Genomic DNA, 57671 nt, shown 5'->3' on the forward strand with positions numbered 1-57671 from the left:
CACCTCCGGCTACCGGACCGTGGACGAGGGGCAGTACGACCACTCCGGGCTGAACCATCCGGGACTCGACCAGCAGGGGCTCGACCACCACTCCGGCTTCGATCAGCCCGAGCACGAGGCCAACGCCTTCGACCAGACGGCCGTCTTCGAGCCCAATGCCTACGACCAGAACGCCGCGTTCGAGCAGACGGCCGCCTTCGAGCAGGCCGTCATCCCCGAGCAGCCCGGCGCGTTCGAGCACACCGCCGTCTTCGAGCCGGTCGACGAGGCCGACCGGCCGTACGACGACCCCGGCCCCGAAGCGGAACCTGAACCCGAGGCGGCGGTCATGCGGGAATCCGCCCCCTCCCCTCGCCGGGAGGTGAGTCGCGGCCGCCGCCGTACCCCCTCGCCCCGCCCCAAGCGCTCCGCGCTCCTCACCGTCGCCGTCCCCTCCGTCTGCGCCCTGGGCGTCACCGCCGTGGCCGCCGCCTCGGTCAGCGGCGTGGGGAGCGACAAGAAGGACGAGTCCACGACTCAGGCCGCCCCCGACACCGCGGCGGCCCCCGTGAAGCCCTCCGTCGCCAACAGCAAGCTGGACTCCCAGCTCGCCGGGGTCCGCGAGGGCGCGGACGACTTCCGCGACCGCGCCAGCCGCACCCAGGAGCGGATCGACCTCCAGACGCGCCAGGCCGCCGAGAAGAAGCGCAAGGCGGCCGAGGCGGCGCGCAAGGAGGCGCTGCGCCCGAAGTTCGCGCTGCCCGTCGCCCAGCACGGCCTGAGCGCCATGTTCGGCCAGGCCGGTATCAACTGGATGTCGGTGCACACCGGTATCGACTTCCCGGTGAGCTACGGGACGCCCGTGATGGCCGCCACCGACGGCACCGTAAGGACGCAGTGGAACGACGCCTACGGCAACATGGTCGTTCTGACCAGCCCGGACGGCACGGAGACCTGGTACTGCCACCTCAGCAGCGCCAAGATCCGCTCCGGGACCGTCAAGGCCGGGGAGACCATCGCGTACTCCGGGAACTCCGGTAACTCCACCGGCCCGCACCTGCACTTCGAGGTCCACCCCGGCGGGGGCGCGGCCATCGACCCGCTGCCCTGGCTGCGCGGCAAGGGCCTCGACCCGACCTGACCTGATCCGGCAGGGCTGCCGGGGACAGCACCGCCCGTAGCGCGACCGCTGTAGCGCGCCCACCGGCGCGCTACAGCCTCGGCGTCCAGCCCCCGCCGGCCCCCGCTACAGCTTCTCCACCGGTGCGTACCGCAGCAGCAGCCGCTTCGGCTTCTCGTCGCCGAAGTCGATCGTCGCCTCCGCGTTGTCCCCGCTGCCCTTGACCGCCACCACCGTGCCGAGCCCGAACGAGTCATGGGTGACCCGGTCGCCGATGGCCAGGGCGACCACCGGGCGCTCCTGGGCCCGCCGGGTGGCGAACCCGCTGCCCCCGGTGCGCGAACGCGACGTCGACAGACCGGACGACAGCCCCGACGGCGGGGTCGAGGCGATACCGCCCATGGACGCCGACGGGGTGGCGGGCCCGGTGCGCCGCCAGCGCACATACTGGTCCGGGATCTCCTCCAGGAAGCGGGACGGCGGGTTGTACGCGGGCTGTCCCCAGGCGCTGCGCATCGTCGAGCGGGTCAGATAGAGCCGCTCGCGGGCCCGGGTGATCCCGACATAGGCCAGCCGTCGCTCCTCCTCCAGCTCCTTGGTCTGACCGAGCGCCCGCATATGCGGGAAGACGCCGTCCTCCATGCCGCTGAGGAAGACGACCGGGAACTCCAGGCCCTTCGCCGTGTGCAGGGTCATCAGCGTGATCACGCCGGAGCCCTCGGTGTCCTCGTCGGGGATCTGGTCGGAGTCGGCGACGAGCGCGACCTGCTCCAGGAAGTCCGCGAGGGTGCCGGGGTTCTCCTCGCCGCGGTCCTGCTCGAACTCCAGGGCCACGGCGGCGAGCTCCTGGAGGTTCTCGATCCGGGTCTCGTCCTGCGGATCGGTGGACGCCTGGAGCTCGGCCAGATAGCCGGTGCGCTCCAGCACCGCCTCCAGGACGGTGGCCGGGCCCGCCCCGGACTCCACGATGGTGTGCAGCTCCTCCATGAGCGTGTTGAACCGCTTGACGGCGTTGGCCGAGCGGGCCGCCATGCCGTACGCCTCGTCGACCCGGCGCAGCGCCTGCGGGAAGGTGATCTTCTCGCGCAGCGACAGCGCGTCGATCATGGCTTCCGCGCGCTCGCCGATGCCGCGCTTGGGCACGTTCAGGATCCGGCGCAGCGGGACGGAGTCCTCGGGGTTGGCCAGCACCCGCAGATAGGCGAGGACGTCCCGGACCTCCTTGCGCTCGTAGAAGCGCACACCGCCGACGACCTTGTACGGCAGCCCGACGCGGATGAAGACCTCTTCGAAGACACGGGACTGGGCGTTGGTGCGGTAGAAGACCGCCACGTCCCCGGCCTTGGCGTCGCCCGCGTCCGTCAGCCGGTCGATCTCGTCGGCGACGAACTGGGCCTCGTCGTGCTCGGTGTCGGCCACATAGCCGGTGATCTCGGTCCCGGCGCCGGCGTCCGTCCACAGGTTCTTCGGGCGGCGGTTCTCATTGCGCTCGATGACCGCGTTGGCCGCGCTCAGGATGGTCTGGGTCGAGCGGTAGTTCTGCTCGAGGAGGATCGTCCGCGCGGTGGGGTAGTCCTCCTCGAACTGGAGGATGTTACGGATCGTGGCGCCCCGGAAGGCGTAGATCGACTGGTCGGCGTCGCCCACCACGCACAGCTCGGCGGCCGTGGTCTCCTCGGTGTCGGTGCCCACCAGCTCGCGCACGAGTGTGTACTGCGCGTGGTTGGTGTCCTGGTACTCGTCCACCAGGACGTGCCGGAAGCGGCGGCGGTAGTGCTCGGCGACGTCCGGGAACGCCTGGAGCAGATTGACCGTGGTCATGATGATGTCGTCGAAGTCCAGCGCGTTGGCCTCGCGCAGCCGCGCCTGGTACATCACATACGCCTCGGCCAGCGTCTTCTCAAACCCTCCCCCAGACTCCGTCCGGGAGGTGCCCCCTGCCGCCTGCCCGGCGAAGGTCTCCTCGTCGATCAGCTCGTTCTTGAGGTTGGAGATCTTGGCGCTGAAGGACTTCGGCGGGAACCGCTTGGGGTCGAGATCCAGATCCCGGCAGACCAGCGCCATCAGCCGCTTGGAGTCGGCCGCGTCGTAGATCGAGAACGACGAGGTGAAGCCCAGCTTCTTCGACTCCCGGCGCAGGATGCGGACACAGGCGCTGTGGAAGGTGGACACCCACATGGCGTTGGCCCGGGGGCCGACGAGCTCCTCGACGCGCTCCTTCATCTCGCCCGCCGCCTTGTTGGTGAAGGTGATGGCGAGGATCTGGCCGGGGTGGGTGGAGCGGGCGCCGAGCAGATAGGCGATGCGGTGGGTGAGCACCCGGGTCTTGCCGGAGCCGGCGCCCGCGACGATCAGCAGCGGCGAGCCGGTGTGCTCCACGGCGGCCCTCTGCTGCTCGTTCAACCCCTCGAGCAGGGCGGACGGGTCCACGGCGGGCCGGGCCGCGCCGTCCCGGTAGTGGGCCTCCCGGGGCACGGGCGCGTCGAAATCGCCGCTGAAGAGGTGATGCGGCACGTCCTCGGCACCGCCGTGACCGGGGTGTGCCGATTCCTCGGGCGGCGGTGGCCGCTCCTCGTCCGAAGGAGGCCCGAGGTCCGCCAGGAAGCTGTCGTCAAAGAGGCTGCTCATCGCTCCCCGAGTCTAGGCCGCCCCACTGACAGCCGACGTCCGAACATCACGAAACGGTTTCGGGCAAAACGGTCACCAGTCTTCACAGGAGCCCCACGAGTTGGCTACCGTCCTGCGTCAGGCGGCCCGGAAGATCCGTCGGCGAACCACGTCGGCACGGGCGGCCTCCGCCGAGTCCGGTACGCCGTGAGGCGCCCGGAGCCGGGGACCCAACAACGCAACACCGGGGTGAATCGACCCGAAACGGTGCGGCACGGACAGTGCCGCCCGGACACGGCCGAAGGGCAGCCTTCCGTACCGCCCGAACCCGACAGCTAACCCGGTAGGCGGTCCACGGAAGGAGTCGCCTCCCTTGGCGTCGCACCGCAAGCCGCGGAGCCGAATACCCGCCCCGCTCACCGGTCACAGCCGCCGTACGGCCGTCGGGTTCACCACGGCCGCCCTCGCATCCGTCACCCTCCTCTCCCAGTCGGCCAACGCCGCGCCCACCGACCCCAAGCCGGCCGCCCAGTCGATCGAGCTCGTGAAGGAGAAGGTCGACAGCCTGTACCACCAGGCGGAGACCGCCACCCAGCGTTACAACGCCGCCAAGGAGCGCACCGACCAGCAGCGGGCCAAGGTCGACAAGCTGCTGGACTCCGTCGCCCAGCGCACCGAGAAGCTCAACGAGGCGCGGCGCATGCTCGGCAACTACGCCGCCGCCCAGTACCGCGACGGCGGAATGGCCCGCTCCGCCGCGACCCTGCTGTTCTCCAACGATCCGCAGGACGTCTTCGACCAGTCGCACCTGCTGGACCGGATGACCGGCCGGCAGAAGCAGGCCGTGGACGACTTCCAGAAGCAGCGGGTGAAGGCCGCCAAGGAGCGCGGTAAGGCCAGCGAGAGCCTCGCCTCGCTGACCGCGTCCCAGAAGCAGCTGAAAGTCCAGAAGAAGACCGTCCAGGACAAGCTGACCGAGGCGCGGCGGCTGCTGGCGAATCTGACCGCCAAGGAGAAGGCGCGGCTGGCGGCGATCGAGAAGAAGAAGGCGGAAGAGGCCCGCCGTAAGGCCGCCGAGCTGGCCGAGAAGCAGCGGCAGGAGGCGGCCGCGCGCAAGAAGCAGCAGGAGCAGGAGCAGCAGAACGCGGGTGGCTCCGGTTCGACGGCGCCCTCCACGCCCTCGGCCCCGGCCAACAGCTCCAAGGCGGCCCAGGCCATCGCCTTCGCCAAGGCGCAGCTCGGCAAGCCGTACGTCTGGGGCGCGACCGGGCCCAGCTCCTTCGACTGCTCGGGGCTGACGCAGGCGGCCTGGAAGTCCGCCGGGATCTCGCTGCCGCGCACCACCTGGGACCAGGTGAAGGCCGGTACGCGGGTCTCGACGTCGCAGCTCCAGCCGGGCGATCTCGTCTTCTTCTACGACGACATCAGCCATGTCGGCCTCTACATCGGCGACGGGATGATGATCCACGCGCCGAAGCCGGGCGATGTGGTGAAGAAGGCGCCGATCACGGAGATGCCGATCTACGGGAGCGTACGGCCCTCGTAGGCCCCCCTGATCCTGACGATGCCGCTGCCCGGGGCCGGGGCCCCGGGCAGCGGCATCGTCATCGGCTCAGCGGCGCCGTCAGCGCTTCAGTGGCGCCGTCAGCGCCTCAGGTGCCGGGCTTGCGCCCGTACACGTACACATCGTCGCCGTTCTTCAGCAGGCCCCAGTACTTCTTGGCGTCGCCCTTACGCATGTTGACGCAGCCGTGGGAGCCGGGCGGCGACCATACGCTGCCGTCGATCGAGTGAAACGCCTGGCCGCCGTCGAAGAACTGGCTGTAGGGCATGGCGACCTTGTAGAGCGTCGACCAGTGGTTGATGTTCCGCCAGTAGATCCTCTTCAGCCCGGTGCGGGTCTCGAAGCGGTCCCGCCCGGACCGCACCGGCACCGGTCCGTAGACCAGCCGGGAGCCGTCCTGGACCCAGCTCAGCTGGCGGGTGAGGTCGACGCAGGCGATCCGGCCCTTGTCGGTCGGGCAATTCCGCGCCGCGTTCGGGTTGTGCCCGGCGGCCTTCTGGGCGCTGATGAGGCTCATCACACGCGAAGTGATCGGGCCCGCGTAGCCGATCGTCGGGCTGACGCCGTGGTCGATCTGGAACTTCTGGATCGCGAGACAGTCCGCCCGCGACTGCCGCCCGTCCACCGGACGGCCCAGGAAGCGCTCGGCCTGCTGCTGGTACGGCCCCGCGGTGGTCGTGCACGACGACGCGGCCACGCTCACCGGTGTCACCGTGCCGGCCGACCGGCCCAGCGGCCGCGCCTGAGCCTGCGCCGGACCGGCGACGGCCACCGCGAGCGGCACCGCCATCCCCGCCAGCCCCAGCGCGACGCCCACGCGCCGCCCATGACTTCTGATTGCCCCCACTACCCCCATTGGCCACTCCTCTCGACTGCCTCGCTCTTTACTAAGACAGCTCGCGAGTGCAAACGGTTGCCTCGGGATCGTGTCACATCGTCGTGAGATTACCCCAGAACATTCGCTCGTCAGGTCCACAGCACGGCGATGAAGATGTTTGCCGTTGTCAAGGCACCCACCGCACCGAAGACGGCCGACTCTACCTTCTCCTCGTCGCGCTTCACATAGACCAGGCCGAGAATAACGACCAATAGCGCCAGCTTTACGCCGATTTTGACGGTGTTGAGGCTGTTGTCGTCCGCCTGGTTGAGCCCGACCAGCGCCACGCCGGTCACCAGCATGGTCAGCGCGCCGTGCAGCATCGCCGGGATCATCCGGGCCTCGCCCGCCCGCGCGGCTTTGAGCTGCGAGAAGAAGCCGCCGAGCAGTGCGCCGATGCCGACGATATGGAGGCCGACGAACACGTGAATGAGTACGTCCATGGCTCCGGAGACTAGCCGCGCGCATATCATCACCCGGCACTCGGGTGGGGCCCTATCGCCACTTCGATCACGGCCGCCCCACAGTCCCGACCACCCCACTCGCCGGGCGATCAGCAGCCGTCACGGGAGCGACGAAATCCGTGCACTCCCGTTCAATCCCCCGCACGGCACCCGCTTTCCGGCCTAGCTTCCTCCTCCAGGTGGCAGTCCGCTTCCCGTCAACCGAGGGTCCCCGCCTCACGGCGGACTGCCACCTGCCCGTCCGTACCCCACAAGGGTCCAGGATCTGCCGAATGTCCTGGATTGCCCGAACTGGATTGCCCAAGAAAGACCAGGTGAACCGCCGCAGTGGCGTCGCACAGGAAGCCCAAGCAGCGCTCGCTCACCAGCGGCACCGCCCGCGCGGCCGCGCTCCTCGCCCTCACCGGCGCCGCGTCCGCCACCCTCCTCGACGGCACCGGGCACGCCGAGAACCGCCTCACGCCCGCCCAGGTGAAGGCGAAGGTCGACGCGTACCAGCGGGAGGCCGAGGAGGCCACCGAGCGGTACAACGGCGCGAGGGAGAAGGCCGACAAGGCCCGCCGGACGCTGGACGCGCTGCGCGACCAGGCCGCCCGCCGCACCACCCGGCTCAACACCGCGCGCAACGCCCTCGGGGCCTTCGCCACCGCCCAGTACCGCTCGGGGACGATCGCCCCGGCCCTCCAGCTCGCCCTGTCCTCCTCCCCGGACCAGTACCTTCAGCGCGCCTCGCTCGTCGAGCGCGCGGGGAGCCGCCAGGCCGCCCTGATCGCCACGATCGGCCGTCAGGAGCGGAAATTACGCCAGGTCCGCGGCGAGGCGGCCGACCGCCTCGCCGCTCTGCGCGCCTCCCGGGCGGCCGCCGCCCACCACAAGCGGACCGTCCAGGAGAAGCTCGCCGCCGCCGATCGCCTCCTCGACCGGCTGACCCTCGAGCAGCGGCAGCGCCTGCTGGCGGCGCGGGACGGCGACAAGACCGCCGGCTCCCCCGCCCCCGCCGAGGGCCGCGCCGCCCGCGCCGTCTCCTACGCGTACGCGGCCCTCGGCAAGCCGTATGTGTGGGGCGCCACCGGCCCCCACGGCTACGACTGCTCGGGGCTCACCCAGGCCGCCTGGCGGGCCGCCGGGGTCGCCCTGCCCCGCACCACGTACACCCAGATCTACGCCGGACAGCGGGTCACCCGCGACCAACTGGCCCCCGGCGACCTGGTCTTCTTCTACTCCGGTATCAGCCATGTCGGCCTCTACATCGGCGGCGGCCGCATGATCCACGCGCCGCACCCCGGGGCCCCGGTCCGGTTGGCCTCCGTGGCGGACATGCCCTTCGCGGGGGCGGCCCGCCCGGCGTAGCGGTGCCGAGTCCGCAAGGCGGACTGGCCGCATGCCACACGACGCCGACGTCCGCGCCCACCCCTCCGTCGTGCTGTCGGGGTACGGCCCGGTGGGCCGGGCCTACGCCGAGCGGCTGATCGGCGGCGCGCTGCCGCTGCGGCTCGCCGCCGTGCGCACCGGCGCGGCCGAGGGGCCGCCGCCGGAGCCGGGGCCGGTGGGTCACGGGTTCGCCTGAGCGGCGATCTGTCGGCGGGGCGCGGGGGATGACGGCGCTCTGTCGGCGGGCGCGGGGGATGACGGCCCTCTGTCGGCGGGGCGTCGGTGACGACCGTAAGGCTGACACATGTTCAGCGTGCGCCCCATTGGGGTCCCGCCCCCGCCCTTACGAACGCGAGGAGCCCCGTATGCCTTCAGCGGCCCCGACCCGATCCCCGGCCGAGCGGTGGGATGTCCACCGCCTTCCACGGGCCGATGGAAAGACCTTTCTGGTGACCGGAGGCAACGCGGGGATCGGGTACTTCGTCGCCGAACAGCTCGCCGGTACGGGAGCCACCGTCGTCCTCGGCAGCCGCGACCCGGGCAGGGCGGACGCCGCCGTGGCCTCGATCCGCTCCCGGGTCCCCGGCGCCCTGGTGCGTCATATCCGGCTGGACCTGGCCGATCTCTCCTCGCTCGAAGCCTCCGCGGCAGCGCTGGGGGCGGACCGTCTGGACGCGGTCGTCCACAACGCGGGGGTGAAGTTCGACCAGCCGCCGCGCCGCGAGACCGGGGACGGCCATGAGGCGATGTTCGGCATCAACCACCTCGGGCACTTCGCGCTGACCCACTGGCTGGCTCCACTGCTCGCGGCCGCCCCCGAGGGCCGCGTCATCACCACGGGCAGCTTCGCGGCCACATCCGAGCGGCTGGACCTGGACGACCTCGAGAGCACCCGCGACTACGACCCCGAACGCACCTATGGGCGCTCGAAACTGGCCCAGATGCTCTTCGGTTTCGAACTCGACCGGCGGCTGAGGGCGGTCGGCAGCACGGTGCGGAGCGTGGTCACCCACCCCGGCGGCGCACTCGACTCCCTCACCCCGTCCCGCCCGCCCCTGCACGTCCGCACACCCGCCGAACGGCTGCGCGGCCTGCCCGCCGGGATCCTCGTCCAGGGCAAGGACGCGGCCGCCTGGCCCGCCGTACGAGCGGTCCTCGACCCGACCATCACCGGCGGCGAACTATGGGTCCCCCGCCACTTCGCCCTCCGCGGCACTCCCCGCCGCCAACCCGTCCGAGGTCATCTGGCCGACGCGGAAGTCGCGGCCCACCTGTGGTCGGCAAGCCGCGACCTGACGGGGCTCGAGCCGGAGTTCCCCCCGGCGTGAGGCCGGGGCCGGGGCCGGGGCCGGGGCCGGGCGATCAGGACGCGTAGTCCTTGAGTTCCCCGGTGCCGAGGGCGGTCTCAGGCCCGGAGGCCGCCGTCCACCCGGAGGACCACGCCGGTCACATACGAGGCGCGGTCGCTGAGGAGCCAGGCCGCGGCCTGGGCGATCTCGTCCGGGTCGGCGGCGCGGCGGAGTGGGGTGTGGCTGGTGATCCGCTCGACGACGCCGGGGGACTCCTCCTCCCATGCGCTGACCATCTCGGTAAGGGTGGCACCGGGTGCGATGGCGTTGACGCGGATGCCCTCCGGGCCGTACGTGACGGCGGCGGACTCGGTGAGGCTGTTGACCGCGCGCTTCATGGCGCCGTAGGCGGGGAGTTCGGGGTTGCCCATGAGGCTGCCGACGCTGGAGTTGTTGACGATGGCGCCGGTTCCGGCGGTGGCGCGGATGGCGGCGACCTCGGCGTTCATGGCCAGCCAGGGGCCGCGGAGGTTGACGGCGTAGACGTGGTCGAAGTCGGTCTGCGGCAACTGGTCCATCGGGCCCGGCTGCTGGATCGTCGCGCCGTTGTTGAACGCCACGTCGAGGCGGCCGTACAGCTCCACGGCCCGGTCGACGGCGGCGCGGACGCTCGTCGGGTCGGCCAGGTCGCACACCACGTGATCCGCGGTGCCGCCGGCCGCCCTGACCTCCTCGGTGACCGACTTGAGCTGGGCCTCCGTACGGGCCGCCAGCAGCACCCGGGCGCCCTCCCGGGCGAAGAGGCGGGCCGCGGCGGCGCCGATGCCGCGCCCGGCGCCGGTGATGAAGGCGACCTTGCCGGCCAGGAGGCCGGTGGCCGGGGTGCGGGGCGTGGCTTCGGGGGTGGTGTTCGGTGTGTTCATACTCCTGAGGCTGCCGCGGGTGCCGGGGCCCAGCCAGGCACCGGCTGTACCTGGCTGAGCCTCCGGCCGTCCGCGCACACTGAGGGCGTGGACAGACGAGAGCTGGCGGCCTTCCTGCGCAGCCGACGTGAGCGGATCACGCCCGCCGATGTGGGGCTGCCCGCCGGGACGCGGCGCCGGACGCCGGGGCTGCGGCGCGAGGAGGTGGCGCAGCTGGCGTTCATCTCGACCGAGTACTACACGCGGCTGGAGCAGGCCCGCGCCCCGCGCCCGTCCCGCGAGGTGCTGACCGGGCTGGCCCGCGCCCTGCGGCTGGGCGACACCGAGCGCGATCATCTGCACCATCTCGCGGGCGCCCCGCCGGGCCCGCCGGCCGGGCCCTCCCGCGAGGTGCGGCCGAGCATCGCGAACCTGCTGCGGCGGCTGCCGAACGCGGCGGCGATCGTGCTCTCCGCGACGTACGAGGTGATCGCCTGGAACGATCTGGCCGCCGCCCTCATGGAGGACTTCTCCGCCCTCTCCCGCCGCGACCGCAACTTCGTCCGCCGCGCCTTCCTCGGGCCGCACCGGGACGGGCGGCGGCTGTACGGGGTGACGGACGTGGACGAGTTCGCCCAGACCTCGGCCCAGGGGCTGCGCGCCGCGGCCGCCCGCTACCCCGACGACCCCGAGGTGACCGAGCTGGTGGCGGAGCTGCGCTCGGGCAGCGAGCAGTTCGCCCGGCTGTGGGACTCCCACGATGTGTCCGCCCAGCCCACCCTGTGCAAGACGCTGCACCATCCGCTCGTCGGGCCCATCACCGTCAACTGCGATGTGCTGGACATCACCGAACGGGACCAGCGGGTGATCATCTACACCGCCGAGCCCGGCTCACCGGCCGAGGAGGCGCTGCGGCTGCTGTCGGTCGTCGGCACGCAGCGGATGGGGGTGCCGGGCTGAGCCGCCGCGCCGTCCGTCCCGCTCTCCGCTCTCGTTCTCTTCGGGCCCGAGGCTCAGACCAGGCGGCGGGCCGGGCCCGAGGCTCAGACCAGGCGGCGGGCCGTCGCCCAGCGGGTCAGCTCATGGCGGTTGGAGAGCTGGAGCTTGCGGAGCACCGCCGAGACATGGCTCTCGACCGTCTTCACCGAGATGAACAGCTGCTTGGCGATCTCCTTGTAGGCGTAGCCGCGCGCGATCAGGCGCAGCACCTCGCGCTCGCGCTGGGTGAGCCGGTCCAGGTCCTCGTCCACGGGCGGGGCGTCGGTGGAGGCGAAGGCGTCGAGCACGAAACCGGCCAGGCGCGGGGAGAAGACCGCGTCGCCCTCGGAGACCCGGAAGATCGCGTCCACGAGGTCGGTACCGGTGATGGTCTTGGTCACATAGCCGCGGGCGCCGCCGCGGATGACCCCGATGACGTCCTCGGCGGCGTCCGAGACGGACAGCGCGAGGAAGCGCACCGGGCGGTCCTGGTCGGCCATCATCGAGGCGCTGCGGCGCAGCACCTCGACGCCGCCCCCGCCGGGGAGGTGGACGTCGAGCAGCACGACCTCGGGACGGGTCGCGGTGATCACGGTCACGGCCTGGTCGACGTCGGCCGCCTCGCCGACCACCTCGACACCGGTCCGGGCCGTCTCCCCGATCTCGGCCTGCACCCCGGTGCGGAACATGCGGTGGTCGTCCACGAGCACCACGCGCACCCGCCGCGCCGCCTCGGCATCGCCCGCCCCGGAGCCCCCGGCACCCCCGGCACCCGCCGGACCGGGCGTGGCGCCCGGCACACCCTGCGCCCCGGAGCCGCTCACCGCGTTCGTACCGCCCGTCGCGTCGGTCATGTCGTCGCCGCCCTCTCCATCTCCAGCTCCACTTCCGTGCCCCCGTCCGGCGCGGATCTCAGCCGCGCCGTGCCGCCGTTCCGCTGCATCCGGCCGATGATCGATTCGCGTACGCCCATCCGGTCCTCCGGCACCGCGTCCACGTCGAAGCCGGGGCCGCGGTCGCGCACGGAGATGAACACCGTGGCCCCCTCGACCTCGGCGAAGACCTGGACGGCCCCGCCGTCGCCACCGTACTTGGCCGCGTTGACCATCGCCTCGCGCGCCGCCTGTATCTGTGCGCCCAGTTTCTCGTCCAGGGGGCAGTCGCCGACCACCACCACCTCGATCGGGACGCCGTGGTGGTCCTCGACCTCCGCCGCCGTCTTCTTCACCGCCTCCGCCAGGGTGTCCGGCTCCTCGGTCTCGTCCTTGCCCGTGCCCTCCGGCCGGTAGAGCCACGCGCGCAGCTCCCGCTCCTGGGCGCGGGCGAGCCGGGCCACCTCGCGGGGGTCCTCCGCGTTGCGCTGGATCAGGGTGAGGGTGTGCAGCACGGAGTCATGGACGTGGGCCGCCACCTCCGCCCGCTCCTGCGCGCGGATGCGCATCAGCCGTTCCTCGGAAAGGTCCTGCGTCATCCGCACCACATACGGGCCCGCCAGCAGCGCGATGCCGACAAGGACGGCCAGGGCCGCCTGGAGCACGGCCCCCAGGTGCTTGGCCGAGCCCTGGAGGACGACGATCCCGGACACCCCCGCGGCCACCAGTACGACCCCCGTGGCGCCACGGGCCAGCGGCAGGACCCGCTTGCTGCGGCTGAGCTCGACCCACTGGGCGCGGCGGGCGTTGTCCGCCTGACGCCAGAAGAGGGCGACGCCCGCGCCGATGAGGAGGAGCGGCCAGATGTAGGTGTTGGCGCGGCCCAGGTGGAACCCCTGGACGAAGATCCCCATGCCGACGAAGAGGGCGACCAGCGCGATGATCTGGCCCCGCTCCGGCCTGCGGGCCAGGATCCGGCGGCGGCCGTCGGGGCCCACGGTGGTGAGCGGGCGCGCGGCGGTCGTCTCCACGCCGCCGACGCCGAGCGGGACGATGAACCAGAAGAGCGCGTAGACGAGCGCGCCGAACCCCTCCGCCATGAACAGCGCGATGAAGACGATCCGCACCCACAGGACCGGCAGCCCGAGATGGCCCGCGAGCCCGCGCGCCACACCGCCGAGGAGGCGGCCTTCGGCACTGCGGTAGAGCTTGCGCGGGGGTGGCTCGGGGGCCGTGGGGGGCACTGCGGGGGTCATGGCTCGATCGTCACACGTCCGGCCGACAACGGGCATCAGGGTCGCCCCTGATCGTTCCCCGACCTGGGCCCGGGTGCTGGGGCCGGGAACCGGGGTCGCCGAGCCCCGGGCCCCGGGGCTGGGGGTCGCCCGCGCCCCCCACCGGGGAGCGCCGCACCCCCGGGCCCCGCGGCCCCCGTCAGTCGTCCGGCGTCGCCCTGCCCGACCGGCGGCGGAGGGCGTACGTGAGGGCCGAGATCAGGGCCGCGACGCAGAGGCCGCACAGGAGGGCCGGGAGGGCGATTTCCGGCCGGACGTCCCACTCCCCGGCCGCGTCCATCCCGTACGCGGCGGCCACGCCCAGGATCACCAGCCCGGCCACCAGCTTGCCCGGCTCGAACGGATGGCGGGACCGGTCGGGGGACACCTGCCCCAGCGAGTGACCACGCGAGTGGTCGCGCAAGTGACTACGCAAGTGACCACGCGAGTGATCGAACCGATGGCCGAACGAACGGCGCCTCATGAGCGCTTCACCTCCACCGCACCCAGCCCCATCTCCAGCTTCAGCGAGACCGTCCCCACGGCCTTGCCGCCGCCCACCGGCTCCAGGGTGAGCCTGCGCTCCCGGTCCGGGCCGATGTCGACGTTGTGCTTGTCCCGCTGCCGGCCCGGCAGCCAGATGTCGCCGATCCCGACCTCGATGTCCAGCCTCACCCGGGCGTCGCGCGGGACCGTCACGGCCAGCTTGCCCGCGCCCATCTCCACCCGGCTGGAGACGGAGCTGCCCGCTTCCAGGGGCAGCCGGTCCAGCTTCAACTCGGCGACACCGCCGCCCAGCTCATACCCGTCGCGCAGCGACACCACCGAGGTCGGGGCCCAGGTGCGCCGAGCCCAGTCGGGGGTGACGGCGTCGGGGAGGGCGGCCGCGCCCGCCAACAGCGCGCTCGTCAGCAGCGCGAGGAAGACCGTGCCGCCACCGGCCCGCCCCCAGCGGGAGCCGATGACGAGGGCGAGCCCGAAGACCCCCAGCGCGCAGGCGAACCCGATCTCGAGGCTGGTGCCCAGCGGCTGCGAGGACCACCCCGCCCGCGCCCCCACCACGGCGGCGGCGACCGCCACCAGGAAGGCCCAGCCGCCGATCGAGGCCCGGTCCGGCACCCGGCGGGCCCGCTCCGCCTTCGCCTCCCGCTTGTCGTACGGGCCGTCGTCCGGCCCCCACAGATAGCCGGTCCGCGACCCGGCCCCGGCGCCGAGCGGCCCGGTCGTACCGTCCTTGACGATCGGGTCGCGCCACCAGGACGGGCCGGGGCCGCCGCGCGTGGGCGGCGCCTTGGTCTCGGGCGGCGCGTCGGCGACGGCCTGGGCCGTGGCCGCGTCCACCGCGCCCACGCTCTCCGCCTGCCGCCGGTGGTGCGACCAATAGCCCGCACCGGCCGCCGCGAGGGCGAGCATGAACGAGAAGTACATGACGCCGCCGTTGTTGAGCATCGACAGGAAGAGCCCGCAGCCCACCAGCGCCACCAGGACCGCCGTAAGGCCGGGGCCCTCGACCCGGCCCGAGAGCAGCCTGCGCCCCTCGTTCTCGTCCTCGCCGTGGAACGGGATCAGCAGCCAGCAGAATCCGTACACGATCAGACCGAGGCCGCCCGCGACGGCCAGCACCGACAGCACCACCCGGAAGATCACCGGGTCCAGATCGCAGTAGCGGCCGAGCCCTCCGCAGACCCCCGAGATCACCTTATGGTCACGACTGCGCCGAAGAGGCGTCTGTGACAGGCGGGAACCGGACGCGGCCTCGGCCTCGTCCGCCACGGTGGGTGCTTCGGTCATGCGTCCATGGTGACAACAGGGCCGTACTCGCGACATCCGGCATGCCCCTAGGTCTTCCCTGAGATCTCCCCGGGGGTCACGGCGGCTATCGTGTCGCATCGAACGTGTGCGGGGAGGGGAAAGCGGTGTCGGACGAAGGCCACCTGATAGCCGGACGTTACCGCCTGGTCGAGAAGATCGGCCGTGGTGGCATGGGCACGGTGTGGCGCGCCGAGGACGAACTGCTGGGCCGCCAGGTCGCGGTCAAGCAGCTCTATGTCTCTCCCCACCTCGCCGAGGACGAACTGACGACCCTGCACGAACGCACCCGCCGCGAGGCGCGCAGCGCGGCCCGCATCACCCACCCCAACGTGGTCGTGGTCCATGACGTGGTGGACCACCACGGACTGCCGTGCATCGTCATGGAGTACGTGCCCTCCACGACCCTCGCCGACCTGCTGAAGGACGGCGGACGGGTCTCGCCCGACGAGGCCGCCCGCATCGGCCGCGGCATGATCGCCGCGCTGCGCGCCGCGCACGCGGCCGGGGTGCTGCACCGGGACGTCAAGCCCGGCAATGTGCTGCTCGGCCCCGAAGGCCGGGTCGTCCTCACGGACTTCGGCATCGCCATGGCCACCGGCACCTCGACGCTGACCAAGACCGGCGAGGTGGTCGGCTCCATCGACTACATCGCGCCCGAGCGGGTCAGGGGCCGCAAACCCGGCCCCGCGTCGGACCTCTGGGCACTGGGGGCGACGCTCTATCAGGCGGTCGAGGGGCGGCCGCCGTTCCGCAAGGCCACGGCGATCGAGACGGGTTACGCGATCGCCGTCGATCCGCTGGATCCGCCCAAACGGGCGGGGGCGCTGACCTCGTTGATCGAGAGGCTGCTGGCCAAGGAGCCGGAGCTGCGGCCCACGGCCGAGGAGACCGAACGGGGGCTGCGGCTCCCGGCCTCGGAGCCCGAGACGACATCGCTCCAGACTTCGCCGCTCGACACGACCACCACGAATCCGCCGATCGACGCGACCATGAATCTGTCGACCCGGCGGGAGCACGGTACGGGCACGGACCGGACCACGGGCCCGGACGCGAACTCCGCGCCGAACGCGGCCACGACACCGACCCCGTATCACCACACGACCCACACACCGAGCACTCCGCACAACGCGACGAGCGCTCAGCACAACCCGCTGAACACTTCGCAGACTCCGAGCACACCGCACGCGTCGGACCCACGGATCCCCTCGCACCCGGGCACCGGGAACACGCCCGGCGCGCAGCACACCCCGCCCACGGCAACGCCGTTCACCGCGTCGGCGCCGTCCATGACCGCCCAGACGCCGGTGCCCCCGCCCGCTCCCGCTCCGGCGCGCAAGAGCCGTAAGGCGGTGTGGACCGCCGCGGCGACCTCCCTGGCGGTGGTGGCCGTGGCGGGCGGCGTCTATGTGTTCGGCCTCGACCACGACAACGGCGGGGGGAACGGCGGGGGGTCCCCCGCCACGGGCAATCCGTCGGCCTCCCCGGCCAAGCCGTACACCCCGCCGTCCGGCTACCACATCGTCAAGGAGAAGAAGTTCGGCTTCTCCCTCCCCATCCCCGACGGCTGGTCCCGCCAGGAGCAGAACGACCCCGACGGCAACACGGTCGACCGCACCCAGGAGGTCCGCTACCTCGACCCCAACGGGCTGGCCGGTTTCCGGATCAACGTCCTGGACTTCGCCTCCGGCAACCAGGTCCAGCACTTCGAGGACCTCGAGGTCGCGTTCAAGGACAAGAAGGAGTACCCGATCTACGAGCGGTTGCGGCTCCAGGAGACGAAGTACCAGGGCATGCCCGCCGCGATCTGGGAGTTCAAATTCCGCGGCGAGGTCCGGATGTTCCGCGCGATCGACCTCGGCTTCGGCAATGAGGGCGACAAGGAGTACGCGATCTACCTGAGCGCCCCGGACGCGGACTGGAGCACCTACCGGCCGATCTTCGACGAGGTCCGGGACGGCTTCCGCATCATCAAATGAGGGAGTGAGTGCCGGGGCAGAGCCCGGGGGCACGCGCCCGCGCGAAGAAGCACGCCCCGCGTGAGAGGCACGCCCCGCGAGGAGACGCGCCTCCCGTGAGAGCCGCGGGCTATGTGAAGAGCAGCGAGCCCTGCCGGCGCCGGCGCCGGGAGATGGCGACGTCCAGGGAGAGATACGGCGCCCCGGCCAGCACCAGCGGCAGCCACGCCATCAGATAGGCCAGGTCGTTGCCGTAGTAGTACGGGTCCGACTGCCAGCTGACGGTGAGCCACAGGCTCAGCGAGATCAGCGCGCCGCCGAAGGCGGCCAGGCGGGAGAGGAGGCCCACCAGGATGCCGAGGCCGACGGCCAGTTCGCCGTAGGCCATGGCGTAGCCGAAGGCGGTGGGGTCCTTGAGGGCCTGGTCGACCAGCCACGGCACGGCCGAGCTGTCCCGCACCTGGCGCATCAGCTCGCCGATCGAGCCCGAGCCCGAGTCGGACAGGAAGGCCGAGTCGGTGAGCTTGTCGATACCGGCGTAGACGAAGGTGACGCCGAGGAAGATCCGCAGCGGCAGCAGCGCGTAACGGCCGGCGGTGGCCCTGATCCCCGCGGGCTGCTGCTGCCCGCCTATGCCGCTCACGCCGCCCATCCCGCCCATACCGTGCACGCTCCCGCCACTGCCCGCCGTACCCGAACCGGCCATACGATCCGCGTGTCTCATGCCGCCCGCCTCTCCCTCACCCCGCCATTTGGTTGCGTGTTCGACGAAACCATACGGAGCGGCCGACCGGAACGACTCAGTCCATCACATCGATGGGATAGCGGTTGGTCTCCGCCCCCGAGGCCGTCACGACCTGCACATCCACCCGGCCCGGCTCCACGTCCACCGGGACCGGCACGGTGAGCGCGGTGTCCGTGGGGCTGCTGAAGCCCCCGGCCACCGGGACCAGCGGGACATGGACGTGCACCGCGCCGATGCGGACCACCAGCTTGGCCAGCCGGTCCGGGTCCTGGGCGCCGGGCGGGACGAAGCCGCTGCCGCGGATCTCGATGTCGTCACCGGTGCGGATCGGGGCGTCGCGGTCGATGGCGCCCTCCTCGGGGAGGGCCCGTACGACGGACAGCACGGTCGGGCGGCCGCCCTCCGCGTACTTCCCGGTCAGGTACATCACCACCGACACGGCCGCCAGCAGCGCCAGGCCCCACGGCACATCGGGCAGCCGCCACGGCTCGCGGGCGAGGCGGACGGCGGTGAAGGCGAGGGCCACGGTGTGGACGACGATGTACTGCACATCGGCGAAGCTGCCGCGGCCCGCGTCGTCGGTCAGCAGATCCGCGGCGCGCGGGCGTACGGCCCGCACCTTCTGGAGCCGCTGCGCCCGCACCCGGGCCGCCACGACGAGCCGCGCCAGCACCGCGGCCACGCACGTCGACGCGGCGACCGTAAGGAGCCCGGCGGTGTGGCCGAGGGCGAGCCCGTCGGTCAGCCGCTGCCGGTCGCCCGGGGCCACCGCCAGTTCGACGCCGAGCACCAGCACCGCGAAGACCGCGATCAGCAGCCAGGCGGCGGCGACGGTACGGGAGGTGGAGAGGCGGTTGTCCTCGCCGACGAGCGGGGCGAGCGGGCCGCCGTCCGCGCGGTGCAGCCGGGCAGTGAGGGTCAGCAGCGCGGCGGTGATCACGGCGGCGGTGAGCCCGGCGGTCCGCGCGACCGACCAGCCCGCGCCGATCGCCGTGGCCAACTGGCCGATCAGCAGCGCCCCGGCCGCGCCCCACACCACGCACACCGTGCGCAGCCACACCCGGTGGCGCCAGGCCGAGGTCTCGGCGCGGCCGCTGTCGGCGACCGAACGGGCCGCGTGGGCCAGCTCGTCCGAGACCCACTGCCGGGACGCCCCGGCCGAGTGGGCGAGAGCCCTGGGAAGGCCCTCTCCGGCCGCGAAACGCTCCCGCAGGGCCACGAACGTGGCCACGGCCCTCCGGTGGCCCTCACGGGCCCCCTGAGGGCATTCACAGCCCTTGTGGCCGTGCGGGTGCCCATGGGGATGCTGTCCCTCTGCCGTCGTGGCGTTCTCCGCCTGCTCCACCGCCACGCGGGTCGCTCCGTCGTTCACTCGTTCCGTACGGGACCGTGGGTTCACACGGCACCGCCCAACTGTCATGTGTTGAGAGGGGATTGTGCCGCACCGCGGAGGGTGTCAGCTCAGCAGGTCCGGCTCATCGCGGGTGATCTGCAAATACAGAGGTTGATAGTTGATCCACGCCACAAGATCGTTTCCCAGCTGCTCACGCGTCCGCATCGCGTCGGCGTAGTCGATGGGCACCGGCTTGCCCGACGCCTTGGCGGTCAGCTGCACCTGGGCGGCCCGCTCCATCGTGATGAACCACCACGCGGCCGCGTCGACCGAGTCCCCGACCGTCAGCAGACCACGATTGCGCAGGATGAGGGCCTTGTGGCCACCGAGCGCGGCGGCGATCGCGCGCCCCTCGTCCTCGTCCACGACGACCCCCGTGGTGCCCCCGTAGACCGCGTGGTCCTCGAAGAAGGCACAGACCTCCTGGGTGATCGGCTCCAACGGCTCGCCGAGCGCGGCCAGCGCCCGGCCGTGCACCGAGCGGCTGTGCGCGACGGCCACGACGTCCGGCCGCGCCTGATGCACGGAAGAGTGAACGACGAAGGCCGCCTGGTTGACGTGGGCGCGTCCCTCGACCACCTGGCCCACCTCATTGACGAGGAGCAGATCGCTCACGGTGATGTGGCCGAAGGGCATGCCGAACGGATTCACCCAGTAGCAGTCGGTGAACTCCGGGTCCCGCACGGTGATGTGGCCCGCGACCCCCTCCTCGTACCCGAACCGCCCGAACAGGCGCAGCGCCGCCGCCAGCCGCTCCTTGCGATAGCGGCGCTCGTCGTGGTGGGAGGTGTGCTGCGGGGGCATGGTGAACCGCAGCTGGTCGGTCGGTATCGGGGTGGGGGTCTGCGGCTGGTTCGTCATCGGCAGCTCCGCTCCTCTGGTGTGCTGAGGCGGAAGCTACCTCTGGGTATCGCAGGAGGCCAGAGTCAGGGCCCGCTACAGATGGTCGATCTCGGTGAGGTCGATGTCGATGGTGAAGGGGATGGAGAGCTTGAGGTGGTCGTGGTGAATGCCCGTGAGTCCGTAGGCGTTGGTGGTCTCGTCCAGCTCGAAGACATGAACGACCGGCCGGCCGTCCTCACCGCTCTCCACCCGCCAGAAGTGCCGGATACCCGCCTCGGCGTACAGCTGTGGCTTTCGCTTGCGGTCCCGCACCGCCGACTCAGGGGAGACGACCTCCACCACGAGCTCGACGTCCTTCGCGTCGTAACGCGACTCCTCACCACTGATCGCGGCCTCGGCCCGGATCACAAAGAGATCGGACTCCGGTGCCTGGCGATCGTCGATGACGACATTCATCTCCCGCCGGACCCGCCGGTCGCCGGGCACCGTCACTCGCAAGCCGAACAGCAGCACTTCAATCACCAGAGCATGAAAACTCCGCTGCGGACTCACGAAAACCAGACTCCCGTCGATCAGCTCGGTATGCGGCGGGAGATCAGGCAGACGGAACAAGTCGTCCACGGTATAGCCATCCAGCGGCGGCACCGGCCACGAAGTGGTGTGCAGCGGCTCAGCGGTCATGGTTCCTCCCATGGACGGGATTCTTGGCCGTGGAGCCAGCCTACCGAGCGCAAACGCCGACGCCGCCACCCAAACGAATGAGCGACGGCGTAGGCGTTTGACGATCAGATGACCATCCGACCCGGAGGGAGCGTGGCGGTCACTCCCACTCGATGGTGCCGGGCGGCTTGCTGGTGATGTCCAGCACCACCCGGTTCACCTGGTCCACCTCGTTGGTGATGCGGGTCGAGATCCGCGACAGCACGTCGTACGGCAGCCGCGACCAGTCCGCCGTCATCGCGTCCTCCGAGGAGACCGGGCGCAGCACGATCGGGTGGCCGTAGGTGCGGCCGTCGCCCTGGACGCCGACCGAGCGGACGTCGGCGAGCAGGACCACCGGGCACTGCCAGATGTCGCGGTCCAGACCGGCGGCGGTCAGCTCCTCGCGGGCGATGGCATCGGCCTCGCGCAGCAGGTCCAGGCGCTCCTTGTTGACCTCGCCGACGATCCGGATGCCCAGGCCCGGGCCGGGGAAGGGCTGGCGGTGGACGATCTCGTCCGGCAGGCCGAGCTCCTGGCCGACCATCCGCACCTCGTCCTTGAACAGCCGGCGCAACGGCTCCACCAGCTGGAACTCGATGTCGTCGGGCAGCCCGCCCACATTGTGGTGGGACTTGATGTTGGCCGTGCCGGTGCCGCCGCCGGACTCCACCACATCCGGGTAGAGGGTGCCCTGGACCAGGAACTCCACGGCCTCACCGGCCGCGCCCGCCTCGGCCACCAGCTCGGCCTGCGCCTGCTCGAAGACCCGGATGAACTCCCGGCCGATGATCTTCCGCTTCTCCTCGGGGTCGGAGACCCCGGCGAGCGCGGTAAGGAAGCGCTCCTCGGCCTCGACGACCTTCAGCTGCACGCCGGTGGCCGCCACGAAGTCCTTCTCGACCTGCTCGGACTCGCCCTTGCGCATCAGCCCGTGGTCCACGTACACGCAGGTCAGCTGGTCGCCGATGGCCTTCTGGACGAGGGCGGCGGCCACGGCGGAGTCCACACCGCCGGACAGCCCGCAGATCGCGCGCTTGGTGCCGACCTGCTCCCGGATCGCGGCCACGGACTCCTCGACCACATTGGTGGTGGTCCAGGTGGGCTCCAGGCCGGCGCCCCGGTAGAGGAAGTGCTCCAGCACCTGCTGGCCGTGGGTGGAGTGCATCACCTCGGGGTGGTGCTGCACGCCGTACAGCCTGCGCTCATCGCATTCGAAGGCCGCGACCGGCACCACATCGGTGGACGCGGTGACGGTGAAGCCCTCGGGGGCCTCCGAGCAGGCGTCGCCGTGCGACATCCACACCTGCTGCTCCTCGGGGGTGCCCGCGAAGAGCGTCGAGCCCTGCTTGGTGACGGTGAGCGCCGTACGGCCGTACTCCCGCGCCCCGGTGTTGTCCACCGTGCCGCCGAGCGCCGTGGCCATCAGCTGGAAGCCGTAGCACATGCCGAAGACCGGGACGCCCGCCTCGAAGATCGCGCGGTCGAGCGTGGGCGCGCCCTCGGCGTAGACCGACGAGGGACCGCCGGAGAGGATGATCGCCTTGGGGTTCTTGGCGAGCATCTCGGCCACCGGCATGGTGGACGGAACGATCTCGCTGTAGACCCGGGCCTCACGGACCCTGCGGGCGATGAGCTGGGCGTACTGCGCGCCGAAGTCGACGACCAGGACGGTGTCGGGGGCGGCAGCAGGGGACGCTGATGGCACTTCGGCGGCCTTCCGGCGGTGGTGGCGTGCGGTGGAACAGGCTGCGGCGGGGCCACGGCTTCGGGGCGGGACCGCAGGTTTGGACTTTCGATTCTAACGGGCCCATAATCGACGCCATGTCCACGCGCATGACCTTCGTCTTTACCTATGGCACCGGCCCGTCCGGCTGCCATGGTCGTGCTGCGTAAACACTGACAGCGACTTCCCAGGCGCCCCGGGCCGGCAAAGGCCCGGGGCGTTCTGTCTTTGTTCCCGGGTCTCGCCGGACTCCAGGGCTCCGCCACACGGACCAGGAGATACGGATATGAGCAGCGGCGTTTCGGCCACAGAGGCCGCCCAGGTGATCGGCACCGCGCGGGAGCGGATCGACGCCCTCGACGGGCAGATCCTCGATCTCGTCCGGGAGCGGATGGCCGTCTCGGCCACCGTCCAGGAGGCACGGATCGCGGCGGGCGGGCGGCGGGTGCACCTCTCCCGCGAGATGGAGATCCTCGACCGCTACCGGCAGCGGCTGGGCAAGCCCGGTACGACGCTCGCCATGACGCTGCTGGAGCTGTGCCGGGGCCGGGTCTGATCCCTCCGCCTGTACTGCCACGCCCGTACTGCCACGCGACAGCCGACGCGGACAGCGGACAGGCGAAGGGCCCCGGGAGCGCCCGAACGGGGCGGGCGCCCCCGGGACCCTAGGCGGTCAGCACCGGCGTCAGGGCAGCGCCGGTGCTGAGAGGCGGCGCCGGGGGGTTGCGCCGCTGGCTTATGGGGCCCGTATGTCAGGGGTGTCTGAACGGCGTACGCCCGCGTGGTCGGACCAATGTCGGGGGGTGACCGGGGGCGTTTTCCCTCTCAGCATCGTGGTGGATGCTGAGCGTCGGGCGCAACCGTTTCGACCGGATACGGTCGGCCCCAGGCGTCCCCGGGGCCGACCGTCCTTAGGTGGTGACCGGGCTGCTGTCCCCTGCCGACCGGTCACCTCGCCGAAGCGAGGTCCCACGACGGGCCGCCTGAATCACCACAGGGGCCGCGTCTCATCGCTGCGGCGGATCTGAGCCACGCGTGGATTTTCCGGGCCGCTCCTGGCTGGCGCGGCACCGGGCACAACGAGCCCGCGCGCGGGCCGGTCACCCGCCGTACGGGTGATGACGTGCGAGGCAAGACGCCCCTAGCGGATTCTGTGACCATTCTGTGAGCAACCGCGAAGGCAACCTTTCGGCCATTCGCTTGGTCATGTACGTGCAAACGCACGGCCATCCCGCGCCCCACCGCGACGGCCTTCCACACGCGTATCGCCCACCACGGCGATGCGTACGGACCCAGAGAGGTCTTCATGAAGCTTCGCCGCGCCCTGGCGGCCGCCGCAGCGACGGCCGCCATAGCCCCCGCCGCGCTTCTCGCGGCCCCCGCTGCCTTCGCGGAGACGCCGCCGAGCGAGAGCCCGTCGCCCTCCGCCACCGAGACCGTTACGCCGCCGCCGTCGGACCCGGCGCCGTCGGAGACCCCGACCACCGACCCCACGCCGACCACCCCGGCGCCGTCCACGAGCTCCACCCAGGCTCCGACCCCCGGCGGCACTCCCTCGTCCACCCCGACCAAGACCGCCACCCCGACGCCGACCCCGACCTCGACCTCGACCGAGGAGCCGGGCGACGGCGAGTGCGCGGACGACGGGGACTACAACGAGGACCCGGAGCTCAGCACGACCCTGGTCGGCCTGCCGTCGAAGGTCGTGGCGGGCAGCGGTTTCCACGGCTTCACGTTCCAGGTGAAGAACGAGTCGGACCGCAGCTACCAGCGGGTCGACTTCGGGCTCTTCGCGGGCACGGTGCACGAGTCCGCCCCCGACGGGACGGGCAAGTACCTGACCCTCCAGTACAAGGACCCCGAGTCCGGCGCCTGGCAGGCGATCTCCACCGACGAGAGCGACCCGGGCTCCGGCTACATCGGCTACACCGATGTGCGCCCGCACGAGACCCTTACGGTCGACCTCCGGCTGAGCGTCGCCAAGAGCGCGCCCGAGGGCTTCGGCTATGCCATCAGCGTCGGCGTGTACGCGGACGACGAGGGCAACTGCGTCTACTCGACCGGTGAGTACTACGAGTTCGACGTGTTGAAGGCGGGTTCGGAGCCGGGCCAGGTGCCGCCGGCCGACCCGAAGCCGCAGGGTGGCAAGAAGCCGCTGCCGCACAAGCCCGAGGGCGACACGGAGATCAGCCCGAAGGGCAGCCTGGCCGAAACCGGGTCCTCCTCCGCGCTGCCGATGATCGCCGTGATCGGTGGTGTGGCGATGGCGGCGGGCGGAGGCGCGGTCTTCGTGGTCCGCCGCCGTCGCGCCACGGTCTGACGGTCCTCACGACGGTTCTGAGGGGGCGCCGTACGGGCTGGTCTCCGGCCCGTACGGCGCCCCGTCGCTCATGCCCGGCGCTCAACTGCCCTGCGCTCAGGCACGCGGCGCTCAGCCGCCCGGCGCTCAGGCGCGCGGCGGGACCTTCGGCACCGGCAGCAGCGGGAGCCTCAACGCCCCGAAGGCGTCCGCCGGTACGGCGGGGCTGCGCGGCGGGACGGGCCGCAGGCGCTCGTACGGCGCCTCCGGGGCCGGGCGGGGGTCGGGCTCGCCCTTGTTGGGCCACAGGGACATCGCCCGCTCGGCCTGGGCCGTGATGGTCAGGGACGGGTTGACGCCCAGGTTGGCCGAGACGGCGGCGCCGTCGACCACATGGATGCCCGGATGGCCGTAGAGCCGGTGGTACGGGTCGATGACGCCCTCCTCCGGGGACGCCCCGATCGGGCAGCCGCCGAGGAAGTGGGCGGTCAGCGGGGTGCCCATGAGCTCGCCGACGTTGCTGCCCGCGAAGCCGTTGATCGAGTCGGCGATGTGGCGGGCGGCCTCGGCGCCTTCGGGGATGTGGTCGGGGTTGGGCTCGCCGTGGCCCTGGCGGGCGGTGAGCAGCCCCTTCCCCGGCCCCTTCGGCTTGCGGTAGGTGGTCAGCGAGTTGTCGTGCGTCTGCATGACCAGGCCGATGATGGTCCGCTCCGACCAGCGGCGGTTGGACAGCGAGCGCACGGCCAGGGTGGGGTGCCGGAGGTTGGCGCCCAGGAAGCGCAGCCAGCGCGGAACACGCCCGCCGTGCGGGATCTGGAGGATGGAGAGCATCCCCATCGCGTTGGAGCCCTTGCCGTAGCGGACGGGCTCGATATGGGTGTTCTCGTCCGGGTGGATGGACGAGGTGATCGCGACGCCCCGGGTGAAGTCCGCCCGCCCCTCCCCGCCCCGTGCGCGGCGGTAGCGGCGGTCGGTGGTCTGCGCGCCCACCAGAGCCTCTGAGTTGGTGCGGGTGAGGATGCCGAGCCGCTCCGAGACGCGCGGCAGCAGCCCCTTGTCCCGCATCGTGTGCAGCAGCGTCTGGGTGCCGTACGTACCGGCGGCGAGGACGACGTACCGGGAGCGCAGCGCCTTCGGCTTGCCCTTACGGCGGTTGTCGGTCGGGACGGTGGTGACCGTATAGCCGCCGTGCGGATCGTCGCACAGGGCGACGACGGTCGTCATCGGGTGGACCACGGCTCCGGACTGCTCGGCGAGGTGGAGATAGTTCTCGTTGAGGGTGTTCTTGGCGCCGTGGCGGCAGCCGGTCATGCACTCACCGCACTCCGTGCACGCCTTACGGGTCGGGCCCGCGCCGCCGAAGTACGGATCGGGAACGGCCCCGCCCGGCGCGGCCTTGGTGGTGCCGTCGGCGTCGTGGCCGTCCCCGAAGAAGACCCCCACGGGCGCCATATGGAAGGTGTCGCCCACGCCCATCTTCTCGGCGGCCGCCTTGAGGTGGACATCGGACGGGGTGAGGGTGTGGTTGAGGCGCGCCCCGAGCATCCGCCGCGCCTGGTCGTAGTACGGGCTCAGCTCCTCCTGCCAGTCGGTGATGTGCCCCCACTGGCGGTCCCGGAAGAACGGCTCGGGCGGTACGTAGAGGGTGTTGGCGTAGTTGAGCGAACCGCCCCCGACCCCGGCGCCCGCCAGCACCATGACCTTGCCCAGGACATGGATGCGCTGGATGCCGAAGCAGCCGAGGGCCGGAGCCCAGAGGTAGTTGCGGAGGTCCCAGGAGTTCTTGGGCAGGGTTTCGGGGGTGAACCGGCGGCCCGCCTCGAGGACGCCGACCCGATAGCCCTTCTCGGTCAGACGCAGGGCCGATACCGATCCGCCGAATCCCGACCCGATCACGATCACGTCGTAGTCGACGTCACCGTCGTCGGGATGGGTGCCGGCATGGACGTCGAGATCGTCGGCGAAGTCCTCGTCGTGGCCGGGCTCTTGCGCCCGCTTTTGGGCAGACTTCTCCCCTGACACTGGTACCTCCCTTGCAATGTGCTGGTCAGCGCAGGCGCAGTGCCTTGAGCGCACGCAGGCTGCGGGTCATGAAGTCCGCGTATTTCTCGTCCGTCATCCCGAAGGCCGGGCCGAGCGGCATCAGCCGCTGCTGGGCGACCGTCTGCGGTTCGGTGAACCTGAGGATGCCCTCGGAGCCATGGCGGCGGCCGAGTCCGGAGTCGCCCATGCCGCCCATGGGAGACGCGACGCTGCCGAAGGCGGCGGCGTAGCTCTCGTTGAGGTTGACGGTGCCCGCGCGGAGCCGGGTGGCGATCGCGCGGCCGCGCCGGGCGTCCTTGGTCCAGACGCTGGCGTTCAGACCGTAGGACGTCGCGTTGGCGCGCTCGATGGCCTCGCCCTCGTCGCGGAAGCGGTAGACGGAGACGACCGGGCCGAAGGTCTCCTCGGTGCAGACGGCCATCGGGGACTCCACGCCGTCCAGGATCGTCGGCTCGTAGAAGTACGGGCCGATGTCGGGGCGGGCGCGGCCGCCGGCGAGCACCGTGGCGCCCTTGGAGACGGCCTCGTCCACATGGCGGGTGACGGTCTCCAGCTGGCGCTCCGAGACGAGCGAGCCCATCTCCGCCCCGTACGCCAGGGCGGTGCCGAGCCGCATGGCCTTCGTACGGGCCGCGAAGCGCTCCAGGAAGTCGTCCGCGATCGACTCGTGGACGTACAGCCGCTCCATGGAGATGCACAGCTGTCCGGCGGAGGCGAAGCTGCCGCGCACCGCGCCGTCGACCGCGCGGGCGAGGTCGGCGTCGCGCAGCACCAGCATGGCGTTCTTGCCGCCGAGTTCGAGGGAGCAGCCCACCAGGCGGGCGGCGGCGGCCTGGGCCACCTCGCGGCCGGTGCGAGTGGAGCCGGTGAACGCGACGTAGTCGGCGCGCTCGACCACGGCGGGGCCCACCACCGGACCGTCCCCGATCACGACCTGCCACACCCCGGCCGGAAGGCCGGCCTCCACCATGAGTTCGCGCGCCCACAGGGCGGACAGCGCGGTCTCGGTGTCGGGCTTCATCACCACGGCGTTGCCCGCCACGAAGGCGGGGATCGCATCGCCCACGGAGAGCTGGAGGGGGTAGTTCCAGGGCGCTATGAGGCCCACGACCCCGCGCGGCTGGCGCAGTTCGGTGACCTTGGTGAGGGTGGGCACCGCGCCCAGATGACCCTTGGGGCGCAGATACGCGGGCGCCTTACGGCCGTAATGGCGGGCCACGATGGCGACGCCCTGGACCTCCTCCTGGGCGTGCAGCCGGGTCTTGCCGGTCTCCAGCTGGATCAGGTCCAGGATCTCCGGCTGGCGGCGCAGCAGCAGATCGTGGAAGCGGAGGAGGACGGCGGCGCGCCGGCGGACGGGGGTCGCGGCCCAGGCCCGCTGGGCGGCACGGGCGCATCCGAAGGCGGTGGCGACGTCCTCGGGGGTGGACTCGGGCAGGGCGGCGGCGAGGACTTCCCCGGTGAACGGGGTGTGGCTGACGGTGGTGCCGCTGCCGCCGACACCCCGGGTGAGCCGGGTGATCAGCTCGGGAGTGACGACGTCGGCGGCGGTGCGGGTGCCTTCGGGGGCGACCGGGTTGCCGGCGCCGCCCTGCGTGATGTGCGAGTCCGTCATGGGGGCGAGAGTAGGCCCGCCCGGCGGCTTTGGGTACCCGGCGGTAACAACTTTCGCCGCCGGCCCCGGGCGGGCCCGCCCAACTCCCTCAGAGCTTGTCGATCTTCAGATTCCGCACGATCCGCTCGTAGAGCTCCTCGCCGTCCCTCTGGGCGTCGCCGTTGGCGGGCATGGAGACCGTCAGATCCCAGGCGACCTTGGCCTTGTTGACATAGAGGTGATCGCGCTTCACATACCGGATGGGGTTCTTGTTGCTGCTGGTGCCGTACGGCAGATAGGAGGTGGTGACGTCCCGCGCCTCCTTCCCCTGCTGCTTCGACCCGGCCTTCTCGCTCCTGGCCTCCTCGACCGTCGCCCCGCCGCCGTCCTTGTAGAAGGCGACGATCTGGTCGGCCGCCGCGTCGAGGTTCGCGGGGTCGTTCTCGCCGTCGGGGGTGGACCGCCGCAGGGAGACGCTGAAGACACCGCTGGGGTCGTAGTACGTGACCACCGGGTTGTCCGAGTCGCTGTCGTCCTGGACCCGCCGGTACTCGCCGGGCACGGCCAGGGACGCGCCCACGACATCGCGCTCCTCCCGGACCGTCCAGCCCGTCGGCAGCCCCTCACCGGAGAACGGCTTCATGATCGTGAGCACCAGGGCGGCCGCCACCGCCAGCACCAGGCCGCCAAGACCGAGTTGCGCCTTACGGTTCCTGTGCAGGATGGGCGGCACGAAGCGGCTGCCCGTGGACTGCCCGCCGCCCGGCGGGTATCCGGCCGTGGCGAGCATGGTGGGCACCGACTGCGGCTCCCGCGCCGCCGCCTCCAGGGCCTGCCGCACCTCCGGCGCCGCGGGGCGCATCGCCGGGTCCTTGCGCAGCAGTTGCATGATCAGCGTGGCGAGCGGGCCGGTGGCCCGTGCGGGGACCTGCGGTTCGGAGCCGAGCACGGCCTGGAGGGTCGCGGGGGCGTGGGAGCGGCGGAACGGCGACATGCCCTCGACGGCCGCGTACAGCACGACGCCGAGCGACCACAGGTCCGACTCCGGCCCCGGCCGCCGGCCCAGCACCCGCTCGGGCGCGATGAACTCGGGCGAGCCGACGAAGCCGCCCGTCTCGGTGAGCCGCTGCTCGCCCTCGATCTGCGCGATGCCGAAGTCGGTGAGCACCACCCGGTCGCTCCGGCCGAGCAGTACGTTGTCCGGCTTCACATCGCGGTGCAGCACACCCGCCTCATGGGCCGCCGCCAGCGCGCCGAGCACGGCGAGGCCGATCCGGGCCGCCTCGCGCGGATCCAGCGTGCCCTCCATCAGCCGGTCGCCCAGCGACTGGCCGCGCACCAGCTCCATCACGATCCAGGGGCGGCCGTTCTCGACCACCACGTCGTGGACGGTGACGACGGAGGGGTGGTCGATCCGGGCCGCGGCGCGCGCCTCGCGCTCCATCCGCTGATAGACGGTCTGCCGCTCGCGCTCGGGGAGATGGTCGGGGACGCGCGGCTCCTTGACCGCGACATCGCGGTCCACGATCTGATCGTGCGCCCGCCAGACGGTGCCCATACCGCCGTGGCCGAGGCGGGAGACGAGCTGATAGCGGCCGCCGATGAGCCGCCCGCTGCTCGGGTCCTGCGCGGCGGGCCGGTCTCCGGCGGGCGCCCCTTCGGCGGGCCCCTGTCCGGCGGGCGGCTGGGCGCCGCCGCGCGGATCGGCGAACCGCGTCGGCTCGTACGCGCCCCGAGACGGCCCCGCCGCCCCGGCCTCGGCCTCCGGCCCCGGCTGCTGGGAGCCCTGGGACCCCGCACCTGCCTCACGTGTCGCGGACGCCTCGGGTGGCGGCTGCGGCGCCGGCACCGGGGCGGCCGGAGCATGCGGTGGCCGCAGGCTGTAGCTGGTGGGCTCGTTCGCCCGTCCCCCGTCGTTCGTCATGCGCCCATCATTACCCAGTCGGCGGCACCGCTGTGGAGACGCCGTGGGCGCTCGTGACAAAGCCGTTGCGACGTCGCTCAGTTCTCCGCGCCGGTGCGCGCGAACGTGGCGGCGACGGTGTCGAAATGCCGCTTGCCCAGGGATTTCTCGCCTACGGGGGCGGATAGCCACAGGTCGTACATTTTGCCGTTTTCATTCCAGCTCAGGTCGTATGTCTGCCGTGAGCCGCCGTCGTCGGCCGAGCCGTTCCAGATGAACGCCCACAGGGCGGCGGGGCGGCCGTTGCGCTCCGTCTCGATGACCTGGCCGCTGCGGTAGCCCGGATAGTCCTGCGGGCCCTTGGCGTCCGCCTTACGGCTGAGCCCGAGCGGGCCCTCGGGGCTCTGCTCCTGGACGTGTATCCCGATCCGGAACTCCATACCGGGCGAGTTGTAGTAGACCCGGGGCGCCTTGTATTCGCGGGCGAACCCCTCGGGCACGGCGAGCGAGAAGCCGACCGGGTCCTTGACCAGCTCATAGCCGTCGGGGATCCGCGTCGAGGGGCTCGTCGTGGGCTCGGAGTCCTTCACGGGCCGCTGCGGCGCCTTCTCGGGGGCGCTCGGGCTCCGCGCACTCTCCTTGTCGGCACTCTGGCTCGTACGCCCGCCCAGCGCCGCGTCGCCGTCACCGCCCCTGTCGTCCAGCAGCGCGACGACGCCCGCGGCCACACCGGCGAGCGCGACCACCGCGGCGGCCGCCATAAGGACAACACGGCCGCGCCCACCACGGCCGGAACGGGACCGGGCGGCGGCCGCGACGGGCGCGGCAGGAGGGGCAGCGGCGGCCGCGGGAACGGAGGCGGCCGGGGGCGCGGAAGCGGGGAACGGCGCGGGGGCGGACATCGGAGACACCGGGGGCGGCACGGGTACGGACGCCGACGAACCGCGGCCGTCCGGGCCGAACGGCACGCTGGGCTGGGTCGGGGTGTACTCCAACGGGATCTCGGGGGTGTCGCCCACCTCCTGGGCCATCAGCAGCATCCGCTCGACCTCGTCGGCGCCCAGCCGCTCCTCCGGATCCCGCCGCAACAGCCCCTCGATGACCGGCTTCAGGGGTCCTGCCGCCTCCGGCACGGGGATCTCGTCGAAGACGACGGCGTGCAGCACTCCGGCCAGCGACTCGCGATGGAAGGGGGATTCACCGCCCACCAGCGTGCAGAGCAGCACACCCAGCGACCACAGGTCCGACTCCGGCCCGGTGCGCCGCCCCGACATCCGCTCCGGCGCGGTGTATTCGGGCGACCCCACGAACGAGCCGGTCTCGGTGATCGTGGTGGACCCGGTGACCTGCGCGATCCCGAAGTCCGTCAGCACGACCCGGCCGGTGCCCGACTCCACGAGCACATTGGCGGGCTTGATGTCGCGGTGCAGCACCCCGCGCGCGTGCGCGGCGCGCAACGCGCCCAGCAGCGCGGCCGCGATCCGCCCCGCCTCGCGCCCCCCGACGGGGCCGTCCGCGCCCAGCCGGTCGGCGAGCGAGAGCCCGTCGACCAGCTCCATGACGATCCAGGCGCAGTCGTCCTCCTCGATCACATCGTGGAGGACGATCACGTTCGGATGCTTGATCTGTGCGACGGTCCGGGCCTCGCGCAGGGTGCGCTCGCCGCGCAACTGCGAGTCGAAGGCGGTGAGCCCCTCGTCCACATGGAGTTCCTTGACCGCGACATCGCGGCCCAGCAACTCGTCGACGGCCCGCCAGACCGTGCCCATTCCGCCACGTCCGAGCCGCGTGGCCAACCGGTAGCGGTTGGCAATCAGACGGCCTTCTCCCCCGGTACCCATGGGCTCATCTTGCCTCACCCCACGGAGGCCCTCGAACACCGGACCACGGACCCGCCCTCACGGGCGATTGAGCCCGGGTGCGCCATGCGGAAGTCTGGGACCCGCCGATGTTAAAGGGGCGGACCGCGGCCGCCCCCATCGGGCACCTTCGCGCTTCCGGTCCCTAGCGCCCCGGAGGCGAACCGAGCCTCAAAAAAAGGGGGGTGGGCCGCCCCGCGGCGGGGGTCCACGGGGCGGCCAGTCAGGAGAGGCGCCACAGGCCGGGCGCCAGTTGGTGGGTTGGTCAGCCAGTGACCTTCCATGTCCGGGAACCGCTCAACAGCTTCCGCAGGGCCGGGTCCTTCACCGCGCTCGTGCCGTCCGTCGCCTTCGCGGTGACCTTGTGGGTCGTGCCGTCGCTCGGGACGCCAAGACCCGCCGGGGTGACGCTCGTCTTACCGTTCGCGGCGGTGACCTCCGTACCGTCCACGTACCACTTCAGCGACGCGCCCTTGGGCACGTCCACCTCTATGGCCGCCGACCGCTTCACGGCCGTCGTGGTGGCCGTACGGCTGCTGAGCGCGCCGGCGTGGCGGTAGAAGCCCGCGATCATCGCCTCGCGGCCGGGGAGGCTGAACTCCCGCCCCAGGGTGCGCATGATCGAGTTGTCGGTGGGACGGTTGATGCCCTTGGGGTAGTAGCGGCCGCCCTCGTAGGCGCCGACCGTGCCGCCGTCGGGCGAGGTCTGGCCGATCCAGCGGTACCACTTCTTCTGCTGGGCGGTCAGCTGCGCCGCACTCAGCTTCGTGGCGTTGGACTCGTCGGGCTCGGCGCCCGTGTAGGTGCCGTACTCCGGATAGAAGTACTCGTCGGCCAGCTTGCCGAGCGAGTGGCCGGTCTCATGGACCGCGATCTGGTCGGAGTCGGCGTGGTCGGAGGCGGCGGTGGCGATCCCGTCGTAGCCGACCTGCGAGGTGAGGGTGTAGCCCGCGCCGCCGTACTTGGTGGAGTTGGACAGCACCACCACCAGATCGGCCTGCGGCGCCTTGGCCGCGTAGGACTCGACCTTGGCGGTGTCCACGCACAGCAGCCGCTCGATGTCGTCGCACCAGAAGTACGAGCCGAGGGCGGTGTCCTTGACGACGTCCCTGGACGGGTCGCCGGAGACGCCGGACTGGTTGGAGACGGCGTCCACGGTCCAGACGTTGAAGAGGTCCTTGTACGAGGCGTAGGGCTGCACGGCGGACATCTGCTCCCACTTGGAGCGCGCGTCGGCGTGGAAGTCCCCCTGCTGGCCCGCGGTGTAGCCGTCGCCAATGAAGACGACGTCCAGCTTGTCGGCCGTGGTGCCGTTGTCGACGACCGAGCCCACCTGGCCGTCGGCGGCGGCCTCCTTGGCGGACAGGGAGCGGGCGGCACGGGCCAGCCGCTCGGGAGTGGCGGCCGGGACCTCGGTGTGGCGGGGGTGGCCGCCCGGGCCGGTGAAGTACTCCACGTCCAGGGCGCTCCGCGACGAGGTGGCGTCGGCGGCGGACGAGCCGGACGCTCCCGGCGACGCGGTGGCCGGGGCGGTCATGGCCGCGGCCGCCGCCAGGGCGATGCCTCCGGCGACGGCCGCGGTGCGCAGGGGGATGCGGCTGCGTATGCGGCTCCGTATGCGTCTGCGCACGGTGACTCCCGAAGTCCTCGCGATAAGCGGCCAGTTAAGCAGGATTAATTCGCCGCTCAACCTAAGGGGTCCGGGTGTCGGGGGCAATGGGAATTAGGGAAGTGGCTAGGAAATCGGGCACCGCACAACCATGCCGCGCGCTCCTCGCTCAACACCTCCCCTCCTCCCGGTCAACCCCTCCCGACCTGCCGCTCAGCCCCTCCCCGCACGCTCCCTCCCCGCTCACCCCCTCCCGTCACGCGCCAGCCGCAGAAGCCGGTCCAGCACCCGGCGGCCCCCGGCCCGGATCCCGTCGTGCTCGAACTCGTCCGTCACCCAGGTGCGCAGACCCCGGATCGCCCGCGCGGTGGCCAGGGAGTGCTCCGTGTCCACGTACAGGTCGTCGTGGTAGATCACGGCGGCCACCGGCACGGTGTTACGGGCCAGCCGCTCGGTGTCGTACAACGGGCCCCAGCCGGTGCGCGCGGCGAGCAGTTCGGCGGTGCGGGCGAGCGGGCGCAGCGCCGCGTGGGTGTCGAGCATCCAGGGGTGCACCGTCTCGCCCGTAAGGAGCACCGGACGGTCCTCCGCGACCGCCTTACCGGCGTCGAACGCGGGGAATTCGGCGCGGACCCGCTCCGCGGCCCAGTCGGTGGCCCGGCCGTCCTGGGCGTAGGTCGACTCCAGCAGGAGGCTGAAGAGCGGGGTGGCGGCGCGCGAGAGGACGGCCGCCACCTGCTCGCGGAAGGCGTCGCTCAGCCGCGGCCCGTCGGCGGTGGGCACGAACGCGTCCTCCAGGAGGTAGTGCAGCCGGTGTGAGCCGTCGCCGGCGCCGAGCAGGAAGCCGAGCTGCTGGAGAGCGGGGACGGTGAGCCGGGTCCCGTCCGTCAGGACCTCCTCGTGGTCGGTCAGATGCCGCACCAGGGCCCGGACGGCGTCCGCGTCCCGCGGATAGCGGGCGTAGTGGGCGAGGGTCTTGCGCTCCATCCGCGGATAGGCCGTCCGGTAGACGGCGTCCACGTCGGTGCCGGGGTCGATCGCGGGCAGTCCGCCGGCCAGCAGCACCGCGTCCAGCCCCTCGGGCGCGTGGGACAGATAGCTCACGGCGCAGAAGCCGCCGAAGCTCTGGCCGAGCACGGTCCACGGGCGGTCCCCCATCAGCCGGTGCCGGATCAGCTCGCAGTCGCGGACGATCGCGTCGGCGCGGAAGTGGGAGAGGTACGCGGCCTGCTCCTCGGGTCCGCCGCGCAGCGGCAGCGTCTGGCGGTTGGCCGGGGTGGAGCGGCCGGTGCCGCGCTGGTCGAGCAGGAGCACGCGGTATTCGTCCAGCGCGCGGTCCAGCCAGCCGGAGCGGCCCACCGGGCGGTCCGCGCCGCAGCCGGGTCCGCCCTGGAGGTAGAGCAGCCAGGGGAGCCGCTCGCGCTCGGCGGCGGATTTGCCCGCGGCAACGACCTCTCGTGCGTAAAGCCGGATCAGCTCGCCCTCGGGAGCCTTATGGTCGAGCGGTACGTCGAAGTGATAGTCGGCGAGGAGCAGTTCCGGCTGACGGACGGTCGTCACGGCGCCCGGCCCGGCCGGTACCGCTGTGCTTGCCTGCTGCATCCTTCAATCCTCACGTTAAATGGACTTAGCTCGGCGATTAAGTTACCGCCGGGGAGAAGAGGGCACGGTGGCCGACAGAAGTGCCGGTGACGGGCGCACGGCGGGAACGGTGACGGGGGCGGCCGGGGCGGAGTCGTCCGCCGAGCTAGGGCGCAGGGTGCTCAGACTGCGTACCGAACGCGGCTTCACCCAGCGGCAGCTGGCCGAGCCCGCGTACACCGCCGCCTATGTCTCCACCCTCGAGGCCGGGAAGGTGCGCCCCTCCGAGGCCGCGCTGCGCCATCTCGCGGACCGGCTCGGCGTCAGCTACGAGGAGCTGACCACCGGCCGCTCACCCCGCGACGCCACCCGGCTGCGGGCCGCCGTCACCGACGCCCGGCGGGCGCTGGCGACCGGCGCCGCCGAGGACGCCGCCGTGCTGTTCGCGGAGGTGCGCGACGAGGCGGAGCGGCTCGGGTTCGCCGAGGAGCGCTCGGCGGCCCTGCTGGGGCTCGGCGACTGCGCGCTGGAGACCGGTGACCTCACCGTCGCCCGGGACCACTTCGAGGCCGTGGAGCGGCTGCTCGCCGGGGAACCGCTGCCCCGCCGGATCCCGGCGATCCGCGGCCGGGCCGTGGCCCATCTCCTCGCGGGCGAACTGCGCTACTCCTGCTATCTGCTGGAGAGCTCCATCGACGAGCTCAACGCCTCGGGGCTGCACGACCCGTACGCGCTGCTGCTGCTCTATACGGCGGCCATCGCGCCCTATATGGACATGGGGGCGCACGCCCGTGCCGTACGCGCCGCCGAGTTGGCGCTCGCGCTGGCGCCGAGCGTGGACGACCCGGGGCTCATCGCCCGGATGCACCGCGGCGTGGCCCGCACCCTGATCGCCGAGGGGCGGACGGCCGAGGCCGACGCCTCCCTGGCCAAGGCGCAGGAGCTGTACGAGCAGCTGCGCATCCACACCGACCTGGCCCACTGCCACTGGATGCGCGGCTATGTGCACGCCCAGGACGGCAATCTGGAGCGCGCCGAGCGCGAACTGCGCACCGCCCGGGACATGCTGGCCTCCAAACGGGCCGCGCTGTTCACCGTGCAGGTGGAGGTCGAGCTGGCGGATGTGCTGCGCCGTCGCGGCCGTACGGCGGAGGCGGAGGCCCTGCTGCTGCCGCTGCTGGCACGCACCCCCGCCGCGGGGGCCGCGGACACCGCCGGAGAGCCGGACGCGGCGCCCGGTGAGGCCAGGCCGGGCGAGGCCGGGCTGACCGCCGACCGCGGCGCGGTCCACGCGGGCGGCGCCCACCGGCTGCTGGGCCTGATCGCGGACGAACGGGGCGACGCCGAGGCCGCGGAGGAGCACTACTGCGCGGCGCTGTCCCTGCTCGAACGCACCGGCGCCGCCGGTGATCTGGCCGACCTCTGCCGGCTGCTGGGCGATCTGCTCCGCCGGGAGGGCCGCCTGGAGGCCGCGATGGACGCCTACCGCACCGGGCTCGGCCATCGCGCCGCGCCCGGCACCACCACCCTGGGCCCGGCCCCCGCCGAGCCCCCCATGTGAGGCGTCCATCGGCCCCTCCCCGCCCCCACCGACCGCCCGCCCGGCCCCTCCCCGTAGCTTCTCGGGGGCCGGCCGGCGCCTGGGTCGCCGGGCCGGGCGCCTGGTCGGGGCGCACCGCACGGCAGGCGGTCGGAGAGATGAACAGGCCGCCGCGTGTGGGGGTCGCGGCGGCCTGACCGCGGCAACGCCCCGCTGCCGTGTCCGCCGATCGCGCATCGGGAGGCACTCCGGCGCGGTCACGGGGCTGGGGTTCGGGACGACCCCACGGGGTGATGCGGCTTGACATCCACTCTGCCTGCCGGGAGCCGCCGGGGAAATCCACCATTGGTCTGCCGTCACCCCCTCCGACCGGCGGGGGTGTTCCCGCCCACTGACGGAGCCAACCACTCCATATTCGCTCTCCGATGAGGCAGGCTGTCCGGGCAATGGGCATGACAGCTGAGGCAAGGGAGCGGCCGGTGATCCGTGTGGCTGTGGTGGACGACGAGGCGCTCGTACGATCCGGTCTGCGACTGATCCTGGGCACGGCCCCGGACATCGAGGTGGTCGCCGAATGTTCCGGAGCCTCCGCGGTGGACACGGTGCTGGGCAGCAAGGCCGATGTGGTGCTGCTCGACATCCGGATGCCGGACGCCGACGGGCTCAGCGTCCTCAGACAGTTGCGGGCCGCGCCCGCCTCCCCCGCCGTGGCGATGCTGACGACCTTCGACGTCCAGGAGTACCTGGCGGCCGCGCTGCGCGCCGGAGCCGCGGGCTTCCTCCTCAAGGACACCGATCCGGAGCAGCTCGTACGGGCCGTGCGCACGCTCGCCGAGGGCGGCAGCGTGCTCGACCCGGCCGTCACCCGCGCCGTGATCGGCGGCTATCTCGCCGCCGAGGCGGAGGCGACGGCCGCCGAGGCCGTCGAGGCGCTCACCCCGCGCGAGCGCGAGGTGCTGACGCTGCTGGGCGAGGGGCTCGCCAATCCGCAGATCGCCGAGCGGATGGGGCTGGCGCCCAGCACCGTCAAGGACCATGTACGGGCGGTGCTCGGCAAGCTGGGCGGGCTCAACCGCGTCCAGGCGGCGATCGTCGCCGACCGCGCCGGGCTCGTCACCAGCCGTCCGCCGATAGGTGGCCCCCGATGACCGTCTCCCCGCTGCCTCCGCCCCGGAGTCCGTCCCCCGGCACGCCGGACACACAGGGCGCGCCCAGTGCGCCTGGTACGCCCGGTGCGCCCGGTGCGCCCGGTGCGTCCCCGGCCGCGTCGTCCGCGCCCGCGCCCGCCTCCTCCCTCTCCTCGCCGCCGTCCGCCCCGGTCTTCCGGCGGCGGCCGCCGCAGCGAGTCATGCGCTGGGGCTCGCTGATCGTCCCCGTCCTGCTCGCGGTCGCCGACGCGCTGCTCGTCAACGGCGTCACCTTCGGCCTCGAGCTCAACGTCTCGCTGGTGGCGGCGGCCGCGCTGCTGGTGCGCCGGAAACTGCCCGCGCTGGTCTTCCTGGTGACGCTGCCGGGGATCCTCATCGGCTACGTCTGGTTCGCGCCGATGATCGCCCTCTACACGGTGGCCCGGCTCCGCCCCGACCGGCGGCTGCTGGGGGTCTCCGCGCTGCTGCTGGCCGCCGCGCACTTCATCCCCTGGCCGGTCTCCGACTTCGAGCCGACCGCGTACCGGGAGAACACCCTCACGCTGATCGACGCGTGTGTGACCTCGGTGGGGCCCATCGCGCTGGGCCTCCTGGTGCGTACGCGCGGGGAACTCGCCGCCCGGATCGAGGACCTGACCCGCAGCCGCCGCCGCGCGGACGAGCTGATCGCCGAGCAGGTGCTGTCCACCGAACGCGCCCGGCTCGCCCGCGAGATGCACGACGTGGTCGCCCATCAGGTCAGCCTCATCAGCCTCCAGGCCGGTGCGGTGCAGATCAGCGCGGAGGACGCGAAGGCGCGGGAGGGCGCGCGGACCATCCGCGAGCTGTCCGTGCGGACCCTGGACGAACTCCGCCATATGGTCGGCATCCTGCGCGCGGCGGGCGGCGACCACGAGGAGCTGACCCCGCAGCCCCGGCTGGCCGACCTGCCCCGGCTGATCGAACTCAGCGCGCTGGACGTCAGCTTCGAGACGGACAGCGCGACCCAGCGGCCGGGCCACTCGGAGGCGGTGGAACGTGCCGCCTTCCGCATCGTCCAGGAGGCGCTCACCAACGTCCGCAAGCACGCGCCGGGGGCGCGGGTGACGGTACGGGTCAACGACGCGCAGGCGGAGGGACCGGAGGCGGCGGACGGCCCGGGAGGGGATCGCGAGGAGGTTCGGGGAACGGCTCAGGAGGCGGCACCCGGGGCGGCCCGGGGAGCGGCACACAAGACGGCGCCCGGGGCGGTCCGGGGAGCGGCACATCAGACGGCACCGGGGGCGGCTCACGCGGCGCCCGGGACGGCTCACGCGGCGGAGGAGACGCGGGGCCTGCGGGTCGAGGTGCGCAACGGCCCGCCCGACGCCTCCGCCGTGGCCCCTGGGCTGCCGGGCGGCGGTCACGGTCTGGTCGGGCTGCGGGAGCGCGCACAGTTGCTGGGCGGCACGCTGGAGGCCGGGCCCACGGAGGAGGGCGGCTTCGTCGTACGGGCCGACTTCCCCCAGACCCCGCGCGTCACGGGCCCGGCGGCATGAACGGGCCGCGTGGCGCCCTGGGCACCTCCGCGGGCGTACGGACGCCCCTGGGCGGATGGACGCCTCCGGGCGCCCTGGGCCGACGTCCGGGCGCCCTGGGCGGATCGGTGGAAGTCGGCTGCGGTTCGGTGGCGCCCCGAAGGAGCGTGGGCTGTGTCGATATGCGGCTCCGCCGCGGCTGTGTCGATATGCGGCTCCGCCGCGTGGGCGACCAGCCACGACGGCGCCGCGGACGATCGACGGCAGGTCAGGGCACTTCCAGCGGAGCGCTCAGGCCGACAGGGAGTCGACCGCGTCCTCGCCGTCCTCGTCCAGCTCCGTGGCCGCCCCCAGATCGGGGTAGACGTCGAACAGCCGCCGCACTCCCAGGGCCGCCAGCACCCGGTGCACATGCGAACCGTGCGCGGCGTCCTGCGGCGGCAGGATCAGCCGCAGCCGGCCCGAGCACGACCGCATCAGCCGACGCGCCGCGATCAGTACACCGACCCCGCTGGAGTCGCAGAACCGGACCTCCGAGAGATCCAGAACCAGCCAATGGCGGCCCTCGGCGACCGCGTCGTGGACGTGCTGCCGGACTGCGGGCGAGGTCACCAGGTCCATTTCTCCCGAGACCTGGAGAACGACCCACTCCCCCCGCCGGTCCTCCATCACCTTCAACGTCACGCGCCCGAAGCCCTTCGCTCGCCGCTAACCGGAATTTGCTGTTCCCGGGCGGCTGCCCGCCCGTCCGCGCATGAAACTCCCCCAGGCATACGCCTTGAGGGACGACCCTATGCCGGGCCGAAGCGTTTCGTCTCCCCGATCCTGCGCAAAGCGACCGTCCCCATACCATGCGCAGCCACGTTCTCACGCACTTTGCCTGATGGACGCGTGTTGTGAGAGCCACCGGCATTACATTCGATATGAACGTGGGCATAGTGCCTGGAGGGCCGGCCGGACAACTCGGGATTGGGGGCCGCATGACGAACGACGCACCGCCCCGCTGGGACCGCAGGATGCAACAGCGGCTGGCACGCGGCGAAGCGGCCGCACTCGCCGAGCTCTATGACCGTTTCGCCTCGCTTGTCCACACTTTGGCGCATCGGGTCCTCGAGGACGACACCGGTGCCGACCGCGTCACCCGGGAAGTCTTCGGCTACGTCTGGGAGAACCCGGACGCGTACGACCCCCAGCAGGGCTCGCTGCGCGCCTGGATCGCCATGCTCACCCAGCGTCAGGCGGTGCACCGGCTACGCGCGTCGCAGACCGCCTCGGCCTGCGGGGACACCCTCACGGGCGATGCCCTGGAGGAGCGGATCCGCGAGGCGTCCGTGGCCGCCCGCGCCGACTACATCGTCACGTCGATGCCCGCCCCGCTGCGCGCCGCCCTGGAACTCGCCTACTTCGACCGCCGCGACTACCGGCAGGCCGCGGCCGCCCTCGGGGTGACCGAGGACGAGGCCAGGCGCCGCCTCCGGCTGGGCCTCCAGCTGCTGTCCACGGCCCATGTCCAGCCGCCCCGCACGGTCTCGCCTCCCGGCTACGGGCGGGCGCTGTGACCGGGCGCGGCGGGCCGGACCCGTACGACGACGCCTACGACGAGGGCTCCGGCGGCTCCGGGGACGGAAGAGACGGGCCCGGACGGGGCGGCGACGCGGATCCGCCGTCCCACCCCGCCGGGCCACCACGCATACCGCCGCCGCGGTCGGCCGCCGAGGACAGCGGCCACTGGCCGGGCGCCCTGGACGGCGGCATCCCCGCCCCGCGCCCGCCGACGGCGGACGAGACACGGGCGGACGAGGCACGCGTGAACAAGGCAGCGGCGGAACGGACACCGAAGCCCGGACCGGAGCCCGATCCGGGACCGGGACCGGAACCCGATCCGGCCCCCGAATCGGAACCCGCCGCGGGCTCCGAACCGGAAGCGACACCGAAACCGGCGCCGCGCCCGGACCATAAGCCGGAGCCAGCCCTGGGCCCCGAACCGGAACCGACCCCGGACCCCGCCCCGGAAGCGAATCCGGAAACGGAAACGGAAACGGATCCGCGCCTGGAACCAGAACCGGAACCGGAGCCGGGCCCAGAGCCGCGCCCAGAGCCGCGTCCGGCCCCGGAACCACCCGCCTCCCCGGCACCACCCGCCTCCGCGGCACTGCCCGCGCCCGCGGTCACGGGCGCCCCACCGGCCCCGCCCATGCCACCGGCCGCGCCCGCCCCACCGGCCCCGCCCCTGGCGGCGCCCACCCCCTCCGCGGCCCATCCGCTCTCGCACGATCTGCTCCGCTCGCTGCTCGGCGCCTGGGCGCTCACCGCGTGCTCGCAGGAGGAGACCTCCGCCGTCGAGGCGCATCTCAACCACTGCCCCTCCTGCGCCGAGGAGGCGCTGCGGCTGCGTGACGCCGTCGGGCTGCTGCACACCGAGCACAGCCTGGACCTCGACCCGATGCTGCGCTCCCGGGTGCTCGCGGGCTGTCTGGGCCGCCGCCCGGCCCGGATACCCATGCCCGGCTGGGCCGGTGCCTACGACGCCGAGGCCGCCCGGCTGGACGCGCTGCTGCGCGACATGGGCGAGGCCGAGTGGCGTGCGCCGGTGCGGCTCAAGTGGTTCGACGGGCGACGGCTCACCGGCCGGGACACCACCGTCGCCGGGGTGATCGGCCATCTGATGGTCGTGGACGGCATCGTCGCCGCCTCCCTCGGCCTCCCGGACCCGATGGGCGCCGCCGCCCCCGGCTCACCCCTGGCCCGTACGGAGGCGTACTGGCACCACGAGCCCGGCGCCGCGTACGGGGCCGGTCCGCCCGGGGCGGTACGGGAGTTGTGGCGCGAGCAGGGCCATGCCCTGGTCCGTACGGTGTCCTTCGCCGGCCGCGGGGTCGCCGAGCTCGATGTGGAGTACGGGGACTTCGCGCTGCCGATCCGCGACGCGTTCCTCGACCGTGCCCTGGAGTGCTGGGTGCACGCCGGGGACATCGCCGAGGCCATCGACTACCCCTATGAACCACCGGCCTCGGCCCATCTCAAGGCCATGATCGACCTGTGTGCCCGGCTGCTTCCGGGGACGCTGGCCGAGCGGCGCCGGGCCGGGCTCGCGGCCCCGCCCCGCCGGCTGGTCGAGGCGGGCACCCCGGGCCGTACGCTCCATCTCCAGGTGGAGGGCACGGGCGGCGGCGACTGGTACATCCCGCTGGACTCCCCGGCGGCGACGGCCGCGCCGGAGGAGGCGGTGGCGACGATCGCGCTGGACCAGGAGGCGTTCTATCTGCTGGCGTCCGGGCATGTGCCGCCGCAGGAGGCGGCGGCGGGCCTGTCCGGGGACACCGAGGCGATCCGGGATGTGCTCTTCGCCACAGCGTCCCTGTCCCGCCTCTGAGCGAGTTCCCCGAGTCCCCCCGAGTCGTCGACTCGCCGAGTCGTCAGTCGAAGACGACCGTACGGTGCCCGTTGAGCAGCACCCGGCGCTCGCTGTGCCACTTCACGGCGCGGGCCAGCGCCTGGCACTCCACATCGCGGCCGACCGCCACCAGCTGGTCCGGGGTGAGCCCATGGCCGACGCGCTCGACCTCCTGCTCGATGATCGGGCCCTCGTCCAGATCGGCGGTCACATAGTGGGCGGTGGCCCCGATCAGCTTGACCCCGCGCGCATGCGCCTGGTGGTACGGCTTGGCGCCCTTGAAGCTCGGCAGGAAGCTGTGGTGGATGTTGATGATCCGGCCCGACAGCTCCTTGCACAGGTCGTCGGAGAGCACCTGCATATAGCGGGCCAGCACCACCAGTTCCACATGCTCCGCGCGCACCAGGTCCAGCAGCCGGGCCTCGGCCTCCCGCTTGGTGTCCTTCGTCACGGGGATGTGGTGGAACGGAATCCCGTAGGAGCCCACCAGCTCCCGGAAGTCGGTGTGGTTGGAGACCACCGCGGCGATCTCGACCGGCAGCGCGCCGATCCGCGACCGGAAGAGAAGATCGTTCAGGCAGTGCCCGAACTTGCTGACCATGAGCAGGATGCGCATCTTCTCGTCGGCGCGATGGATCTCCCAGTCCATCCGGAAGGACTCGCCGACCGCCGCGAAGCTGGCCCGCAGATCCGCCACCTTCACCGGCGAGACGGCCCGGAAGGCCACCCGCATGAAGAAGAGTCCCGTGTCACGGTCCCCGAACTGCTGACTGTCCTCGATGTTGCAGCCGGTCATGAACAGATAGCTCGACACGGCGTGCACGATCCCCTGCTTGTCCGGGCAGGACAGCGTCAGGATGTACTGGTCGGGGACGGGATGCGACTCGCTCATGACTCCATAGCGTCCCACACCCGCGACGGCGCCCACGCCCGCGGACGTCGTTCAGACCGCCTGCGTCATGATCGCCAGTACTTCGAGGGTGCGCGGTGGGGTGTCCGGATCCTCGCCGTCGTTGGTGGCCAGCCGCACATGGGCCTCGCGGGCCGCCCGTACGGCCTCCGGCCAGCCATGGTGCTCGAGGTACGCCGAGACGGGGGCGTCCGCGCCCGCCTGGTGCATGATCCTCAGCACCCGCAGCACGGCGACATCGACCAGCGCCGCCTCCTGCGAGTCACGGAAGATCGTGCCGACGTACTTCTCGGCGGACCAGTTGTCCAGCCAGGTGTCCTCGACCAGCCGGTAGACGGCGTCCGTCACATCCCCGTACCCAGGCTGGCCGGCCAGCCAGCACTCCTGCTGGAATACGGGGTCCGAGAGCATATGCAGCGCCGAGCGCACATTGGTGCGCCAGCGCCACCAAGGCATGTCGTTGGCAGGCATGGCCCCCATGGTGGTCGAGCGACGGGCACGACGGGAAGACTTCTCCGAACCTTGCACAGTCACTGATCGTACGTTCTTCACACATAGAGACGGATCAGCCCCCGCTGTTCACCTCTACGTCGCCATCCCTTGTCTTGTCATAGCGGCTGCGTTCCTCGCGAAGCACCAAGCTCGCTTGCCATGACCGGACGGCGACGCCCCTCCTCCCGCCCCTTCCGAGCCGCCGTGGCGGCACTGTGTACGGCGGTCGGCGCGTCGCTGCTGTCCGGCTGCGGCGCGGTGCTGTCGAACAAGAGCGACAGCGACCCCATCACCGTCATGACCTGGGCCCCAGAGGGCACCAAAGCGACCAATATGCCGGGAATGCCCGCCATGGCGAAGGCATTTGCCCGCTGGGTCAACGACTCCGGCGGCATTCACGGCCGCAAGCTCGAGGTCGTCACCTGCAACGAGCGCAACGACGCCGTCCAGGCCGCCGGCTGCGCCCAGCGGGCCAAGGAGGACAAGGCCGTCGCGGTGGTCGGCTCGTACAGCCAGTACGGCCGGTCCTTCATCTCCCCGCTGGAGGTCGCCGGCATCCCCTACATAGGCGGCTACGGGCTGACGCAGGAGGAGTTCGACAGCCCGTACTCCTACCCGGTCAACGGCGGCCAGGCGGCCCTGCTGGTGGGCAACGGGCGCCAGCTGGCCTCCCGCTGCGCGCGCACCGCGCTGGTGCGCCCCGACACCATCGCGGGCGACGAACTCCCCCAGCTCCTCAACACCGGCCTCAGGGCGGGCAATCGCGCCGACGCCCATGACGTCCGCGCCCCCGAGGGCGCGGGCGACTACAGCAAGCAGGCCACCACGGCCCTGGAGGGCGTCGGCGCCGACAGCTCCCTCGGCGGCGCCGGCCAGGGCGCGGCCCTGGACAACTCCTGCGTCACCGCGGCGCTCGGCAACCGCACCGGCACCTTCTTCGACTCCTTCCGCCGGGTCCAGGAGAACCATCCCAGGGTGCGGATAGCCTCCATCCTCGGCGGCGTCCGGCAATCCCTGATCGACTCCACCGGCGGCACCTCCAGCCCCCTGGAGGGCACCTACGCCACCGGCTGGTACCCGGCCGGGGACGATCCGCGCTGGAACCCCATGAAGAAGGTCATCAACAAGTACGCCTTCGACGACAACCGCATCGACCCGGACGACCCCGGGACGCAGACCACCTGGATCGGCTACACGGTGCTGCGCTCGGTGCTGATGTCCCTGCACGCCGACGACATCAGCGCCCGCACCGTGCGCAACGCGCTGGACAACGGCCACGCGGTCAACACCGGCGGGCTGACGCCCACGCTGCGCTGGGGCTACGACGACACGCTGCACGTGCCCAACTACTCGCGGATCGTCAACGCGGACGTCACCTACCAGATGGTGCGCGACGGCCGGCTGGTGGCGGTGCGCAAGGGCTTCGTCAACGTGTCCAAGATCCTGGAGCGCTACCACCCGGCGGACTGAGCCGAGGATCGACCGCGGACCACGGGTCGGCCGGGGAACGGCGGCACCGCCCCCGGCCGCCCGGTCACAGGTGAGTGGCCCCGGTCACAGGTCGGTGGCCTGGCGCGAGGTGAGGCCGTACTGGGAGGCGATCGGGTTCCACAGCCCCGAGGCCGTCTTCTTGGCCCGGGTCGCCTCGCCACTGGCCCGCTCGGCCGCCCCGACCCGGGGCGAACGGCGGGCCTTGCCCTTGGGGCAGCCCTTCTTGCCGCCGACCTGGTCGGCCCAGGCCGCGTACTCGTTGTCGGCCCTGGCCGAGGACTTCCACGCCCTGGTGAGCGACGCGGTCAGCCGCGCGTGGTCGGGCAGCTTGTCCACCGACAGCTTGCCCAGCCGGGTCACCAGGTCATTGCGCTGGCCCGCGGCGGTCCGCAGATCGGATGCCGCCGTGGTCAGGTCCTTGCAGGACTTGATGTTGTCCACGGCCTTGATCACCGCAGACCGGCTGTTGTTGCTGTCCGCGAGCAGCGCGTCCAGCGCCTTCGCCTGCGTCTCGACGGGGTCGGCGGCCTTGGAGGACTCCGCGGCGCTCGGCGAGGCGCTGCTCAGCGTCGAGTTGTCCTTACCGCCGTCGTCACCGCCCATACTGAGCACGGCTCCCGCGGCGAGTCCGGCGACGGCGCAGCTCGCCACCACCACGACGCCGATGATCATGCCTCGCGACATCCGGCGCCGGCCACCGCCGCCATGACCGCCGTCACCACGGCCGCCGGACGGCGGTTGCGGAACGTCCGGGCCGAACTGCGGAAGCTGCTGTGTCTCATCGGCGCCACCGGCACCGCCGGCGTCGCGGAACAGACCGTCGAACTCCGAGGGCGGCGGCCGGTCCCCGGGAAGGCCGGGACGGATCGCGTACGGGGCGCTGCCGGGCCGCTGCGGAATCGGCGCGGGCGCGGCGGGCGCGGCGGGCGTGGGCGGGAGCACCGCGGTCTCCTCCGCGGCCGCTGCCGCGGGGGGCTGCTGGCGGTGGGCGCCCCGGCGGCCGGGGCGGACGGCGCGCAGCTGGGTGGTGGACTCGGCCGGTGACTCGGGCCGGTTCTCGGGCGGCAGCGGCGCGCTCTTGACCGGGGCGAGCGTGGTGGTGGGGGTGTCCAGGGGCGGCGGGGCCTCACCCGGGACCGGGGGTATGACCTGGGTCGCGTCCGCGTCCCCGGCGGGCTGCGGCGGCATCACCTGGGTCTCGTCGGCGGCCTGGTACGGCAGCGGCTGGGGCTGGTACGGCGCCGGGACGTTGTGCGGCGGCTGAGCGCTGTGCGGCGGCTGGGCCGGTCTCTCCGGGGGCGTCCAGTCCTGCTGCTGCCCGTACGGCTGCGCCTCGGGCGGCGGCGGGGCGCCGAACTCGGCCCGCGGGGGCAGTTCCCCCTGCGACGGCGGCGCGCCGAACTCACCCGGCGGCGGCAGTTCGCCCTGCTGCTGCGGTTCCGGAGCGCTCTGCGGCCCCCAAGGCTGCCCCCACGCCTGGCCCCCGGCCGGGGCTCCCTGTTGGGCGTCCGAGGGCCTGTGGTCCCCGTGGGCGGGGAGCACAACCCCCTCGCGCACAGGCTGCGCGGGCGGGACCGCGGGAAGCCGCGGCTCATTCCCCTGACCGCTCTGCGTCACCGGGACTCCTTGGTTATACGGAACGACGGAATCGTCGGGTCACGCTACCGGTTCCCCAGAGGGCGCGGTGCCCATGAGCCCACCGGGACGGAGAGAGACTGGTCACCGCGACATAGGGCACATCACCACGATCAGGGGCGATATGAACCCCGTCCGTACCCGGAGTAAACACAACACAACACACTCCACAACACCCATGTCTCACCACACGGGCATCAGGCCACCTGCACCTGGAGCCGCGCCCCGAACTCCCGCACCACCGGCTCGTCCCGGTACGGCTCCAGGCGCTGCTGGAAGTCGTCCAGATACTCCGCGCCCCGGTTGGAGCGCAGCGTGCCCAGCAGATCCACCGCCTGGGTGCCCACATGGCACGCCTGCTCCACCTCGCGCTGCTGCACATGCGCGGTGGCCAGCAGCAGCAGCCCGATCGCCCGCCGCCGCACCCGCCCCTCCGGAAGGCCCTCCAGGGCCTCCTCGGCGCGCCGCCCGGCCTGCTCGGCCTGGCCCAGGTCGCGGTGACAGTGGGCCAGTTCATCGGCGAGATAGGCATGGCCGAAGTGGCGGATCCAGTCGGGTTCGTCGCCCGTGGCCGAGCCCGAACCGCTGCCCACCGCCCGCTCCATGGCGTCCAGCGCCCGCCCGGCCGCGGACTGGCAGGCCCGCGCGTCCCCCATCAGGGCGTGGCCGCGCGCCTCGGCCGCCAGGAACATCGATTCGGCACGCGGCGGCACCTGGCCCCGCGCGCCCTCCTGCGCGGCCTTCGCCAGCTGGGCGATCTCCCGGGGATTGCCCAGCTGGGCGGCGAGATGGCTCATGCTCGCGGCGAGCACATAGCCGCCGTAGCCCCGGTCCCCGGCGGCCTGGGCGAGCCGCAGCGCCTGGATGTAGTAGCGCTGGGCGAGACCGGACTGCCCGGTGTCGACCGCCATATAGCCCGCCAGCTCCGTCAACCGCGCGACGGCCGCGAACAGTTCGCGCCCGACCGCCTCGGTGTACGAGCCGGCCAGCAGCCCGGAGACCACACTGTTCAGATAGTGGACGACGACGGGTCGCACATGGCCGCTGCCGTAGCGGTGGTCCAGGTCGACGAGCGCGTCCGTGGTGGCCCGCACCGCCGCGACGTCGGACCGCCCCACCCGGGCGCCCGCGGTGCGCGCCACCTGGGCGTCGGCACCGGTGATCAGCCAGTCGCGGCTGGGCTCGACCAGCGCGGAGGCGGCGACCGTCGAGCCGCTGAGGAAGTCGCGGCGCCCCACATCGCTGCGCCACAACTCGCAGACCTGCTCTATCGCGCCGAGGACGGTGGGCGAGAACTGGAGACCGACCCCGGAGGCGAGGTTCTTGCCGTTGGCCATGCCGATCTCGTCGATCGTGACGGTACGGCCGAGCTTGCGGCCGAGCGCCTCGGCGATGATGCCCGGCGCCCGGCCCCGCGGCTGCTGACCGCGCAGCCAACGGGCAACGGACGTCTTGTCGTACCGCAGATCGAGACCGTGCTCGGCGCCGCACATATTGACCCTGCGCGCCAACCCGGCGTTGGAGCAGCCGGCTTCCTGGATGAGCGCCTGCAACCGTTCGTTCGGCTGCCGCGCCACAAGCGGCCTAGCGGCCATGACATTACCCCCAGTGACTGCTTGCGTTCTCGGCGTATCCGTCCCTGTTGCTGAGTGATGCCCCGCAGATATCGCAGGTATACGGCGAATGCGGAACTTGCCCGTATTGACCGCATGCTCCGTATCGTTCGCGTACGGCGCCGATCCGAGTCCGGGACCGCCCTCCCCCTGGCGCCGCGGCATGGCCACCGGACACTCGCACGCCCGTCACGCATGGTGGCTACCCGCTCACGGAGCCGCAACCCCACACGCGCCCCCGCCCGTGCACCCATGCGCCCCGCCGTGCCGTCACCGCGCACCCCGGACCCCCGACAGCACCGCCCGTGCGGGGGCCCGGCCGTAACCCTCGTTGACGGCGGAAGTTGTCCTGTGCGTGGAAGAGACCATGGACGTGACAGGACCAACGCGGTTCCCCGCGGGAACCTCGCAGATCCCTCAGCAGCGCGGGGAGCGGCTGCGCGACGCGGCGGTGCGGTACGCCGAGGAGCGGCACTGGGACGTGCTCTCCGGCACCTGGCTCGAGGCCGTGGACGGAGTGGAGCGCTGCTCCTGCGGAACCGCCGACTGCCCGGCCCCCGGCGCCCATCCGACCGGCCGGGACTGGGTGAACCAGGCCACCGGCAGCGCGGTCGTGGTCCGCCGCATGTGGGCCAGGACGCCGCGCGCCGCCATCCTGCTGCCCACCGGCCGCACCTTCGACGCGCTCGACGTCCCGGAGTCCGCGGGCTGTCTGGCGCTCGCCCGCATGGAGCGCCGCCAGGTCGAACTGGGCCCGGTCACCTGCACCCCCGGGCGGCGGATGCTCTTCTTCGTCCTCCCGGGTGCCGCCGCCAAGGTCCCCGACCTGGTACGGAACCTGGGCTGGCCGCCGAACGCGATCGACCTGACCGCCCGCGGCGAGGGCGACTACGTGGTCGCGCCGCCGACCCGGGTGGGCGTGCGCGGCCCGATCCAGTGGGCCCGGCGGCCCACCGCCGCCAACCGCTGGCTGCCCGACGCGGAAGAGCTGGTGAGCGCCCTGGCCTACGCCTGCGGCCGCGAGCGCCGCTGACACTCCGGAGGGCTCCCCGGGACGGCCCCCTATCGTGGAGCGACGGCGGGGCGTCATGACCGGCCCCCGCGTGACACGTCAGTGGGACACGTCCCACGGGAGAACGGGGTGAGCCGGTGCCGCAGGAGCAAGCAGCAGACAGCACACAGCCACAGTCGTCCCGGGCCGCCGCCGTGCGGGTGAGCGGCCTGTGGAAGAGCTACGGGGAGCAGATCGCGGTCGCCGGGATCGATCTGGAGCTGCCCGCCGGGCAGTTCATCGGGCTCGTCGGCCCCAACGGTGCCGGTAAGACCACCACGCTTTCGATGATCACCGGGCTGCTGCGCCCCGACAAGGGGACCGTGGAGATCGGCGGCCATGACGTCTGGCGGGATCCGGTCGAGGTCAAGGCGCGGATCGGGGTGCTGCCCGAGGGACTGCGGATGTTCGAGCGGCTCTCCGGCCGGGAGCTGCTCACCTACACCGGGCGGCTGCGCGGGCTGCCCGGTGCGGAGGTCGACCGGCGCGCCACCCAGCTGCTGGACGTCCTCGATCTCGCGGGCTCCCAGAGCAAGCTGGTCATCGACTACTCCACCGGTATGCGGAAGAAGATCGGACTGGCCGCCGCGCTGCTCCACAACCCCGAAGTCCTCTTCCTCGACGAGCCCTTCGAGGGCGTCGACCCGGTCTCCGCCCAGACCATCCGCGGCGTCCTGGAGCGCTACACCCGCTCCGGCGCGACCGTCGTCTTCTCCAGCCATGTCATGGAGCTGGTGGAGTCGCTGTGCGACTGGGTGGCGGTGATCGCGAGCGGGCGGATCCGGGCCCATGGCCCGCTGGCCGAGGTGCGGGGCGACGCACCCTCCCTCCAGGACGCCTTCCTGGAACTGGTCGGCGCCAACCGGCGCCAGGCGGGCCAGAGCCTCGACTGGCTGGGCGGCGGCGCCCGATGACGCTCACCGACCCGCTCGACGCCAAGGGCCCGCTCGGCACCGCGGCGCCCGCCCCGCCCGCCGTCCCCACCGGCTCCCCCACCCCCGTCTTCGTCTCCCTGAAGCTGGCGCTGCTGCGCAACGGGCTGCGCCAGTCCAGCGGCCGGCGGGCCGCGTACCTCACCTCGCTGGTGATGGCCATGCTGTTCGCCGTGTTGCAGCTGCTCGGCCTGGTGCTGCTGCGCGGTACGAACCACGTCGACGCTCTGGTCACGCTGTTGACGGCGGTGCTCGCGCTCGGCTGGGCGGTGATGCCGCTGTTCTACCCCGGCGGTGACGAGACCCTCGACCCGACCCGGCTGGTGATGCTGCCGCTGCGGCCGCGCTCGCTGATCACCGCGCTGCTGGTCTCCTCGCTGATCGGCATCGGCCCGCTGTTCACCCTGACCCTGGCGGCCGGTTCGGCGATCGCCGTCGCGCACGGGACGGCGGCCGCGGTGGCGGCGGTCCTGGCCGTGGTGCTGACGGTGCTGGTGTGCGTGGCGCTGGCCCGCGCCGTCGCCACGGCCAACACCCGCCTCCTCACCAGCCGTAAGGGCCGCGATCTGGCGGTGCTCAGCGGTCTGTTCGTGGCGATCGGCGCGCAGTTCGTGAACCTCGGGGCCCAGCAGCTCGGCGGTAAGAACGGCCTGTCCGTGCTGGAACCGGCGTCCGCGGTGCTGCGCTGGGTGCCGCCCGCGGCGGCGGTGGACGCCGTCCAGGGCGTGAGCGACGGCGCCTACGGGGTGGCAACGGCCCAGTTCGCGCTCACCGTCGCCGCGTTGGCGCTGCTGATGTGGTGGTGGCGCTCCACCCTCACCCACCTGATGACCACGCCGGACTCCTCCACGATCCAGGCGGCGGCGCCGCGCGAGCGCCGGTCCTCCGGCGCGGCCGACACCCCGGACGCCTCGGGCCCGTTCGCCCGGCTGCTGCCCTCCGGCCGCACCGGCACGGTGCTGCTGCGGACGCTGCGCTACGCCGTACGGGACCCGAAGACCAAGTCGGCGTGGGTCACCTCGCTGGGCGTCGGCCTGCTGCTGCCCTTCATCACCGCGGCCCAGGGCAACGGCTCGATCTACTGGGCCTGCTGGGCGTCGGGGATGCTCGGCATGCTGATGTACAACCAGTTCGGCCAGGACACCTCCGCCTTCTGGATGGTCGCGCAGACGATCTCCTCACCCCGTGACGCCTATCTGGAGCTGCGGGGCCGTGCGATGGCGCTGCTCCTGGTCGCGGTGCCATACGTGGCGGTGGCGGTGCTCGGCTGCGCCGCCGTCCTGAAGAACTGGTCGGCCGCCCCCGAGGCGCTCGGGATCGCCCTGGCGCTGCTCGGCTCGATGCTGGCGACCGGCGCCCTGACCTCGGTGCTGGCCCCGTACTCGATTCCGCAGGACAGCGGCTACAAGAACGTCGTCCCGGCGCAGGCGGGGATCGCCTGGCTCAGCATCCTCGGCGGGATGATCGCGGGTTCCGTGCTGTGCGCGCCGGTGCTGGGCCTGACGATCTGGCTGCATGTCTCCGGGACGCACGGCTTGCTGTGGGTGGTGTTCCCGCTGGGCGCGCTGTACGGCGCGGCGATCGCGGAGGCCGGCCTGCGGGTGGCGGCGCCACGGGTCGCGGCGCGACTGCCGGAGATCCTGGCGGCGGTCAGCAAGGGGTGACGACGCGGGCGCGAGCGCGGGCGGCGGGGCCGGGGGCGAGCCCCGGCCCCGCCGCGTGCCGTCGTACGAAACCTCCGGACCCGACCGCCGCGCACCCGACCGCCGCGCACCCAACTGCCGTAACGTTCCGGCTAGTCGAGGTACTTGCTGTACACCCAGCCCCTGGTCCCGGCATGAATTCCGGTCGTGGTCCGCTTGAGGATCTTTCCGTAGGACCAGCTGTTCTCAAAGCCCCGGGTGCGGCAGAAGTACCGGAAGGAATCCCCTCGGTAAAGCGTCCCTATAGCGCGGTACCGCTTTCCCGGACCGGTGCGGAATCTGGCGCCACTGGTCGAGACCTTGAAATTGACATCCGGGGAATTGAACTGGCACGCCGATGACCCCACCGCCGACGCCGTTGGCGCCAGGGCGATGAAACCGCCCAGCATCAGCGCCGTCGAGAGCACGACCATCGAGGCTTTACGTTTGATCTTCACGCGACCACCCCCCGTGATCAGTAAATTCATTGCGCGTCAAGGAGCGTAGCACCCGTCAATCCGGAAGCTGAGGACCCGGTAAAACCCCAACGGCCGCTCGGCGAGTCGCCGATGGACCGGTGCGGCTGACAAGTTGAAGGCCGGGTGCCGCTGACAAGTTGAAGGCCGAAGGGAATTGTCAGCCGAGCGCCTCCGGAGTCAGCCCCGCGGCATCGGTATGGCCCGACAGCGCCAGCGTCAACTCGAACTCGGCCAGCAGCGCGCGGATCACATGCTCCACCCCCGGCTGCCCGTCCAGCCCGAGCCCATAGGCATACGGCCGCCCCAGCAGCACCGCGCGAGCGCCGAGGGCGAGCGCCTTGAACACATCGTCACCGGTGCGCACTCCACTGTCGAAGAGCACCGCCAGCCGGTCGCCGACCGCCTCCACCACCCCCGGCAGCGCGTCGGCCGCCCCGATCGAGCCGCCCACCTGGCGGCCGCCGTGGTTGGACACGACGACGCCGTCCATCCCCGCGTCCGCCGCGCGCCGGGCGTCGTCGGGGTGCAGCACCCCCTTCAGCACGATCGGGCCGTCCCAGTGCTCGCGCAGGAACACCAGGTCCTCCCAGGTCTTCCCGGGGTCGCCGAACAGCTGCACAAAGTGCAGCACCGCGGCGTCCCGGTCCTCGTGGACCGGCTTGGCGAGCCCGGCCTGGAACGCCGGATCGGTGAAGTAGTTGGCGGTGCCCACACCGTGCAGGAACGGCAGATACGCCTGGTCGAGATCGCGCGGCCGCCAGGCCAGCAGCGGAGTGTCGAGGGTGACCACCAGGGCCGTGAAACCCGAGGACTTGGCGCGGCTCAGAAAGCTCCTGGTGACCTCGCGGTCCTTGCCCCAGTAGAGCTGGAACCACCGCTCACCGTCGCCCATCGCCTCCGCCACCCGCTCCATCGGCGTACTGGAGGCGGAGGAGAGGATGAACGGCACGCCCTGCGCCGCGGCGGCACGCGCCGCCGCGCACTCGGCGTCCGGGTGCATGATCGACAGCACTCCGATCGGCGCGAGCGCGAGCGGCGCTGGCAGCCGGGTGCCGAACAGCTCGACCGAGAGATTCCGCCGCCGTACGTCACGGAGCATCCGGGGCACGATCCGATGCCGGTCCAGCGCCGCCCGGTTGGCCCGCTCGGTGCTGCCGACGCCCGCGCTGCCCGCCACATAGCCCACCGGCCCCGGCCCCAGCCGCGCCTCGGCCAGCTCCTCGAGCCGGGTGAGATCGGCGGGAAGCCGGGGAACGGCGCCGGTCATCCCGTTCAGATAGATCTCGTACTGAAATGCCGCCCAGTCCTTGCCGGGTTCCGGTTCGGTGCTGTCGCCACCGATCATGTGCTTCCCTTCGCCTGTCCATTACTGGTCAATTTCCCATTGTTGTAAGGGAGTAGAGGACTCGTAGGATCGACGAACCGTCGATCGCGTTCAAGAGATCACACCGGAACGCGATGAGGTCACGTTCCCGCATTGGAGTTCCACTTGCCGCTGACCAAGACAACGTGGCTGCTGCGCGCCGGCGCGCCCGTTGCCGTACTGGCTCTCGCCCTGACCGCGTGCGGACCATTCGGCGAAAAGGACGATACCTCCGAGAACGCGCGGCACACTTCCCGCTCGGGTGTCACCGATGGTCACCGGAGCGGTGCGCAGAAGGTCGGTATGCGATCGGACGGTGAGCCGCCGCTCCGGCCGGGCCAGACCGGTACGCGTGCGTTCAAGGAGGACACCGGGGTCGAGCCCACCTATCGGATCGCGGCGCAGAAGGTCGACATCGGCACGGCGGCCGAGGCGAAGGCGCTGGTGTCGAACCCCGCGGACGCCGAGGGCAAGGTACCCGCGGTGGTCTATGTGAAGTACACCCATGTGCGCGGGGCCACGGTGAAGGAGTATCCGCGGGTCGGGGACTACGCGGAGGTGTACGCGGACGGGCGGCGCGGAGCGAAGGTCACCGGCACTGCCGGACGGCCCAAGGGGTGCGCGGACTCGGATGAGATCAAGAACTGGAGGAACGGGCAGAGCTATCTGCTCTGCAACACCTTCCTGATCCCCGCGCGGGCGAGGTCGGTCAAGGTCATGTGGACGGAGATCGGCGGCAAGCCGTTCGTCTGGACGTTCTGAACGGGGCGTCTGGACGTTCTGAACGCGGCGCCGAATCATCGGGGTTGAGCCGCGCAGGGCCTGTGCGGCTAGACGGGCAGGACCGAGGCCAGGAAGGGCTCCACGGCGCGGCGCCAGCCGTCCGGCTGGTCGTAGTGGACGAGATGGCCCGCGTCCACCACCTCCGCATACTGCCCCCGGGGCAGCACCCGGACCATCTCCTGCGCCTCCGCGCGGCCCAGCTCACCGTCCAGCCCGCGCACGACCAGGGTGGGGCACTCGACCAGCGCGAGCTCCTCCCAATGGGCGTCATGGACCCAGCTGTCACGGACCTTCAGCATCTGACGGCAGGAGAACGCCGGGCGCCAGCCGTCCGAGCGCTCGGCCATGACCTCCGCGAAGAAGTCGCCCCGGGGCGGATTCGGGCGCTCCAGCGTCGGATCGTCCTCACCGAACCACTTGCGCACATCGGCGAGCGTGGCGAACGGCACCGGCCAGGAGCGGAACCAATCGGCCCACTCGCGCTGCGAGGCGGCGCCGAGGGCCGAGGCCCGCATATCGCAGATGACCAGCGCCCGGACCAGATCGGGGCGGCGGGCGGCGAGCTGCCAGGCGGTGAGGGCGCCCATGGCGTGGCCGATCAGGGTGACGGGGGCGAGGCCGAGCTGCTCCACGGCCGCCTCGGCGTCGTCCACATAGGTGGAGCGGCCGAACGGCCCCTCGGCCGGCTTCTGACTGCGGCCGTGGCCGCGCTGGTCGAGGGCGACCGCCCGATAGCGGGTGGAGAGCCATCGGGCCGTCTCCGCCCAGTGGGCGGCCCGGCCCAGCAGCCCATGGAGCAACAGCACTCCGGGGCCCCGCGCTCCCTCGCGGCCAGCGCCTGCCTTGGGCGGATCGGTGAACTCCCAGGCGGCGAGTCGCACGCCGCCGGCCCCGCTCACCTCGATACGTCGCACCATGTGGTCTGGCACCTCCAGCCCTCTCTCGAACGCCCTCACAGTATCGAACTCATATTCGAACACGGGGCATTGCCGTTCAACACCCCTCGTTCGAGTGACCGTGCTCGGGGATTGATCGTCTGCGCCCTGGGGAGACAGCTAGCGGGAGGCGGACTGCTCGGGGAAGGGAGTCCGCGGGGGACGACCCTGGGAGCTCGGGGCTCCGGGTCACCAGGGCCCCGGGTCGCACCGGCCGCGTCCGCGCGGTCCGTGCGACCCGGGGCCCAGCGGGGGGACATGGGGAAGCGGGGCCCCGGCACCTGACGGCACCGGGGCCCTCGCTCGAGAACACCCCCTCGGCGGCACAGCCCATCGGGCCCACCGGACCCCCTCCCCTGACGATCCGAGCGTCAGCGACAGCGTCGCACGCGGCGGCCCGGCCCGCTCGGTTTCTGTCGACTCCGGTATCGGGAAAATCCGTCGTCGCAGGTCGTGACGGCCGAATGGCTTGAACCGGGTGTATCGGTCAGCGTGTCGAGGCGAGGGAGGTTGTGCGGGGGTGTATTCGCGCGGCGTCGGGAAGGAAGGTCAGCGCGGTGTCGGAAGCGAGGTCCGCGCGGTGTCGGAAGCGAGCTCAGCGCGGTGTTGAAGGCCAGGTCAGCGCGGTGTCGGAAGCGAGCTCAGCGCGGTGTTGAAGGCCAGGTCAGCGCGCTGTTGGGAAGCGAGGTCAAGGAGCGAGGTCAGGGAGCGTCAGCGCTTGGCCACGAAGACATGCGAGGCGATCTCCGCCTCCAGCTCCGCCGCCTCACCGCTGCTGCCGACCAGCACCCCGCCCGCCGACTCGGTGACGCTCACCACGGAGCCCGGCTGCACCCCGGCCCGCCGCAGGGTGTACATCACCTGGGCGTCGGCCTGGATGGGCTCGCCGATGCGGCGCACCACCACCGTCTTGCCCTCCGAACCCGGCTCCAGCTCGCGCAGGCTCACCATGGACTCGTCCAGGAACGGATCGGCCTCGGCCTTCTCGCCCAGCTCCTCCAGGCCCGGAATCGGGTTTCCGTACGGCGACTCGGTCGGATGGCGGAGCAGCTCCAGCACCCGCCGCTCCACCGCCTCGCTCATCACATGCTCCCAGCGGCACGCCTCGGCGTGGACCTGCTCCCACTCCAGCCCGATCACATCGACGAGCAGGCACTCCGCGAGCCGGTGCTTGCGCATCACGCGGGTGGCCAGCCGACGGCCCTCCTCGGTCAGCTCCAGGTGACGGTCGCCCGCGACCGTGACCAGCCCATCGCGCTCCATCCGCGCCACTGTCTGGCTGACCGTCGGACCGCTCTGCTCGAGCCGCTCCGCGATCCGGGCGCGCATGGGGACCACGCCCTCCTCCTCGAGCTCGAGGATGGTTCGG

At 72.1% G+C, this 57671-nt stretch carries 47 protein-coding genes and 1 riboswitch (2 of these 48 only partly in view); of the genes, 19 read left to right on the forward strand and 28 right to left on the reverse strand.

Annotated features, from left to right (window positions below):
* Positions 1 to 1120: the 3' portion of a M23 family metallopeptidase gene (locus KHP12_RS24030; protein WP_425574592.1), read on the forward strand. 593 nt of this gene lie to the left of the window's left edge; only the last 1120 of its 1713 coding nucleotides appear in the window; the start codon falls outside the window, past its left edge; its stop codon occupies positions 1118 to 1120.
* Positions 1121 to 1225: 105 nt separating this feature from the next.
* Here the strand turns inward: KHP12_RS24030 and pcrA are convergent, their stop codons facing one another.
* Positions 1226 to 3727 (reverse strand): DNA helicase PcrA, encoded by a 2502-nt coding sequence (gene pcrA / locus KHP12_RS24035; protein ID WP_086882669.1) that lies wholly within the window; start codon positions 3725 to 3727, stop codon positions 1226 to 1228.
* 158 nt (positions 3728 to 3885) lie between these two features.
* Positions 3886 to 4071: riboswitch (cyclic di-AMP (ydaO/yuaA leader) on the forward strand.
* 8 nt (positions 4072 to 4079) lie between these two features.
* Here pcrA and KHP12_RS24040 point away from each other — a divergent pair.
* Positions 4080 to 5252 (forward strand): C40 family peptidase, encoded by a 1173-nt coding sequence (locus KHP12_RS24040; RefSeq protein ID WP_086882670.1) that lies wholly within the window; start codon positions 4080 to 4082, stop codon positions 5250 to 5252.
* A 106-nt stretch (positions 5253 to 5358) separates the two neighbouring features.
* Here KHP12_RS24040 and KHP12_RS24045 read toward each other — a convergent pair whose 3' ends face one another.
* Together KHP12_RS24045 and KHP12_RS24050 are read right to left on the reverse strand one after the other, a co-directional pair.
* The gene (locus KHP12_RS24045; RefSeq protein ID WP_211833711.1) at positions 5359 to 6126 is read right to left on the reverse strand and encodes a L,D-transpeptidase; all 768 of its coding nucleotides are present in this window, start codon (positions 6124 to 6126) and stop codon (positions 5359 to 5361) included.
* 110 nt (positions 6127 to 6236) lie between these two features.
* Positions 6237 to 6590, reverse strand: coding sequence for a hypothetical protein (locus KHP12_RS24050; protein WP_086882672.1), 354 nt, complete (start codon positions 6588 to 6590; stop codon positions 6237 to 6239).
* A gap of 348 nt (positions 6591 to 6938) precedes the next feature.
* Between KHP12_RS24050 and KHP12_RS24055 the strand changes: the two genes are divergently transcribed.
* The 3 genes from KHP12_RS24055 (at position 6939) to KHP12_RS24065 (ending at position 9310) form a co-directional block, all read left to right on the forward strand.
* Positions 6939 to 7961, forward strand: a complete 1023-nt coding sequence (locus KHP12_RS24055) for a C40 family peptidase (protein ID WP_086882673.1) — start codon at positions 6939 to 6941, stop codon at positions 7959 to 7961.
* Positions 7962 to 7992: 31 nt separating this feature from the next.
* A complete protein-coding gene (locus tag KHP12_RS24060; protein ID WP_086882674.1) occupies positions 7993 to 8178 on the forward strand; it encodes a hypothetical protein in 186 nt (61 codons plus the stop codon).
* Positions 8179 to 8347: 169 nt separating this feature from the next.
* Positions 8348 to 9310, forward strand: a complete 963-nt coding sequence (locus KHP12_RS24065) for an SDR family NAD(P)-dependent oxidoreductase (RefSeq protein WP_210609420.1) — start codon at positions 8348 to 8350, stop codon at positions 9308 to 9310.
* Positions 9311 to 9387: 77 nt separating this feature from the next.
* Here KHP12_RS24065 and KHP12_RS24070 read toward each other — a convergent pair whose 3' ends face one another.
* A complete protein-coding gene (locus KHP12_RS24070) occupies positions 9388 to 10194 on the reverse strand; it encodes an SDR family NAD(P)-dependent oxidoreductase (RefSeq protein ID WP_211833719.1) in 807 nt (268 codons plus the stop codon).
* An 87-nt stretch (positions 10195 to 10281) separates the two neighbouring features.
* Here KHP12_RS24070 and KHP12_RS24075 point away from each other — a divergent pair, with 87 nt between their 5' ends.
* Positions 10282 to 11133 (forward strand): helix-turn-helix transcriptional regulator, encoded by an 852-nt coding sequence (locus tag KHP12_RS24075; protein ID WP_086882677.1) that lies wholly within the window; start codon positions 10282 to 10284, stop codon positions 11131 to 11133.
* Between the two features lie 83 nt (positions 11134 to 11216).
* On the opposite strand, the gene KHP12_RS24080 is transcribed toward KHP12_RS24075, so the two are convergent.
* The 4 genes from KHP12_RS24080 to KHP12_RS24095 all read right to left on the reverse strand — a co-directional run bounded on the left by KHP12_RS24080 (position 11217) and on the right by KHP12_RS24095 (position 15088).
* Complete coding sequence (locus KHP12_RS24080) at positions 11217 to 12005, reverse strand: LuxR C-terminal-related transcriptional regulator (RefSeq protein WP_210609422.1); 789 nt, start codon at positions 12003 to 12005, stop codon at positions 11217 to 11219.
* On the reverse strand, positions 12002 to 13279 hold the full coding sequence (locus KHP12_RS24085; RefSeq protein ID WP_210609424.1) for a PspC domain-containing protein: 1278 nt from the start codon (positions 13277 to 13279) through the stop codon (positions 12002 to 12004). The genes KHP12_RS24080 and KHP12_RS24085 overlap by 4 nt, the downstream gene beginning before the upstream one ends.
* A gap of 178 nt (positions 13280 to 13457) precedes the next feature.
* Positions 13458 to 13721 (reverse strand): hypothetical protein, encoded by a 264-nt coding sequence (locus KHP12_RS24090; RefSeq protein ID WP_143678272.1) that lies wholly within the window; start codon positions 13719 to 13721, stop codon positions 13458 to 13460.
* 56 nt (positions 13722 to 13777) lie between these two features.
* On the reverse strand, positions 13778 to 15088 hold the full coding sequence (locus KHP12_RS24095) for a PspC domain-containing protein (RefSeq protein ID WP_244203147.1): 1311 nt from the start codon (positions 15086 to 15088) through the stop codon (positions 13778 to 13780).
* Between the two features lie 125 nt (positions 15089 to 15213).
* Here KHP12_RS24095 and KHP12_RS24100 point away from each other — a divergent pair, with 125 nt between their 5' ends.
* Positions 15214 to 17085, forward strand: coding sequence for a serine/threonine-protein kinase (locus tag KHP12_RS24100; RefSeq protein WP_086884140.1), 1872 nt, complete (start codon positions 15214 to 15216; stop codon positions 17083 to 17085).
* Between the two features lie 109 nt (positions 17086 to 17194).
* Here the strand turns inward: KHP12_RS24100 and KHP12_RS24105 are convergent, their stop codons facing one another.
* From KHP12_RS24105 to guaA, 5 genes are all read right to left on the reverse strand, one after another.
* Entirely contained in the window at positions 17195 to 17725 is a 531-nt protein-coding gene (locus tag KHP12_RS24105; RefSeq protein ID WP_107471848.1) for a DoxX family protein, read from the reverse strand.
* A gap of 139 nt (positions 17726 to 17864) precedes the next feature.
* Positions 17865 to 19160, reverse strand: coding sequence for a hypothetical protein (locus KHP12_RS24110; protein WP_086884144.1), 1296 nt, complete (start codon positions 19158 to 19160; stop codon positions 17865 to 17867).
* Positions 19161 to 19265: 105 nt separating this feature from the next.
* Positions 19266 to 20063: a class II aldolase/adducin family protein gene (locus KHP12_RS24115; protein ID WP_086884141.1), complete on the reverse strand. Its 798-nt coding sequence runs from the start codon at positions 20061 to 20063 to the stop codon at positions 19266 to 19268.
* A 75-nt stretch (positions 20064 to 20138) separates the two neighbouring features.
* On the reverse strand, positions 20139 to 20726 hold the full coding sequence (locus tag KHP12_RS24120) for a Uma2 family endonuclease (protein ID WP_086884142.1): 588 nt from the start codon (positions 20724 to 20726) through the stop codon (positions 20139 to 20141).
* A 139-nt stretch (positions 20727 to 20865) separates the two neighbouring features.
* Positions 20866 to 22452 carry a glutamine-hydrolyzing GMP synthase gene (gene guaA, locus KHP12_RS24125; RefSeq protein ID WP_037958306.1) on the reverse strand — a complete coding sequence of 529 codons (1587 nt, stop codon included), beginning with the start codon at positions 22450 to 22452 and terminating at the stop codon, positions 20866 to 20868.
* 304 nt (positions 22453 to 22756) lie between these two features.
* Between guaA and KHP12_RS24130 the strand changes: the two genes are divergently transcribed.
* Together KHP12_RS24130 and KHP12_RS24135 are read left to right on the forward strand one after the other, a co-directional pair.
* Positions 22757 to 23026 carry a chorismate mutase gene (locus tag KHP12_RS24130; RefSeq protein ID WP_037958308.1) on the forward strand — a complete coding sequence of 90 codons (270 nt, stop codon included), beginning with the start codon at positions 22757 to 22759 and terminating at the stop codon, positions 23024 to 23026.
* A gap of 750 nt (positions 23027 to 23776) precedes the next feature.
* The gene (locus KHP12_RS24135) at positions 23777 to 24790 is read left to right on the forward strand and encodes an LAETG motif-containing sortase-dependent surface protein (RefSeq protein WP_107471849.1); all 1014 of its coding nucleotides are present in this window, start codon (positions 23777 to 23779) and stop codon (positions 24788 to 24790) included.
* A 126-nt stretch (positions 24791 to 24916) separates the two neighbouring features.
* Here the strand turns inward: KHP12_RS24135 and KHP12_RS24140 are convergent, their stop codons facing one another.
* From KHP12_RS24140 to KHP12_RS24165, 6 genes are all read right to left on the reverse strand, one after another.
* Positions 24917 to 26791 (reverse strand): GMC oxidoreductase, encoded by a 1875-nt coding sequence (locus tag KHP12_RS24140; protein ID WP_372455222.1) that lies wholly within the window; start codon positions 26789 to 26791, stop codon positions 24917 to 24919.
* A gap of 25 nt (positions 26792 to 26816) precedes the next feature.
* Positions 26817 to 28427: a succinic semialdehyde dehydrogenase gene (locus KHP12_RS24145; protein WP_086884145.1), complete on the reverse strand. Its 1611-nt coding sequence runs from the start codon at positions 28425 to 28427 to the stop codon at positions 26817 to 26819.
* A gap of 88 nt (positions 28428 to 28515) precedes the next feature.
* Positions 28516 to 30330 carry a serine/threonine-protein kinase gene (locus tag KHP12_RS24150; RefSeq protein ID WP_210609426.1) on the reverse strand — a complete coding sequence of 605 codons (1815 nt, stop codon included), beginning with the start codon at positions 30328 to 30330 and terminating at the stop codon, positions 28516 to 28518.
* A 77-nt stretch (positions 30331 to 30407) separates the two neighbouring features.
* Complete coding sequence (locus KHP12_RS24155) at positions 30408 to 32150, reverse strand: serine/threonine-protein kinase (RefSeq protein WP_210609428.1); 1743 nt, start codon at positions 32148 to 32150, stop codon at positions 30408 to 30410.
* 283 nt (positions 32151 to 32433) lie between these two features.
* Positions 32434 to 33798: a M64 family metallopeptidase gene (locus tag KHP12_RS24160; RefSeq protein ID WP_210609429.1), complete on the reverse strand. Its 1365-nt coding sequence runs from the start codon at positions 33796 to 33798 to the stop codon at positions 32434 to 32436.
* 222 nt (positions 33799 to 34020) lie between these two features.
* The gene (locus KHP12_RS24165) at positions 34021 to 35379 is read right to left on the reverse strand and encodes an alpha/beta fold hydrolase (protein WP_086886231.1); all 1359 of its coding nucleotides are present in this window, start codon (positions 35377 to 35379) and stop codon (positions 34021 to 34023) included.
* Positions 35380 to 35446: 67 nt separating this feature from the next.
* On the opposite strand from KHP12_RS24165, the gene KHP12_RS24170 reads away from it, so the two are divergent.
* From KHP12_RS24170 to KHP12_RS24180, 3 genes are all read left to right on the forward strand, one after another.
* Positions 35447 to 36919, forward strand: coding sequence for a helix-turn-helix domain-containing protein (locus KHP12_RS24170; RefSeq protein ID WP_244203468.1), 1473 nt, complete (start codon positions 35447 to 35449; stop codon positions 36917 to 36919).
* A gap of 458 nt (positions 36920 to 37377) precedes the next feature.
* On the forward strand, positions 37378 to 38046 hold the full coding sequence (locus tag KHP12_RS24175; protein WP_086883237.1) for a response regulator: 669 nt from the start codon (positions 37378 to 37380) through the stop codon (positions 38044 to 38046).
* Between the two features lie 200 nt (positions 38047 to 38246).
* Complete coding sequence (locus KHP12_RS24180; RefSeq protein ID WP_086883238.1) at positions 38247 to 39563, forward strand: histidine kinase; 1317 nt, start codon at positions 38247 to 38249, stop codon at positions 39561 to 39563.
* A 270-nt stretch (positions 39564 to 39833) separates the two neighbouring features.
* Here the strand turns inward: KHP12_RS24180 and KHP12_RS24185 are convergent, their stop codons facing one another.
* Positions 39834 to 40211, reverse strand: coding sequence for an STAS domain-containing protein (locus KHP12_RS24185; RefSeq protein ID WP_086883239.1), 378 nt, complete (start codon positions 40209 to 40211; stop codon positions 39834 to 39836).
* A gap of 311 nt (positions 40212 to 40522) precedes the next feature.
* On the opposite strand from KHP12_RS24185, the gene KHP12_RS24190 reads away from it, so the two are divergent.
* The gene (locus KHP12_RS24190) at positions 40523 to 41101 is read left to right on the forward strand and encodes a sigma-70 family RNA polymerase sigma factor (RefSeq protein WP_086883240.1); all 579 of its coding nucleotides are present in this window, start codon (positions 40523 to 40525) and stop codon (positions 41099 to 41101) included.
* Positions 41102 to 41592: 491 nt separating this feature from the next.
* Positions 41593 to 42915: a zf-HC2 domain-containing protein gene (locus tag KHP12_RS24195; RefSeq protein ID WP_245010779.1), complete on the forward strand. Its 1323-nt coding sequence runs from the start codon at positions 41593 to 41595 to the stop codon at positions 42913 to 42915.
* A gap of 43 nt (positions 42916 to 42958) precedes the next feature.
* Here the strand turns inward: KHP12_RS24195 and purU are convergent, their stop codons facing one another.
* The gene (gene purU / locus KHP12_RS24200; protein ID WP_086886272.1) at positions 42959 to 43828 is read right to left on the reverse strand and encodes a formyltetrahydrofolate deformylase; all 870 of its coding nucleotides are present in this window, start codon (positions 43826 to 43828) and stop codon (positions 42959 to 42961) included.
* A 51-nt stretch (positions 43829 to 43879) separates the two neighbouring features.
* On the reverse strand, positions 43880 to 44326 hold the full coding sequence (locus tag KHP12_RS24205) for an SCO4402 family protein (RefSeq protein ID WP_037958333.1): 447 nt from the start codon (positions 44324 to 44326) through the stop codon (positions 43880 to 43882).
* 171 nt (positions 44327 to 44497) lie between these two features.
* Here KHP12_RS24205 and KHP12_RS24210 point away from each other — a divergent pair, with 171 nt between their 5' ends.
* Complete coding sequence (locus tag KHP12_RS24210) at positions 44498 to 45808, forward strand: ABC transporter substrate-binding protein (protein ID WP_086886162.1); 1311 nt, start codon at positions 44498 to 44500, stop codon at positions 45806 to 45808.
* Between the two features lie 84 nt (positions 45809 to 45892).
* Here KHP12_RS24210 and KHP12_RS24215 read toward each other — a convergent pair whose 3' ends face one another.
* Both KHP12_RS24215 and KHP12_RS24220 read right to left on the reverse strand, forming a co-directional pair.
* Entirely contained in the window at positions 45893 to 47446 is a 1554-nt protein-coding gene (locus KHP12_RS24215; RefSeq protein ID WP_210609431.1) for a hypothetical protein, read from the reverse strand.
* 215 nt (positions 47447 to 47661) lie between these two features.
* Positions 47662 to 49059, reverse strand: a complete 1398-nt coding sequence (locus KHP12_RS24220) for an NsdA family TPR-like regulatory protein (RefSeq protein WP_211833721.1) — start codon at positions 49057 to 49059, stop codon at positions 47662 to 47664.
* Between the two features lie 385 nt (positions 49060 to 49444).
* Between KHP12_RS24220 and KHP12_RS24225 the strand changes: the two genes are divergently transcribed.
* From KHP12_RS24225 to KHP12_RS24235, 3 genes are all read left to right on the forward strand, one after another.
* Positions 49445 to 50110 carry a bifunctional DNA primase/polymerase gene (locus KHP12_RS24225; RefSeq protein WP_086884966.1) on the forward strand — a complete coding sequence of 222 codons (666 nt, stop codon included), beginning with the start codon at positions 49445 to 49447 and terminating at the stop codon, positions 50108 to 50110.
* Between the two features lie 116 nt (positions 50111 to 50226).
* Positions 50227 to 51042 carry an ABC transporter ATP-binding protein gene (locus tag KHP12_RS24230; RefSeq protein ID WP_051573569.1) on the forward strand — a complete coding sequence of 272 codons (816 nt, stop codon included), beginning with the start codon at positions 50227 to 50229 and terminating at the stop codon, positions 51040 to 51042.
* Positions 51039 to 52724: a transporter gene (locus KHP12_RS24235; RefSeq protein ID WP_210609433.1), complete on the forward strand. Its 1686-nt coding sequence runs from the start codon at positions 51039 to 51041 to the stop codon at positions 52722 to 52724. Before KHP12_RS24230 ends, KHP12_RS24235 begins: the two co-directional genes overlap by 4 nt.
* Before the next feature lie 131 nt (positions 52725 to 52855).
* Here the strand turns inward: KHP12_RS24235 and KHP12_RS24240 are convergent, their stop codons facing one another.
* Both KHP12_RS24240 and KHP12_RS24245 read right to left on the reverse strand, forming a co-directional pair.
* Positions 52856 to 53200, reverse strand: a complete 345-nt coding sequence (locus KHP12_RS24240; protein ID WP_086886203.1) for an SH3 domain-containing protein — start codon at positions 53198 to 53200, stop codon at positions 52856 to 52858.
* A 178-nt stretch (positions 53201 to 53378) separates the two neighbouring features.
* Complete coding sequence (locus KHP12_RS24245) at positions 53379 to 54566, reverse strand: lactate 2-monooxygenase (protein WP_086886202.1); 1188 nt, start codon at positions 54564 to 54566, stop codon at positions 53379 to 53381.
* A gap of 132 nt (positions 54567 to 54698) precedes the next feature.
* Here KHP12_RS24245 and KHP12_RS24250 point away from each other — a divergent pair, with 132 nt between their 5' ends.
* The gene (locus KHP12_RS24250; RefSeq protein ID WP_244203465.1) at positions 54699 to 55346 is read left to right on the forward strand and encodes a hypothetical protein; all 648 of its coding nucleotides are present in this window, start codon (positions 54699 to 54701) and stop codon (positions 55344 to 55346) included.
* Positions 55347 to 55414: 68 nt separating this feature from the next.
* On the opposite strand, the gene KHP12_RS24255 is transcribed toward KHP12_RS24250, so the two are convergent.
* Together KHP12_RS24255 and KHP12_RS24260 are read right to left on the reverse strand one after the other, a co-directional pair.
* A complete protein-coding gene (locus KHP12_RS24255) occupies positions 55415 to 56284 on the reverse strand; it encodes an alpha/beta fold hydrolase (protein ID WP_037958352.1) in 870 nt (289 codons plus the stop codon).
* A 729-nt stretch (positions 56285 to 57013) separates the two neighbouring features.
* On the reverse strand, positions 57014 to 57671 hold the 3' portion of the coding sequence (locus tag KHP12_RS24260) for an iron-dependent transcriptional repressor DtxR (protein WP_037958355.1). 35 nt of this gene lie beyond the right edge of the window; only the last 658 of its 693 coding nucleotides appear in the window; its start codon lies off the right edge, out of view; its stop codon occupies positions 57014 to 57016.

It is taken from the genome of Streptomyces asiaticus, assembly GCF_018138715.1.
Taxonomy (GTDB): domain Bacteria; phylum Actinomycetota; class Actinomycetes; order Streptomycetales; family Streptomycetaceae; genus Streptomyces; species Streptomyces asiaticus.

Coding starts and splice junctions, on each gene's coding strand:
- pcrA (WP_086882669.1), bottom strand. CDS start 3,727: ATGAGCAGCCTCTTTGACGACAGCTTCCTGGCGGACCTCGGGCCTCCT.
- KHP12_RS24045 (WP_211833711.1), bottom strand. CDS start 6,126: ATGGGGGTAGTGGGGGCAATCAGAAGTCATGGGCGGCGCGTGGGCGTC.
- KHP12_RS24050 (WP_086882672.1), bottom strand. CDS start 6,590: ATGGACGTACTCATTCACGTGTTCGTCGGCCTCCATATCGTCGGCATC.
- KHP12_RS24060 (WP_086882674.1), top strand. CDS start 7,993: ATGCCACACGACGCCGACGTCCGCGCCCACCCCTCCGTCGTGCTGTCG.
- KHP12_RS24065 (WP_210609420.1), top strand. CDS start 8,348: ATGCCTTCAGCGGCCCCGACCCGATCCCCGGCCGAGCGGTGGGATGTC.
- KHP12_RS24070 (WP_211833719.1), bottom strand. CDS start 10,194: ATGAACACACCGAACACCACCCCCGAAGCCACGCCCCGCACCCCGGCC.
- KHP12_RS24080 (WP_210609422.1), bottom strand. CDS start 12,005: ATGACCGACGCGACGGGCGGTACGAACGCGGTGAGCGGCTCCGGGGCG.
- KHP12_RS24085 (WP_210609424.1), bottom strand. CDS start 13,279: ATGACCCCCGCAGTGCCCCCCACGGCCCCCGAGCCACCCCCGCGCAAG.
- KHP12_RS24095 (WP_244203147.1), bottom strand. CDS start 15,088: ATGACCGAAGCACCCACCGTGGCGGACGAGGCCGAGGCCGCGTCCGGT.
- KHP12_RS24105 (WP_107471848.1), bottom strand. CDS start 17,725: ATGGGCGGGATGGGCGGCGTGAGCGGCATAGGCGGGCAGCAGCAGCCC.
- KHP12_RS24115 (WP_086884141.1), bottom strand. CDS start 20,063: ATGACGAACCAGCCGCAGACCCCCACCCCGATACCGACCGACCAGCTG.
- KHP12_RS24120 (WP_086884142.1), bottom strand. CDS start 20,726: ATGACCGCTGAGCCGCTGCACACCACTTCGTGGCCGGTGCCGCCGCTG.
- KHP12_RS24130 (WP_037958308.1), top strand. CDS start 22,757: ATGAGCAGCGGCGTTTCGGCCACAGAGGCCGCCCAGGTGATCGGCACC.
- KHP12_RS24135 (WP_107471849.1), top strand. CDS start 23,777: ATGAAGCTTCGCCGCGCCCTGGCGGCCGCCGCAGCGACGGCCGCCATA.
- KHP12_RS24145 (WP_086884145.1), bottom strand. CDS start 28,427: ATGACGGACTCGCACATCACGCAGGGCGGCGCCGGCAACCCGGTCGCC.
- KHP12_RS24150 (WP_210609426.1), bottom strand. CDS start 30,330: ATGACGAACGACGGGGGACGGGCGAACGAGCCCACCAGCTACAGCCTG.
- KHP12_RS24155 (WP_210609428.1), bottom strand. CDS start 32,150: ATGGGTACCGGGGGAGAAGGCCGTCTGATTGCCAACCGCTACCGGTTG.
- KHP12_RS24165 (WP_086886231.1), bottom strand. CDS start 35,379: ATGCAGCAGGCAAGCACAGCGGTACCGGCCGGGCCGGGCGCCGTGACG.
- KHP12_RS24180 (WP_086883238.1), top strand. CDS start 38,247: ATGCGCTGGGGCTCGCTGATCGTCCCCGTCCTGCTCGCGGTCGCCGAC.
- KHP12_RS24185 (WP_086883239.1), bottom strand. CDS start 40,211: ATGGAGGACCGGCGGGGGGAGTGGGTCGTTCTCCAGGTCTCGGGAGAA.
- KHP12_RS24190 (WP_086883240.1), top strand. CDS start 40,523: ATGACGAACGACGCACCGCCCCGCTGGGACCGCAGGATGCAACAGCGG.
- purU (WP_086886272.1), bottom strand. CDS start 43,828: ATGAGCGAGTCGCATCCCGTCCCCGACCAGTACATCCTGACGCTGTCC.
- KHP12_RS24205 (WP_037958333.1), bottom strand. CDS start 44,326: ATGGGGGCCATGCCTGCCAACGACATGCCTTGGTGGCGCTGGCGCACC.
- KHP12_RS24210 (WP_086886162.1), top strand. CDS start 44,498: ATGACCGGACGGCGACGCCCCTCCTCCCGCCCCTTCCGAGCCGCCGTG.
- KHP12_RS24220 (WP_211833721.1), bottom strand. CDS start 49,059: ATGGCCGCTAGGCCGCTTGTGGCGCGGCAGCCGAACGAACGGTTGCAG.
- KHP12_RS24225 (WP_086884966.1), top strand. CDS start 49,445: ATGGACGTGACAGGACCAACGCGGTTCCCCGCGGGAACCTCGCAGATC.
- KHP12_RS24235 (WP_210609433.1), top strand. CDS start 51,039: ATGACGCTCACCGACCCGCTCGACGCCAAGGGCCCGCTCGGCACCGCG.
- KHP12_RS24245 (WP_086886202.1), bottom strand. CDS start 54,566: ATGATCGGTGGCGACAGCACCGAACCGGAACCCGGCAAGGACTGGGCG.
- KHP12_RS24255 (WP_037958352.1), bottom strand. CDS start 56,284: ATGGTGCGACGTATCGAGGTGAGCGGGGCCGGCGGCGTGCGACTCGCC.